Source organism: Nocardioides abyssi (genome assembly GCF_030412915.1).
Taxonomy (GTDB): Bacteria; Actinomycetota; Actinomycetes; order Propionibacteriales; family Nocardioidaceae; genus Nocardioides; species Nocardioides abyssi.
Window position 1 is genome coordinate 397,834 of sequence record NZ_JAUHJR010000001.1, and the last position, 55,696, is coordinate 453,529.

General features: G+C 73.5%; 61 protein-coding genes and 1 tRNA gene (2 of these 62 running past the window's edge). 44 read left to right on the forward strand and 18 right to left on the reverse strand.

Annotated features, from left to right (window positions below):
• The 3 genes in view from mfd to QWY29_RS01920 are tightly spaced (at most 36 nt apart) and all read left to right on the forward strand, a layout consistent with a single transcriptional unit that may run on beyond the window.
• Window positions 1–106 carry the 3' end of a transcription-repair coupling factor gene (mfd, locus tag QWY29_RS01910; RefSeq protein ID WP_300958963.1) on the forward strand. 3,455 nt of this gene lie to the left of the window's left edge, so the window shows 106 of its 3,561 coding nt (coding positions 3,456–3,561); its start codon lies off the left edge, out of view; it ends in the stop codon at window positions 104–106.
• A gap of 36 nt (window positions 107–142) precedes the next feature.
• Complete coding sequence (locus tag QWY29_RS01915; RefSeq protein WP_300958964.1) at window positions 143–832, forward strand: hypothetical protein; 690 nt, start codon at window positions 143–145, stop codon at window positions 830–832.
• 5 nt (window positions 833–837) lie between these two features.
• A complete protein-coding gene (locus QWY29_RS01920) occupies window positions 838–1,488 on the forward strand; it encodes a MazG nucleotide pyrophosphohydrolase domain-containing protein (protein WP_300958965.1) in 651 nt (216 codons plus the stop codon).
• 66 nt (window positions 1,489–1,554) lie between these two features.
• On the opposite strand, the gene QWY29_RS01925 is transcribed toward QWY29_RS01920, so the two are convergent.
• A complete protein-coding gene (locus QWY29_RS01925; RefSeq protein ID WP_300958966.1) occupies window positions 1,555–3,039 on the reverse strand; it encodes an amidase in 1,485 nt (494 codons plus the stop codon).
• An 89-nt stretch (window positions 3,040–3,128) separates the two neighbouring features.
• On the opposite strand from QWY29_RS01925, the gene eno reads away from it, so the two are divergent.
• The 11 genes from eno to QWY29_RS01980 all read left to right on the forward strand — a co-directional run bounded on the left by eno (window position 3,129) and on the right by QWY29_RS01980 (window position 10,770).
• A complete protein-coding gene (gene eno / locus QWY29_RS01930) occupies window positions 3,129–4,406 on the forward strand; it encodes a phosphopyruvate hydratase (protein WP_300958967.1) in 1,278 nt (425 codons plus the stop codon).
• A 21-nt stretch (window positions 4,407–4,427) separates the two neighbouring features.
• Window positions 4,428–5,015 (forward strand): FtsB family cell division protein, encoded by a 588-nt coding sequence (locus QWY29_RS01935; protein ID WP_300958968.1) that lies wholly within the window; start codon window positions 4,428–4,430, stop codon window positions 5,013–5,015.
• Window positions 5,012–5,521 (forward strand): DUF501 domain-containing protein, encoded by a 510-nt coding sequence (locus QWY29_RS01940; protein ID WP_300958969.1) that lies wholly within the window; start codon window positions 5,012–5,014, stop codon window positions 5,519–5,521. Before QWY29_RS01935 ends, QWY29_RS01940 begins: the two co-directional genes overlap by 4 nt.
• Complete coding sequence (locus QWY29_RS01945; protein WP_300958970.1) at window positions 5,514–6,506, forward strand: Ppx/GppA phosphatase family protein; 993 nt, start codon at window positions 5,514–5,516, stop codon at window positions 6,504–6,506. The genes QWY29_RS01940 and QWY29_RS01945 overlap by 8 nt, the downstream gene beginning before the upstream one ends.
• 257 nt (window positions 6,507–6,763) lie before the next feature.
• A complete protein-coding gene (locus QWY29_RS01950) occupies window positions 6,764–7,018 on the forward strand; it encodes a hypothetical protein (protein ID WP_300958971.1) in 255 nt (84 codons plus the stop codon).
• Between the two features lie 95 nt (window positions 7,019–7,113).
• Window positions 7,114–7,908 carry a uracil-DNA glycosylase gene (locus QWY29_RS01955; RefSeq protein WP_300958972.1) on the forward strand — a complete coding sequence of 265 codons (795 nt, stop codon included), beginning with the start codon at window positions 7,114–7,116 and terminating at the stop codon, window positions 7,906–7,908.
• The gene (locus QWY29_RS01960) at window positions 7,905–8,435 is read left to right on the forward strand and encodes a glycine cleavage system transcriptional repressor (RefSeq protein WP_300958973.1); all 531 of its coding nucleotides are present in this window, start codon (window positions 7,905–7,907) and stop codon (window positions 8,433–8,435) included. Before QWY29_RS01955 ends, QWY29_RS01960 begins: the two co-directional genes overlap by 4 nt.
• Window positions 8,432–8,989, forward strand: coding sequence for a peptide deformylase (gene def / locus QWY29_RS01965; protein ID WP_300958974.1), 558 nt, complete (start codon window positions 8,432–8,434; stop codon window positions 8,987–8,989). The genes QWY29_RS01960 and def overlap by 4 nt, the downstream gene beginning before the upstream one ends.
• A gap of 8 nt (window positions 8,990–8,997) precedes the next feature.
• Window positions 8,998–9,071: transfer RNA gene (locus tag QWY29_RS01970), tRNA-Leu, on the forward strand.
• Between the two features lie 65 nt (window positions 9,072–9,136).
• The gene (locus QWY29_RS01975) at window positions 9,137–9,814 is read left to right on the forward strand and encodes a class I SAM-dependent methyltransferase (protein ID WP_300958975.1); all 678 of its coding nucleotides are present in this window, start codon (window positions 9,137–9,139) and stop codon (window positions 9,812–9,814) included.
• A 104-nt stretch (window positions 9,815–9,918) separates the two neighbouring features.
• Window positions 9,919–10,770, forward strand: a complete 852-nt coding sequence (locus QWY29_RS01980; RefSeq protein ID WP_300958976.1) for a Bax inhibitor-1/YccA family protein — start codon at window positions 9,919–9,921, stop codon at window positions 10,768–10,770.
• Between the two features lie 116 nt (window positions 10,771–10,886).
• Here QWY29_RS01980 and QWY29_RS01985 read toward each other — a convergent pair whose 3' ends face one another.
• The gene (locus QWY29_RS01985) at window positions 10,887–11,927 is read right to left on the reverse strand and encodes an SGNH/GDSL hydrolase family protein (RefSeq protein WP_300958977.1); all 1,041 of its coding nucleotides are present in this window, start codon (window positions 11,925–11,927) and stop codon (window positions 10,887–10,889) included.
• A 79-nt stretch (window positions 11,928–12,006) separates the two neighbouring features.
• Between QWY29_RS01985 and QWY29_RS01990 the strand changes: the two genes are divergently transcribed.
• The 3 genes from QWY29_RS01990 to QWY29_RS02000 all read left to right on the forward strand — a co-directional run bounded on the left by QWY29_RS01990 (window position 12,007) and on the right by QWY29_RS02000 (window position 15,127).
• Window positions 12,007–13,404: a cystathionine beta-synthase gene (locus QWY29_RS01990; RefSeq protein ID WP_300958978.1), complete on the forward strand. Its 1,398-nt coding sequence runs from the start codon at window positions 12,007–12,009 to the stop codon at window positions 13,402–13,404.
• A gap of 80 nt (window positions 13,405–13,484) precedes the next feature.
• A complete protein-coding gene (locus tag QWY29_RS01995) occupies window positions 13,485–13,937 on the forward strand; it encodes a Zn-ribbon domain-containing OB-fold protein (protein ID WP_300958979.1) in 453 nt (150 codons plus the stop codon).
• A complete protein-coding gene (locus QWY29_RS02000; RefSeq protein ID WP_300958980.1) occupies window positions 13,934–15,127 on the forward strand; it encodes a lipid-transfer protein in 1,194 nt (397 codons plus the stop codon). Before QWY29_RS01995 ends, QWY29_RS02000 begins: the two co-directional genes overlap by 4 nt.
• 42 nt (window positions 15,128–15,169) lie before the next feature.
• Here the strand turns inward: QWY29_RS02000 and QWY29_RS02005 are convergent, their stop codons facing one another.
• The 3 genes from QWY29_RS02005 to QWY29_RS02015 are packed head-to-tail and all read right to left on the reverse strand — an operon-like array spanning window position 15,170 to window position 16,998.
• Window positions 15,170–16,063, reverse strand: a complete 894-nt coding sequence (locus QWY29_RS02005) for a DUF559 domain-containing protein (protein WP_300958981.1) — start codon at window positions 16,061–16,063, stop codon at window positions 15,170–15,172.
• Between the two features lie 15 nt (window positions 16,064–16,078).
• Entirely contained in the window at window positions 16,079–16,594 is a 516-nt protein-coding gene (locus QWY29_RS02010; RefSeq protein WP_300958982.1) for a GNAT family N-acetyltransferase, read from the reverse strand.
• Window positions 16,591–16,998 (reverse strand): YchJ family protein, encoded by a 408-nt coding sequence (locus QWY29_RS02015; protein WP_300958983.1) that lies wholly within the window; start codon window positions 16,996–16,998, stop codon window positions 16,591–16,593. The genes QWY29_RS02010 and QWY29_RS02015 overlap by 4 nt, the downstream gene beginning before the upstream one ends.
• A 58-nt stretch (window positions 16,999–17,056) precedes the next feature.
• Between QWY29_RS02015 and QWY29_RS02020 the strand changes: the two genes are divergently transcribed.
• Window positions 17,057–18,445, forward strand: a complete 1,389-nt coding sequence (locus tag QWY29_RS02020; RefSeq protein ID WP_300958984.1) for a magnesium chelatase ATPase subunit I — start codon at window positions 17,057–17,059, stop codon at window positions 18,443–18,445.
• Window positions 18,445–20,466 carry a vWA domain-containing protein gene (locus tag QWY29_RS02025; RefSeq protein ID WP_300958985.1) on the forward strand — a complete coding sequence of 674 codons (2,022 nt, stop codon included), beginning with the start codon at window positions 18,445–18,447 and terminating at the stop codon, window positions 20,464–20,466. The genes QWY29_RS02020 and QWY29_RS02025 overlap by 1 nt, the downstream gene beginning before the upstream one ends.
• Before the next feature lie 18 nt (window positions 20,467–20,484).
• On the opposite strand, the gene QWY29_RS02030 is transcribed toward QWY29_RS02025, so the two are convergent.
• The gene (locus QWY29_RS02030; protein WP_300958986.1) at window positions 20,485–20,790 is read right to left on the reverse strand and encodes a DUF2695 domain-containing protein; all 306 of its coding nucleotides are present in this window, start codon (window positions 20,788–20,790) and stop codon (window positions 20,485–20,487) included.
• A 104-nt stretch (window positions 20,791–20,894) separates the two neighbouring features.
• The gene (locus tag QWY29_RS02035; RefSeq protein ID WP_300958987.1) at window positions 20,895–21,776 is read right to left on the reverse strand and encodes an ABC transporter substrate-binding protein; all 882 of its coding nucleotides are present in this window, start codon (window positions 21,774–21,776) and stop codon (window positions 20,895–20,897) included.
• Window positions 21,777–21,884: 108 nt separating this feature from the next.
• On the opposite strand from QWY29_RS02035, the gene QWY29_RS02040 reads away from it, so the two are divergent.
• Genes QWY29_RS02040 through QWY29_RS02055 form a run of 4 tightly spaced genes read left to right on the forward strand, consistent with a single transcriptional unit; the run spans window position 21,885 to window position 24,977 of the window.
• Window positions 21,885–22,787, forward strand: coding sequence for a PorA family protein (locus QWY29_RS02040; protein WP_300958988.1), 903 nt, complete (start codon window positions 21,885–21,887; stop codon window positions 22,785–22,787).
• A gap of 25 nt (window positions 22,788–22,812) precedes the next feature.
• Window positions 22,813–23,595 (forward strand): TSUP family transporter, encoded by a 783-nt coding sequence (locus tag QWY29_RS02045; RefSeq protein WP_300958989.1) that lies wholly within the window; start codon window positions 22,813–22,815, stop codon window positions 23,593–23,595.
• A gap of 7 nt (window positions 23,596–23,602) precedes the next feature.
• Window positions 23,603–24,232, forward strand: coding sequence for a YigZ family protein (locus QWY29_RS02050; protein ID WP_300958990.1), 630 nt, complete (start codon window positions 23,603–23,605; stop codon window positions 24,230–24,232).
• A gap of 10 nt (window positions 24,233–24,242) precedes the next feature.
• Complete coding sequence (locus QWY29_RS02055) at window positions 24,243–24,977, forward strand: VOC family protein (RefSeq protein ID WP_300958991.1); 735 nt, start codon at window positions 24,243–24,245, stop codon at window positions 24,975–24,977.
• Window positions 24,978–24,996: 19 nt separating this feature from the next.
• Here QWY29_RS02055 and QWY29_RS02060 read toward each other — a convergent pair whose 3' ends face one another.
• From QWY29_RS02060 to msrA, 3 genes are all read right to left on the reverse strand, one after another.
• Window positions 24,997–26,328: an ABC1 kinase family protein gene (locus QWY29_RS02060; RefSeq protein ID WP_300958992.1), complete on the reverse strand. Its 1,332-nt coding sequence runs from the start codon at window positions 26,326–26,328 to the stop codon at window positions 24,997–24,999.
• Window positions 26,329–26,499: 171 nt separating this feature from the next.
• Window positions 26,500–27,054 carry a GNAT family N-acetyltransferase gene (locus QWY29_RS02065; RefSeq protein ID WP_300958993.1) on the reverse strand — a complete coding sequence of 185 codons (555 nt, stop codon included), beginning with the start codon at window positions 27,052–27,054 and terminating at the stop codon, window positions 26,500–26,502.
• A gap of 45 nt (window positions 27,055–27,099) precedes the next feature.
• Window positions 27,100–27,747 (reverse strand): peptide-methionine (S)-S-oxide reductase MsrA, encoded by a 648-nt coding sequence (msrA, locus tag QWY29_RS02070; protein WP_300958994.1) that lies wholly within the window; start codon window positions 27,745–27,747, stop codon window positions 27,100–27,102.
• 108 nt (window positions 27,748–27,855) lie between these two features.
• Here msrA and QWY29_RS02075 point away from each other — a divergent pair, with 108 nt between their 5' ends.
• From QWY29_RS02075 to ilvA, 3 genes are read left to right on the forward strand one after another with little or no spacing between them, the layout of a single operon-like run.
• Window positions 27,856–29,040 carry a cystathionine gamma-synthase gene (locus tag QWY29_RS02075; protein ID WP_300958995.1) on the forward strand — a complete coding sequence of 395 codons (1,185 nt, stop codon included), beginning with the start codon at window positions 27,856–27,858 and terminating at the stop codon, window positions 29,038–29,040.
• Between the two features lie 7 nt (window positions 29,041–29,047).
• Window positions 29,048–30,382, forward strand: coding sequence for an AI-2E family transporter (locus tag QWY29_RS02080; protein WP_300958996.1), 1,335 nt, complete (start codon window positions 29,048–29,050; stop codon window positions 30,380–30,382).
• On the forward strand, window positions 30,379–31,629 hold the full coding sequence (gene ilvA / locus QWY29_RS02085; protein ID WP_439117378.1) for a threonine ammonia-lyase: 1,251 nt from the start codon (window positions 30,379–30,381) through the stop codon (window positions 31,627–31,629). Before QWY29_RS02080 ends, ilvA begins: the two co-directional genes overlap by 4 nt.
• Window positions 31,630–31,714: 85 nt before the next feature.
• Here ilvA and greA read toward each other — a convergent pair whose 3' ends face one another.
• Together greA and QWY29_RS02095 are read right to left on the reverse strand one after the other, a co-directional pair.
• A complete protein-coding gene (gene greA, locus QWY29_RS02090; RefSeq protein WP_300958997.1) occupies window positions 31,715–32,218 on the reverse strand; it encodes a transcription elongation factor GreA in 504 nt (167 codons plus the stop codon).
• Between the two features lie 381 nt (window positions 32,219–32,599).
• Window positions 32,600–33,004, reverse strand: coding sequence for a DUF4307 domain-containing protein (locus tag QWY29_RS02095; RefSeq protein WP_300958998.1), 405 nt, complete (start codon window positions 33,002–33,004; stop codon window positions 32,600–32,602).
• A gap of 56 nt (window positions 33,005–33,060) precedes the next feature.
• Between QWY29_RS02095 and mca the strand changes: the two genes are divergently transcribed.
• From mca to QWY29_RS02120, 5 genes are all read left to right on the forward strand, one after another.
• A complete protein-coding gene (gene mca / locus QWY29_RS02100) occupies window positions 33,061–33,969 on the forward strand; it encodes a mycothiol conjugate amidase Mca (protein ID WP_300958999.1) in 909 nt (302 codons plus the stop codon).
• A 13-nt stretch (window positions 33,970–33,982) separates the two neighbouring features.
• A complete protein-coding gene (locus tag QWY29_RS02105) occupies window positions 33,983–34,303 on the forward strand; it encodes a hypothetical protein (RefSeq protein WP_300959000.1) in 321 nt (106 codons plus the stop codon).
• A gap of 100 nt (window positions 34,304–34,403) precedes the next feature.
• Window positions 34,404–35,192, forward strand: a complete 789-nt coding sequence (locus QWY29_RS02110; RefSeq protein ID WP_300959001.1) for an endonuclease/exonuclease/phosphatase family protein — start codon at window positions 34,404–34,406, stop codon at window positions 35,190–35,192.
• A gap of 161 nt (window positions 35,193–35,353) precedes the next feature.
• Window positions 35,354–36,358 (forward strand): endonuclease/exonuclease/phosphatase family protein, encoded by a 1,005-nt coding sequence (locus QWY29_RS02115; RefSeq protein WP_300959002.1) that lies wholly within the window; start codon window positions 35,354–35,356, stop codon window positions 36,356–36,358.
• Between the two features lie 32 nt (window positions 36,359–36,390).
• Complete coding sequence (locus tag QWY29_RS02120) at window positions 36,391–37,428, forward strand: endonuclease/exonuclease/phosphatase family protein (RefSeq protein WP_300959003.1); 1,038 nt, start codon at window positions 36,391–36,393, stop codon at window positions 37,426–37,428.
• Here the strand turns inward: QWY29_RS02120 and QWY29_RS02125 are convergent.
• Both QWY29_RS02125 and QWY29_RS02130 read right to left on the reverse strand, forming a co-directional pair.
• A complete protein-coding gene (locus QWY29_RS02125) occupies window positions 37,412–38,035 on the reverse strand; it encodes a class I SAM-dependent methyltransferase (RefSeq protein ID WP_300959004.1) in 624 nt (207 codons plus the stop codon). The genes QWY29_RS02120 and QWY29_RS02125 overlap by 17 nt on opposite strands.
• 38 nt (window positions 38,036–38,073) lie before the next feature.
• Window positions 38,074–38,451: a thioredoxin family protein gene (locus tag QWY29_RS02130; protein WP_300959005.1), complete on the reverse strand. Its 378-nt coding sequence runs from the start codon at window positions 38,449–38,451 to the stop codon at window positions 38,074–38,076.
• A gap of 252 nt (window positions 38,452–38,703) precedes the next feature.
• On the opposite strand from QWY29_RS02130, the gene QWY29_RS02135 reads away from it, so the two are divergent.
• The 4 genes from QWY29_RS02135 (at window position 38,704) to QWY29_RS02150 (ending at window position 43,144) form a co-directional block, all read left to right on the forward strand.
• Entirely contained in the window at window positions 38,704–40,083 is a 1,380-nt protein-coding gene (locus tag QWY29_RS02135; RefSeq protein ID WP_300959006.1) for an ABC transporter substrate-binding protein, read from the forward strand.
• Between the two features lie 136 nt (window positions 40,084–40,219).
• Entirely contained in the window at window positions 40,220–41,182 is a 963-nt protein-coding gene (locus QWY29_RS02140; protein ID WP_300959007.1) for a carbohydrate ABC transporter permease, read from the forward strand.
• A complete protein-coding gene (locus tag QWY29_RS02145) occupies window positions 41,179–42,114 on the forward strand; it encodes a carbohydrate ABC transporter permease (protein WP_300959008.1) in 936 nt (311 codons plus the stop codon). The genes QWY29_RS02140 and QWY29_RS02145 overlap by 4 nt, the downstream gene beginning before the upstream one ends.
• 22 nt (window positions 42,115–42,136) lie before the next feature.
• Window positions 42,137–43,144 carry a LacI family DNA-binding transcriptional regulator gene (locus QWY29_RS02150; protein ID WP_300959009.1) on the forward strand — a complete coding sequence of 336 codons (1,008 nt, stop codon included), beginning with the start codon at window positions 42,137–42,139 and terminating at the stop codon, window positions 43,142–43,144.
• Between the two features lie 31 nt (window positions 43,145–43,175).
• Here the strand turns inward: QWY29_RS02150 and trhA are convergent, their stop codons facing one another.
• Window positions 43,176–43,913 (reverse strand): PAQR family membrane homeostasis protein TrhA, encoded by a 738-nt coding sequence (gene trhA, locus QWY29_RS02155; RefSeq protein ID WP_300959010.1) that lies wholly within the window; start codon window positions 43,911–43,913, stop codon window positions 43,176–43,178.
• A 152-nt stretch (window positions 43,914–44,065) separates the two neighbouring features.
• On the opposite strand from trhA, the gene QWY29_RS02160 reads away from it, so the two are divergent.
• The 3 genes from QWY29_RS02160 to QWY29_RS02170 all read left to right on the forward strand — a co-directional run bounded on the left by QWY29_RS02160 (window position 44,066) and on the right by QWY29_RS02170 (window position 47,341).
• Window positions 44,066–44,842: an isoprenyl transferase gene (locus tag QWY29_RS02160; RefSeq protein WP_300959011.1), complete on the forward strand. Its 777-nt coding sequence runs from the start codon at window positions 44,066–44,068 to the stop codon at window positions 44,840–44,842.
• A gap of 333 nt (window positions 44,843–45,175) precedes the next feature.
• Window positions 45,176–46,477 carry an RNA 5'-3' helicase PhoH2 gene (phoH2, locus tag QWY29_RS02165; RefSeq protein WP_300959589.1) on the forward strand — a complete coding sequence of 434 codons (1,302 nt, stop codon included), beginning with the start codon at window positions 45,176–45,178 and terminating at the stop codon, window positions 46,475–46,477.
• Window positions 46,478–46,651: 174 nt separating this feature from the next.
• Entirely contained in the window at window positions 46,652–47,341 is a 690-nt protein-coding gene (locus tag QWY29_RS02170) for an aggregation-promoting factor C-terminal-like domain-containing protein (protein WP_300959012.1), read from the forward strand.
• An 81-nt stretch (window positions 47,342–47,422) separates the two neighbouring features.
• Here QWY29_RS02170 and QWY29_RS02175 read toward each other — a convergent pair whose 3' ends face one another.
• Together QWY29_RS02175 and QWY29_RS02180 are read right to left on the reverse strand one after the other, a co-directional pair.
• Entirely contained in the window at window positions 47,423–48,826 is a 1,404-nt protein-coding gene (locus tag QWY29_RS02175) for a class II fumarate hydratase (RefSeq protein WP_300959013.1), read from the reverse strand.
• Window positions 48,823–49,518, reverse strand: coding sequence for a spermine/spermidine synthase domain-containing protein (locus tag QWY29_RS02180; RefSeq protein WP_300959014.1), 696 nt, complete (start codon window positions 49,516–49,518; stop codon window positions 48,823–48,825). Before QWY29_RS02180 ends, QWY29_RS02175 begins: the two co-directional genes overlap by 4 nt.
• A gap of 86 nt (window positions 49,519–49,604) precedes the next feature.
• On the opposite strand from QWY29_RS02180, the gene QWY29_RS02185 reads away from it, so the two are divergent.
• Window positions 49,605–50,036 (forward strand): hypothetical protein, encoded by a 432-nt coding sequence (locus QWY29_RS02185; RefSeq protein ID WP_300959015.1) that lies wholly within the window; start codon window positions 49,605–49,607, stop codon window positions 50,034–50,036.
• Between the two features lie 46 nt (window positions 50,037–50,082).
• Window positions 50,083–50,292, forward strand: a complete 210-nt coding sequence (locus QWY29_RS02190; RefSeq protein ID WP_300959016.1) for a hypothetical protein — start codon at window positions 50,083–50,085, stop codon at window positions 50,290–50,292.
• 162 nt (window positions 50,293–50,454) lie between these two features.
• Here QWY29_RS02190 and QWY29_RS02195 read toward each other — a convergent pair whose 3' ends face one another.
• Window positions 50,455–52,143 (reverse strand): fumarate hydratase, encoded by a 1,689-nt coding sequence (locus QWY29_RS02195; RefSeq protein WP_300959017.1) that lies wholly within the window; start codon window positions 52,141–52,143, stop codon window positions 50,455–50,457.
• A gap of 149 nt (window positions 52,144–52,292) precedes the next feature.
• On the opposite strand from QWY29_RS02195, the gene QWY29_RS02200 reads away from it, so the two are divergent.
• The 4 genes from QWY29_RS02200 to QWY29_RS02215 all read left to right on the forward strand — a co-directional run.
• A complete protein-coding gene (locus QWY29_RS02200) occupies window positions 52,293–53,411 on the forward strand; it encodes an ABC transporter substrate-binding protein (RefSeq protein ID WP_300959018.1) in 1,119 nt (372 codons plus the stop codon).
• A 137-nt stretch (window positions 53,412–53,548) separates the two neighbouring features.
• Complete coding sequence (locus QWY29_RS02205; RefSeq protein ID WP_300959019.1) at window positions 53,549–54,319, forward strand: ABC transporter permease; 771 nt, start codon at window positions 53,549–53,551, stop codon at window positions 54,317–54,319.
• Entirely contained in the window at window positions 54,316–55,095 is a 780-nt protein-coding gene (locus tag QWY29_RS02210) for an ABC transporter permease (RefSeq protein ID WP_300959020.1), read from the forward strand. Before QWY29_RS02205 ends, QWY29_RS02210 begins: the two co-directional genes overlap by 4 nt.
• A 4-nt stretch (window positions 55,096–55,099) precedes the next feature.
• Window positions 55,100–55,696, forward strand: the 5' portion of a protein-coding gene (locus tag QWY29_RS02215; protein ID WP_300959021.1) for an ABC transporter ATP-binding protein. It continues 483 nt past the right edge of the window; only the first 597 of its 1,080 coding nucleotides appear in the window; the start codon lies at window positions 55,100–55,102; its stop codon lies off the right edge, out of view.

Consider the following 55,696-nt stretch of genomic DNA (forward strand, 5'->3'; position numbering starts at 1 on the left):
GCAAACCGCGGTCGTGGGGGGCAAGCCCATCGGGGGCATCGCCCTGCTTCAATGGGCCCACGGTGTGATCGACGCCATCATCGACCCGCCGGAGACCACCAGCTGACCACCGGCTGACCGCCGGCCCCACGCAGGAGACGCCGTGACGCGAACCCGCCCGATCCTCGGCCTCGTGGCCGCCGCCGTCCTCGCCTCCGGGCTGACCGGGTGCGGTGTCGCCGGGACCGGCTTCTCGCCGGGCCTGGCGGCCGAGGTCGGCGACACCTCGATCACGACCGACCGGGTCGACGCGGTGGCGGCGTCGTACTGCGACGCGCTGCGCCCCCAGCTCGAGGGCCAGGTCGTCCCGCAGCGCTACCTCACCTCCGGCGTCGCCGGCCAGCTCGCGCTCGCCGCGGCCGCCGAGCAGCTCGCCGCGGAGGTCGGGGTCGAGGCGGGTCCCGACTACGCGCGCCAGGTCGCCCAGCTGCGGCGCGCGGTGGCGGGGCTGCCCGAGGACCAGCAGGAGGCCGTGCTGGCCGTCGAGTCGGCCGGCAGCCGGGTCAGCGACCTCGTCGTCGGCGTCGGCCGCGAGCTGGCCGAGCAGGAGGGCCTCGCCGACGCCACCGACGAGCAGGTCGCGGAGCTGGGCAACCAGGCGCTGGCCGCGTGGCTCGACGACAACGACGTCGAGGTGAACCCGCGCTACGGGGTGGAGCTGCGCGACGGCCAGCCGGTCGACGTCGACCGGTCGACCTCCGTCGCGGTCGGCGAGGTCGCGACCGCCGCCCTGGCCGACGCCCCCGACCAGGAGTACGCCGCCACGCTGCCCGAGTCGCAGCGCTGCGGCTGACCCGCATGACCGGTCCGGGCGAGCCGCTGCTCGAGTTCCGCTCGGTCATGCGCCGGCTGCGTGCCGAGTGCGGCTGGAAGCGGGCGCAGACCCACCGCTCGCTCGCGCGCTACCTCCTCGAGGAGACCCACGAGACGCTCGAGGCGATCGACGTGGGCGAGGAGACCGGCGACTGGTCGCACCTGCGCGAGGAGCTGGGCGACCTGCTGCTGCAGGTCTACTTCCACGCGGTGGTGGCCGAGGAGCGCGGCGCGTTCACCCTCGACGACGTCGCCGCCGACGTGACCGCCAAGATGCGGCGTCGCAACCCGCACGTCTTCGGGTCCGCCGCCGACGCCGCGGACGTCGATGCCAACGACCCGGCGGCGGTCAACGAGGCCTGGGAGGCCGCCAAGGCGGTGGAGAAGCAGCGCTCCTCGGTCACCGACGGCCTGCCGCCGGGCCTGCCGGCGCTGCTGCTCGCCGACAAGGTGCTCGACCGGCTCCAGCGGGCGGGCACACCGGTCGTGCCCGTCGTGCCGGTCGCGCTGGACGCGGCCGGGGACGCCGACCTCGGCGACCGGCTGCTCGCCCTCGTCGCCGAGGCCCGGGCGGCCGGCACCGACCCCGAGCAGGCGCTGCGCGACGCGGTGCGGCGGGTCGTCCGCGACGCCTGAAGCGCGCCGGGCCGGGGCCCAGGACGGACACCCGGGTCCGGGCCGGACCCGGGTGGAGGCCCCGGCTCAGGCCATCGCCCGCCGGTCGTCCCAGGGCGCGGCCTGCTCGAGCTGGCGGGCCAGGCGGAGCAGCAGCCCGTCGTCGCCGAGCCGGCCGACCAGCTGCGCGCCGATCGGCAGCCCGTCGGGGGTCTGGTGCAGCGGCACGCTCATCGCCGGGCGACCGGTCAGGTTGGCCAGCTGGGTGTAGGGCACCCAGCCGAGGTTCTCCGAGATCATCTGGTCGACGATCGGGGTGAACCGCAGCAGCCCGCCGCCGCGCGCGGTCAGCAGCGCCTTCTGCACGAGCGCCACCGGCGCCGGCAGGTCGAACGCGCCGATGCGCGGCGGGGGAGTGGCGGTGGTGGGGGTCAGCAGCAGGTCGTGCTCGGCGTGGAACGCCGCCAGGCGGCGTACGTGCTCGTGGCGGCCCTCCACCGCACGGATGAAGTCGGTCGCGCTGGTAGCGCGGCCCAGGGCCGCCATCACCCGCGTGTCGGGCTCGAAGGAGTCCTCGCCCGCCCCGGTGAGCCGCCGCGCCTCGTCGACCGCGACCGCGCAGTGGGCGAACCAGGTGGTGAGGAAGTCCTGGGCCAGCTTGGCGTCGTCGACCGGCATCGCGACCTCGACGACCTCGTGGCCGAGGTCGGTGAGCAGGTCGGCGGCCCGTCGCGCGGCCGCCCGCGCCTCGGGGTGCGCGTCGGGGTTGATCGAGCTGTCGGTGGTCATCCCGATCCGCAGCCGGCCCGGCGCGCGGTCGAGGCCGGCGGCGAACCCGTCGGCCGGCAGCCCGCCGGGGAGGTACGGCGAGACGTCGCTCGGCCCGGCCAGCACGTCGAGCATCGCGGCGGTGTCGCGGACGCTGCGGGAGACCACGCCGTCGGTGCCGGTGCCGCCGAGGGACTCCCCGCGGGCGGGACCGGAGGGGAGGAGCCCGCGGCTGACCTTGAGGCCGAAGAGGCCGCACGCCGAGGCGGGGATGCGGATCGAGCCGCCGCCGTCGCTGGCGGCCGCGCACGGGACGATCCCGGCGGCGACCGCCGCGGCGCTGCCGCCCGAGGAGCCACCGGGGGTGTGCGCGGTGTCCCAGGGGTTGCGGGTCGGTCCGAAGGCGTGCGGCTCGGTGATGCCCTTCGCGCCGAACTCCGGGCTGTTGGTCTTGCCGAAGACCACCAGGCCGGCGTCCAGCCAGCGCTGCACGACCGTGGCCGTCTCGGCGGCCGGGTGGTCCTTCAGCGCGCGGCTGCCGCCGCTGGTCGGCAGCCCGGCGAGGTCCTGGCCGAGGTCCTTGAGCAGGAACGGCACGCCGGCGAACGGCCGGCCGCCGTCGGGCTCGGGGCCGGTCGGCGCCGGCAGCGCGGCCGGGTCGACGTCGCGGACGATGGCGTTGAGGCGCGGGTTCACCTCCGCCGCGCGGGCGCGGGCCGCGGCCAGCAGCTCCTCGGGGGTGGTGTCTCCGGAGCGCACCAGGGCGGCCAGCCCGGTGGCGTCGTGGTCGCGGTAGCTCTGCACGCCGCGAACACTAGCCAGCGCCACCGACGCCATCCCCTAGGCTCGACGCCGTTCGTCCGACTCCCCACCCCCGTCCCAGGAGCAGCCCCGTGGCATCCATCGAAGCTGTCGGCGCCCGCGAGATCCTCGACTCGCGCGGCAACCCCACGGTCGAGGTCGAGGTGCTCCTCGACGACGGCGCGTTCGCACGCGCCGCGGTGCCCAGCGGCGCCTCGACCGGCGCGTTCGAGGCGGTCGAGCTGCGCGACGGCGGCGACCGCTACCTCGGCAAGGGCGTCGAGAAGGCCGTCGAGGCCGTCATCCAGACCATCGGCCCCGCCATCGAGGGCCTCGACGCCGACGACCAGCGCCTGGTCGACCAGGCCATGCTCGACGCCGACGGCACGCCCAACAAGGCGACCCTCGGTGCCAACGCCATCCTCGGTGCCTCGCTCGCCGTGGCCCGCGCGGCCGCGGACTCCGCCGGCCTCCCGCTCTACCGCTACGTCGGCGGGCCCAACGCCCACCTGCTGCCGGTGCCGATGATGAACATCCTCAACGGCGGCGCCCACGCCGACACCAACGTCGACATCCAGGAGTTCATGATCGCGCCGATCGGCGCGCCGACCTTCCGCGAGGCGGTCCGCACCGGCGCGGAGGTCTACCACGCGCTGAAGTCGGTGCTGAAGAAGCGCGGGCTGGCCACCGGCGTCGGCGACGAGGGCGGCTTCGCCCCCGACCTGGAGTCCAACCGCGCCGCCCTCGACCTCATTGCCGAGGCCATCGACGCCGCCGGGCTCACGCTCGGACGCGACGTCGTGCTCGCGCTCGACGTGGCCGCCTCGGAGTTCTGCACCGACGGCTCCTACACCTTCGAGGGCCAGCAGAAGACCGCCGAGCAGATGACGGCCTACTACGCCGACCTGGTCTCCTCCTACCCGATCGTCTCCATCGAGGACCCGCTCGACGAGGACGACTGGGAGGGCTGGAAGGCGATCACCGACCAGCTCGGCACCAAGACCCAGCTCGTCGGCGACGACCTGTTCGTCACCAACGTCGAGCGGCTCCAGCGCGGCATCACCGGTGGCCAGGCCAACGCGCTGCTGGTCAAGGTCAACCAGATCGGCTCGCTCACCGAGACCCTCGACTCCGTCGAGCTGGCCCACCGCAACGGTTACCGCTGCATGATGAGCCACCGCTCCGGCGAGACCGAGGACACCACGATCGCCGACCTGGCCGTCGCCACCAACTGCGGCCAGATCAAGACCGGCGCCCCGGCCCGCTCCGAGCGCGTCGCGAAGTACAACCAGCTGCTGCGCATCGAGGACCAGCTCGGCGACGCCGCCCGGTACGCCGGCCCCGGCGCGTTCCCCCGCTACCAGGGCTGATCGTCAGGCAGGCTTGGCCCCATGGCCGACGACCGACGCGACCCCCGCGGGGCACGACGCCCGCGGGGGCGCACCGGACCGGGTCGGGCGACCCCCGGCGCGGCCCGTGCGGCACGCCTCGCGGCTGGCCGGCCGGCCGACGCACCCGCCCGCCGGCGGCCGCGGCTGACCGGTCGCGCCGCGGTGCTCGTGCTGGTGCTGGCGGTGCTCGCGGTGTCGTACGCCTCCTCCATGCGCGCCTTCCTGCACCAGCGCTCGGAGATCGCCGAGCTCAAGGCGCAGATCGCCGAGCGCAAGGCCGCGATCGACGACCTGGAGCGGGAGAAGAAGCGCTGGCAGGACCCGGCGTTCGTGCAGGCGCAGGCGCGCGCCCGGCTGCGGTACGTCATGCAGGGGGAGACCCCCTTCGTCGTGCTGCGCGACGGTGAGCCGCTGACCACCGGCGCACGGCTCAGCGACCCCGACGACCTGCCCGAGCAGGCGCCGCAGGCATGGTGGGTCGACGCGTGGGAGTCGGTCCAGGTGGCCGGCCACCCGCCCAAGGACGAGCCGCCCCCGGCGGCGGAGATCGACGGAACCACCGAGCAGGACGACGAGGAGACCGAGTGATCGAGCCCCGCGACGAGGCGGCCATCGCCTCGCAGCTGGGACGTGAGCCGCGCGGCATCCACGAGGTCGGGCACCGCTGCCCCTGCGGCAACCCCGACGTCGTGACGACCGAGCCGCGGCTGCCGAACGGGACCCCGTTCCCGACGACGTTCTACCTGACCTGCCCCCGCGCGGCCTCCCGCATCGGCACCCTCGAGGGCTCCGGCCTGATGAAGGAGATGCAGGACCGGCTCGCGACCGACCCCGCGCTCGCGGAGCAGTACGCCGACGCGCACACCCGCTACCTCGAGGCCCGTGACGAGATCGGCCGCCAGGCCGGGCTGGACGTCCCCGAGATCGCCGGCATCTCCGCCGGCGGGATGCCCGACCGGGTCAAGTGCCTGCACGTGCTGGCCGGCCAGGCGCTGGCCCAGGGCCGCGGGGTCAACCCGCTCGGCGACGAGGTGCTCGACGCCCTCGGCGAGTGGTGGTCCTCGGGCCCGTGCGTCGAGCCCTCCGATGACTGAGCGCCCCCGGGCGGTCGAGGAGGGCGCGCAGCGCTCCCGGGCGGTCGAGGAGGGCGCGCAGCGCCCGTCTCGAGACCTCCCGGGCCCCGTCGCCGCGATCGACTGCGGCACCAACTCGATCCGCCTGCTCGTCTGCGAGACGCCGGCCGAGCCGCTGGTCCGCGAGATGCGGGTCGTGCGGCTGGGGGAGGGCATCGACGCCACCGGGCGGATGTCGGACGCGGCACTGGAGCGGACGTTCGCCGCGCTCGACGACTACGCCGCGACCATCCGCGACCACGGCGCCACCCGGGTCCGCCTCTGCGCGACGTCGGCGACCCGCGACGCGGCCAACGCCGAGGTGTTCACCGCCGGCGTCCGCGATCGGCTCGGGGTCGAGCCCGACGTGGTGTCCGGTGCCGAGGAGGCCGCGCTGTCGTTCGCCGGCGCCGTCCGCGGGCTGCGCGACCAGCCCGGCTGGCCGGTGCTCGTCGTCGACCTCGGCGGCGGCTCCACGGAGCTGGTGCTCGGCGGCCCCGACGGCGTCGCTGCGGGCCACTCGATGGACGTCGGCTCGGTGCGCCTCCACGAGCGGCACCTGCACACCGACCCGCCCACCGCCGCGGAGGTCGAGGCCTGCCGCCGCGACGTCGACGCCGCGCTCGACGCGTGCCCGGTCGACCCGGCCGAGGCCGCGACCGTGGTCGGCGTCGCCGGAACGATCACCACGGTCGCTGCCGCGGCGCTCGGCCTCACGGCGTACGACGCCGGCTCGATCAACCAGCAGGTGCTCCCGGTCGCCGACGTCCGCGCCGCGACCGCGCGGCTCGTCGCGATGACCGTGGCCGAGCGGCGGGCGTTGCCGTTCATGCACCCCGGCCGGGCCGACGTGATCGGCGCCGGCGCGATCGTGCTCGAGCAGGTGGTCGCCCGGGCCGGCGTCGACCGGCTGGTCGTCTCGGAGTCCGACATCCTCGACGGCATCGCCTGGTCGCTGCTCGACTGAGCGCGGGATCCGCCGGGACTGAGCGCCCCCCTGCTGGTCCGCGAGCGGCTGTGGCTGGAGTGACGCCTGGGGTCGCTCCCCGGCCATTTCTCCCGCTCCGCGGCCGATGCGATGGCCGGGAAGCGTGAGCATCCCAAGTTGACTTGGGATGCTCCGCACCCCCTCGAACCCGTTTCGCGGCCGGCGCGACCGGCAACCGGACGAGCACGGGCCGCCGACGACCTCGGTGGCCAGACCGCCACTCCAAGGAGCATCCCGTGAAGAAGCTCATCCTCCTCGCCGGCATCGGCATCGGCTACGTCCTCGGCTCCAAGGCCGGCCGCGAGCGCTACGAGCAGATCCGCACCGGCGCCAAGAAGGTCGCGGAGAACCCCACCGTCCAGTCGGCCGCCGCCAAGGCGACCGAGCAGGCCGCCGCGGCCGCCGAGACCGCGAAGGACAAGGCGACCGAGGCCGCCTCGGCGGTGGCCGACAAGGCCCGGCGCGAGGCGTCGATCCAGCCCGCGCCCTGAGCGACAACCCGAGCGACACCCCGAGCGACGCCCTGACCGCGGACCCCGGCGGGCTGCTGCCGCACCCCGCCACCGGCCGGCTGTTCCCCTCGCCGGTGCCGCCCGGCACCGGCTGGCCGGGGGACCCGGCCGACGCGACCACGCCGGTGGCGACGACACCGGCCGCCGTCCGTCGCCTCGCGCGCGACGCCGGCCTCCATGACGTGGGGGCCGGCGTCAGCGTGTGCCGGGCCTGCCCGCGCCTGGTCACCTGGCGCGAGGACGTCGCTCACACCAAGCGGCGCTCGTTCGCCGGCGAGCCCTACTGGGGCCGCCCCATCCCGGGCTTCGGCGCCGAGCACCCGCGGATCCTCGTCGTCGGCCTGGCGCCGGCCGCCAACGGCGCCAACCGCACCGGCCGCGTCTTCACCGGCGACCGCTCGGGGGACTGGCTCTTCGCGAGCCTGCACCGGGTCGGGCTGGCCACGCAGGGCACCAGCGTCCACGCCGACGACGGGCTCGAGCTCGTCGACACCCGGTTGGTCGCCACCGTCCGCTGCGCCCCGCCGGCGAACAAGCCGACGCCGGAGGAGCGCGACACCTGCGCCCCGTGGCTGGACCGCGAGGTGGCGCTCGTCGCCGACTCGGTGCGGGTCGTCGTGGCGCTCGGGTCGTTCGGCTGGGACGCCGCGCTGCGCACCTACCGCCGCGCCGGGCACGTCGTGCCCGTGCCGAAGCCGCGGTTCGGCCACGGCGCCGAGGCGCACCTCGCGCACCAGGACGGGCCCGGCGTGACCCTGCTCGGGTGCTACCACCCCAGCCAGCAGAACACCTTCACCGGCACCCTCACCGAGCCGATGCTGGATCAGGTGCTCGGCCGCGCGGCGGCCCTTGCGAGAATGCCCGGGTGAGCACCCCCGCACCTCTCCACGCCGTCACCGTCCTGGGCCACGACCGCCCCGGCATCATCGCCGAGACCACCGGTCGCCTCGCCGACCTCGGGCTCAACCTCGAGGACTCGACGATGACCCTGCTGCGGGGCCACTTCGCGATGATGCTGCTGTGCGCCGGCGACGCCGAGGCGTCGGCCATCGAGGCCGCCCTCCAGCCGCTGACCGCCGACGGCACGCTCACCGTCACCGTCCGCGACGTCCCGCAGGAGGACGCGGGCGCCCCCGCCGGCACCTCGTGGGTGCTGACCGTCCACGGCGGCGACCGCCCCGGGATCGTCTCCTCCGTCGTCGCGCGCGTGGCCGAGGTCGGCGGCAACATCACCGACCTGACCACCCGCCTGGCCGGCGAGCTCTACCTGCTCGTCGCCGAGATCGACCTGCCCGCCGGTGCCGACGTCCCCGCGCTCGAGGCCGCCGTCACCGCGGCCGCCGCCGACCTCGGTGTCGGTGCGTCCCTGCGCGCCGTGGAGGCCGACGAGCTGTGACGGTCAACGACCACGTCCTCGGCTGGTCGGAGAGCGACCTCGGCGTCGAGGGGCGGGTGCTCGACGTCGTCCGCGCCCCGGCGACGGTGCTGTCCACCCGCGGCGCCGACGTCGACCCGACCGACCCGGCCACCGTACAGCTGGCCGCCGACCTCGTCGCGACCATGCGGGTCAGCCCCGGCTGCGTCGGCCTCGCCGCCAACCAGGTCGGCGTCTCGGCCCGGGTGTTCTGCGTCGACGTCTCCGAGCACCCCAAGACCCGCGACCACCACGGCACCTTCGTGCTGTGCAACGCCGAGGTCGTGGAGTCCAGCCGCAACGAGAAGGCCCGCGAGGGCTGCATGAGCGTCCCCGACCTCACCGGTGACGTGAAGCGCGCCTCCCGCGTCGTCGTCCGCGGTCTGCTGCCGGGCACGGGCGAGGAGGTCACGCTGACCGCCAACGCGTTCGAGGCCCGCGCGCTGCAGCACGAGATCGACCACACCGACGGTCTGCTCTTCCTCGACCGGGTCGCGGGAGCGCACGCGATCCACCCGCGCAAGACTTACCTGTGACCGACACGGCCCCCGTGTCCCAACTGGCAGAGGAAGCCGCCTTAAAAGCGGCGAGGTGCGGGTTCGAGTCCCGCCGGGGGCACCCGACCGGCCCGGCAGCGCCGACGGCTTGACCTCAGGCCGACCTGAAGCGGCAGGCTGGTCGGCATGAGCGAGCACAGCCATCCCGAGCACACCCGCGAGCAGGACGCCGCCGCGGCCGTCACCGACGGCAGCATGTGGACCGCCGGCTTCTGGGACGAGCGGTACGCCGCCACCGACGCGGTCTGGTCCGGCAACCCCAACCAGCGGCTCGTCGAGCAGGTCACCGGCCTCGCGCCCGGCTCCGCCCTCGACGTCGGCTGCGGCGAGGGCGCCGACGCCGTGTGGCTGGCCCGCCAGGGCTGGCGCGCCACCGGCGTCGACGTCTCCCAGGTCGCCCTCGACCGCGCGGCGGGCCACGCCGCCGAGGCCGGCGTCGAGGTCGAGTGGCGCCTCGTGGACGTCATCGCCGGCGAGGCGTTCCCGGCGACGTACGACCTGGTCAGCGCGCACTTCCTGCACCCGCCCGCCGACCTGCTCGGCGACGTCGTCCGCCGCCTGGGCGACGCCGTCGCGCCCGGCGGCACCCTGCTGCACGTGGCCCACGACCCGCGCGACTCCCACGCGCTGCACCGCGACCCCGAGCTCACCCGCCTGATGCCGACCCTCGAGCAGGTCGTCGCCCTGCTCGACCCGGCCGTCTGGGACGTGCGGGTGGCCGAGGTCCAGGCGCGCACCCAGCTGCACCAGGGCGAGGAGAAGACGCTGCACGACACCGTCGTCCGCGCGGTGAAGGTTTCCTGAGAAACCGCCCGTGTCGGGAACGCCCGGCCGCCGCCCGGCGTTGACGATGCACAGGCCCCACTAGGGTGGGCCCACCAGACACACGGCCTCCAAGGAGAGACCACATGCAGAGCAACAACCCGGTGTTCCGTCGCTCGGAGGAGTTCAACCGCGGCGGCGCGAACGCCTACGGCAACCAGACGTACGCCGGGAACGGTGCCGGCTACGGCTCCGACCCGTCCACCTGGGGCACCGGCACGCCCGGCGCGCCCACCACCCCGCAGGCCACCGGCGGCCCGATGACGATCGACTCGGTCGTCCAGAAGACCGCCATCACGCTCGGCACGGTCATCGTCGCGGCGTTCGCCACCTGGGTGCTCACCCCGGACATCAGCACCGACGCCGACCTGGCCCCGCTGACCAGCGCGGTCATGATCGGCGCGCTCGGTGCCTTCGTGCTGTCGATGGTCAACTCCTTCAAGCGCGTGATCAGCCCGGCCCTGGTGCTGGCCTTCGCGGTGCTCGAGGGTGTCGCGCTCGGTGGCCTGAGCAAGATGTTCGACGCGCAGTTCGGCGACGGCATCGTCACGCAGGCCGTGATCGGCACGTTCGCGGCGTTCGCGGGCACGCTCGCGGCGTACAAGTTCTTCAACATCCAGGTCGGCCAGAAGTTCCGCACGTTCGTCGTCGCGGCCGTCTTCGGCATGATCGCGCTGAGCCTGATGGAGGTCGTGCTCGGCCTGTTCGGCAACGCGCTCGGCTTCTACGGCTTCGGCGCCATGGGCCTGCTGTTCTCCGTCGCCGGCCTCGTGCTCGGTGTGTTCATGCTGATCCTCGACTTCGACTTCGTCGAGCAGGGTGTCCGCAACGCGATCCCCGAGCGCGAGTCGTGGCGTGCGGCGTTCGCGATGACCGTCAGCCTGGTCTGGATCTACACCAACCTGCTGCGTCTGCTGGCGATCTTCAGCCAGGACTGACCCACGGGTCTCCGACCCCCGCAACGGTCGGCGCACCAAGCGGACGGCCCCGGACCTCTCGGTCCGGGGCCGTCCGTGGGTCTGCGGGCAGGCGGCACGGGGCAGGCGTCGCGGGGTCAGGCGTCGGCCGGTGCCGACCGGGGCTCCTCGGCCTCGTCGGCCTCCTCCGGGGCGGTGCCGTCGGTGGCGGGCTGGCGGCGGCGGTGCCGCAGCTCGACCCACAGGCCGCGGACGCCGCGGCGGTTGCCGGCGACCTCCGTGCCGCCGAGCTCGGTGCCCGGCGTGTTGACGGCCTGCAGCGCCGCCGCGGTGATCGGCAGGACGCCCTCGCCGCGGTAGGGCTCGACCTCGACCTCGTCGACCGCGAGCAGGTCGAGCGCGGCCAGCGTCGAGGGGAGCAGCACCGAGGCCAGCGACCGGTAGCCCTGCGCGGAGGGGTGGAACTGGTCGGGCCCGAACAGCAGCGCGGGCGCCGCGGCGAACTCCGGCCCGAGGATCGAGGCCAGCGACACGGTGCGCCCGCCCTCCTCGACGACCGCGATGGTCTGCCCGGCCGCGAGCCGGCGCGACCAGGCCCGGGCCACCTGCTTGAGCGGGGGAGCGATCGGCTTGATCGTGCCGAGGTCGGGGCAGGTGCCGACCAGCACCGCGACGCCGGCCTCGCGCAGGCGGCGTACGCCCTCGGCGAGGTCGCGCACCGAGTGCGCGGGCAGCACGGTGTGGGTGACGTCGTTGGCGCCGATGAGGATGACCGCCGCGTCGGGCTCGATCGGCAGCGCGCGGGAGATCTGCTCGTCGAGGTCGGAGGACTTGGCGCCGACGACCGCGAAGCTGCGCAGGTAGACGCGGCGGTCCGCCCGCTCGGCCACGCCGCTGGCCAGCAGCGCGCCGGGCGTCTCCTCGACCCGCTCGACGCCGTAGCCGGCGGCGCTGGAGTCACCGAGCAGCGCGACCTTGATCGCCGGGCCCGGCCGGCCGCGGCCGTACCACCCCGTCGCGTCCGGCGGCGGCTCCTCGCGCGGGTTGCCGATGGTCTTGCGCGCGAGCTTCGCCTCGACGCGCATCACCCCGTAGAGCGCACCGCCGAGCGCCGTCAGGCCGCCCCCGCCGAAGGCCGCGGCGCCGGCGAGCTTGCGTGCTGCAGCTGCTTTCCCCACGGCCGCACTCTACGGACGGCGCCCGGAGGGGGTGCGCCGGGTTTCGACCGGGGGTGCCGGGCGGGCCTAGCCTGGGCCGGTGCAGTACGTGAACTCGCTCCTGGACCTCATCGGCAACACCCCGCTGCTGCGCCTGCGGCGCTCGCTGGACGACCTCAACGGCGCCGAGGGGCCGCTGGTCCTGGCGAAGGTGGAGTACCTCAACCCCGGCGGCTCGGTGAAGGACCGCATCGCCGAGCGGATGATCGACGCCGCGGAGGCCTCCGGCGAGCTGCAGCCCGGCGGGACGATCGTCGAGCCGACCTCCGGCAACACCGGCGTCGGCCTCGCGATGGTCGCGCAGGAGCGTGGCTACAAGTGCGTCTTCGTCTGCCCGGACAAGGTCAGCGAGGACAAGCGCAACGTGCTGCGTGCGTACGGCGCCGAGGTGGTCGTCTGCCCGACGGCCGTCGACCCCGACCACCCGGACTCCTACTACAACGTCTCCGACCGGCTCTCCAGCCAGCCGGGCGCCTGGAAGCCGAACCAGTACGCCAACCCGAACAACCCCCGCTCCCACTACGAGACCACCGGTCCGGAGATCTGGGCGCAGACCGAGGGCCGGATCACCCACTTCGTGACCGGCATGGGCACCGGTGGCACGATCAGCGGCGTCGGTCGCTACCTCAAGGAGCAGGCCGCGAAGACCGGGGGCGAGATCCAGGTCGTCGGCGCCGACCCGTCGGGCTCGGTCTACTCCGGCGGCACCGGCCGCCCCTACCTCGTCGAGGGCGTCGGCGAGGACTTCTGGCCCGACACCTACGACCGCAACGTCGCCGACCGGGTCATCGAGGTCTCCGACGCCGACTCGTTCGCGTTCACCCGCCGCCTGGCCCGCGAGGAGGCGCTGCTGGTCGGCGGCTCGGCCGGCATGGCGGCGTACGCCGCCAAGCAGCTCGCCGAGGAGCTCGCCGCCGAGGGCCGCACCGACGCGGTGATCGTGGTGCTGCTGCCCGACTCCGGTCGCGGCTACCTCGGCAAGATCTTCAACGACCAGTGGCTCTCGCAGTACGGCTTCGGCGCCGGCCAGGCCACCCAGACCGTCGGCGAGGTGCTGCGCGGCAAGGACGGCACCCTGCCCGACCTGGTGCACACCCACCCCGCCGAGACGATCGCCGAGGCCGTGCAGATCCTCGAGGAGTACGGCGTGTCCCAGATGCCCGTGGTCCGCGCCGAGCCGCCGCTGGTCGCCGCCGAGGTCGCGGGGTCGGTCTCGACCCGCACGCTGCTCGACGCGCTCTTCACCGGCCACGCGAAGCTCACCGACCCGGTCGAGCAGCACATGTCGCCGGCGTTCCCGACGATCGGCGCCAACGCCGACGCCCATGACGCGGTCGCGCTGCTCGAGGGCGCCGACGCACTGCTGGTGCAGGAGGAGGGCAAGCCGGTCGGCGTCGTCACGCGGCAGGACCTGCTGAGCTTCCTCGCGGGCGCCTGAGCCCGGGCCCCCTGGGACGGTCGCTGCGACCGCGCCTCCGCGACGCTAGGATGAGAACACGTTCTAGTTTCGGAGGCCGGATGTCAGTGACCGCCACGCCCGCGATCGACGGGTGGTTCACCACCGGGCCGGAGCCGGCCCTGGTCGGCTCCCGGTGCGCGACGTGCACGACCGTCTACTTCCCCCCGGCGGGCGGCTTCTGCCGCAACCCCGCCTGCTCGGGCGAGGAGTTCGAGCGGGTCGAGCTGTCGCGACGGGGGACCGTCTGGTCCTACACCGATGCGCAGTACCAGCCGCCGGCGCCGTACGTCCCCGCCGCCGACCCCTACGTCCCCTTCGCGCTGGCGGCGGTGTCGCTGCCCGAGGGGCTGACCGTGCTCGGCCAGGTCGCCGAGGGCTACGGCGTGGGCGACCTGCGCGTGGGCGCCGAGGTCGAGCTGGTCGTGGAGACGCTCTACACCGACGAGACCGGGGAGCGCTCCATCTGGCGCTGGAAGCCCGTCGTCGAGATGGGCGAGGAGGCCGACCAGTGAGCGCTCGTGAGGTGGCCGTCCTCGGCGTCGGCATGCACCCGTGGGGCAAGTGGGGCAAGCCGTTCGTGGAGTACGGCGTGCACGCCGCCCGCGCCGCGCTCGCCGACGCCGGCGTCGCCTGGACCGACGTCGACCTGGTCGTCGGCGGCGAGACGGTCCGCAACGGCTACGGCGGCTACGTGGCGGGCGCGACCTTCGCGCAGGCGCTCGGCTGGAACGGCGCCCGCGTCGCCACGTCGTACGCCGCGTGCGCCACCGGCGCCCAGGCGATCGACACCGCGCGGGCACGCATCCTGGCCGGCCTGTCCGAGGTCGCACTGGTCGTCGGCGCGGACACCACGCCCAAGGGCTTCCTCGCCCCGAACGCCGGCGAGCGCTGGGACGACCCCGACTGGCTGCGCTTCCGCCTCCTCGGGATGACCAACCCGGCCTACTTCGCGCTCTACGCCCGCCGCCGCATGGACCTCTACGGCGCCACCAGCGAGGACTTCGCGCAGGTGAAGGTCAAGAACGCCAAGCACGGCCTGGCCAACCCCTACGCGCGCTACCGCAAGGAGGTCTCGGTCGCCGACGTGCTCGGCTCGGCGGTCGTCTCCGACCCGCTGCACCTGCTCGACATCTGCGCGACCTCCGACGGCGCGGCCGCGGTCCTCGTGACCAGCACGGAGTACGCCGCTCGTCACGGGCTCGCCGACAGCGTGCGGATCGCCGGCATCTCGACGGTCACCCCGACGTTCCCGAACACGGTCATGGACATGCCGAACCTCTCCACCGACTCCTCCCTCGCGACCGGGGAGCCCGAGCGCACGTTCAAGGCCTCCATCGGCCACGCGGCGTACGAGGAGGCCGGGGTGGGTCCCGCCGACGTCGACGTCGCCGAGGTCTACGACCTCTCGACCGCGCTCGAGCTGGACTGGATCGAGGACCTCGCGCTCTGCGGCGCCGGCGAGGCCGAGAAGCTGCTCCGCGCCGGCGAGACCACCATCGGCGGCCGCATCCCGGTCAACCCCTCCGGCGGCCTGGCCTGCTTCGGCGAGGCCGTCCCCGCCCAGGCCCTCGCCCAGGTCTGCGAGCTCACCTGGCAGCTGCGCGGCCAGGCCGAGGGCCGCCAGGTCGAGGGCGCCCGCGTCGGCATCACCGCCAACCAGGGCCTCTTCGGCCACGGGTCGTCGGTCGTCCTGGTGCGCTGACCGCGCCGAAGTACTGGTCGAAGTCCATCCCGCGCCGTGGCGCTACGCGGCAGCTCCGCCGCCGGACCCGACTTCCACCAGTACTTCGGCGAGAGCGACCGCCCGGAGCAGGACGGCGCGGACCTCCTCGGGGTGGAACATCACGTCCTCGTAGGTGAACCGCAGCACGATCCAGCCCGCCACGACCATCCGGTTGTACCGCCGAGCGTCCGAGGCCAGGGCGGACCGGCTCCCGTGCCAGGCGAACGAGTCGGCCTCGCACACGATGCGCAGCCGTTCGTCGGCGAGGTCCGCGCGGGCCCGGAAGCCGCCGTCGGTGATCGTGACCTGGGGACGGACCTCGAGACCGGGCACCTCCAGGCAGATCGCGCGCAGGACCGACTCGAACGGGTTCGCCGCCAGCTCCGTCGCGAGGTCGGCGATCCGGCGGACGCGCGGCGCACCGGGGCCACGAGCCTCCTCGGCGACCTCCTCCAGGAGCCGGTGGCAGCCGGACTCACGCAGGGCTGAGTCCGCGACGGCCAGCGCCTCGTCCACGGGCAGCGCCCGGAGGCAGTGGCGCAAGGTCACCGCCGGGGACGTCACTCCATCGACAACGTCGCCCGGCGCGAGGTCGGCGTAGTGCACGTGCGCGAGAGCGCGCCGTCGTCCGACCTTGCGGCCGCGAGGGACGACGACGTGGGGCCGGTCGGGGAGGGTCTTGACGCCCCAGCCGTGCTGCAGCGCCGCGTTGGTGTGCGAGACGACGCCACCGAGGTGGGCCGCGACCCGGACCGCATCGTCCGCACCGGGCAGGGCGTAGAGGCCGCGGCCGACGCGCACGACGGAGCCCCCGGCCACCGAGGCCTCGAGCGAGCCGCGATCGACGACCGCCAGCAGGACACCGCGGCGGGCGACCCCGCCGAGGTCCGCGAGCAGCTCGACGACGTCCGGCACGCGGTCGAGCCTGCCTCAGGTCGGGACCGTTCGCCGCTCGCTCTCCACAGGCCCGGGCAGCGTCATCAGCAGCAGGTCGGCCTCGTCGGCGGGCAGCCAGTCGGGGCGGAGCCGGCCGACCTCGACCCAACCGCGGTGGCGGTAGACCTCGACGGCGGTGGAGTGGCGCGGGACGACGTCGAGCACCGGCACGCGGCCGTGCTCGCGCATCCAGGCGACCGCGGTGTCGAGGAGCCGGCCGCCGACGCCGGCGCCGCGGAGGGCCGGGTCGACGAAGAGGACGGACACCGAGGCCAGGTGGCCGGCGACCGGGAAGTCGTGCGGGTCGGGCACCGAGCAGGCGGCGACGTGGCCGACGACGCGGCCGCCCACCTCCGCGACCCAGGAGGCCTCCTCCGAGGACCGCACGATGAACTGCTCGACCGGGAACGGCAGGGGCCAACGCATCGGGTAGGGCGACCCCGCCCGCTGGGCGGCCAGCACCTCCACCAGCGCCGGCACGTCCTCGGGCCGCCGAGGCCGGACGATCACCGGTCCTTGCCCAAGCCCTCGCCCAGGCCCCCGCCCATGTCACCGTCGAGGTAGACCCATCGCCCGCCACGCTGCTCGAAGCGGGACCGCTCCGACTGCTCGCCGGGGCCGGCGGGGGAGTCGTAGGACGCCACGAACTCGACCCAGTCCTCGCCGGAGCCGACGACCCGCAGGCCGGTCCAGGTCCGCGAGGCGTCGAGCTCGAGGTCGTCGGGGCGGGTGCGAGGGTGCCAGGTGCGCCAGAGGTACGCCGCGTCGCCGACCGCGAACGCGGCGTACCGCGAGCGCATCAGCTCCTCGGCGGTCGCGGCCTGCGCGGCACCGCGGTGCAGGCGGCCGCAGCAGGCGTCGTACGCCTCGCCGGATCCGCAGGGGCAGGTCGGGCGCAGCGACGGGGCGGTCACGGGGCGACCGTACTGCGGAGCCGGTCGCCCGGGTTGGCGTGCTGAGTAGCGTGATCTCGTGACTTCCGCTCCTGCGATCTCCACGGTCGGCGAGCTCCGCGCAGCCGGCCACGTCAGCAAGCCGGTGCGCGTCGAGATCCGCGACAACCTGCTGGCCGCGCTCCGCGAGGGACGTGACCCGTGGCCCGGCCTGCACGGCTTCGAGGACACCGTCGTGCCGCAGCTGGAGCGGGCGCTCATCGCCGGCCACGACGTCGTCCTGCTGGGCGAGCGCGGCCAGGGCAAGACCCGCCTGCTGCGCACGATGGTCGGCCTCCTCGACGAGTGGACGCCGGTGATCGCCGGCTCCGAGCTCGGTGAGCACCCCTACGAGCCGGTCACCCACGTCTCCCGCCGCCGCGCCGCCGAGCTCGGCGACGAGCTGCCGGTGGAGTGGCGCCACCGCGACGAGCGGTACGCCGAGAAGCTGGCCACCCCCGACACGAGCGTCGCGGACCTCATCGGCGACGTCGACCCGATGAAGGTCGCGGAGGGCCGCAGCCTCGGCGATCCGGAGACGATCCACTTCGGGCTGATCCCGCGCAGCCACCGCGGCATCGTGGCGATCAACGAGCTGCCGGACCTGGCCGAGCGGATCCAGGTCGCGATGCTCAACGTGATGGAAGAGCGCGACATCCAGATCCGCGGCTACGTGCTGCGGCTGCCGCTGGACGTGCTCGTCGTGGCCAGCGCCAACCCCGAGGACTACACCAACCGCGGCCGGATCATCACCCCGCTCAAGGACCGCTTCGGCGCCGAGATCCGCACCCACTACCCGACGGCGCTCGAGGACGAGGTCGCGGTCATCCGGCAGGAGGCCGACCTGGTCGCCGAGGTGCCGGACCACCTCGTCGAGATCCTGGCCCGCTTCACCCGCAACCTGCGCGAGTCCACCGCTGTCGACCAGCGCTCGGGCGTCTCGGCCCGCTTCGCGATCGCCGGCGCCGAGACGATCGCCGCGGCCGCGATCCACCGGGCGACCAGCCAGGGCGAGGACGAGGCGGTGGCGCGGGTCGTCGACCTGGAGACCGCGGTCGAGGTGCTCGGCGGCAAGGTCGAGTTCGAGTCCGGCGAGGAGGGCCGCGAGGCCGAGGTGCTCACCCACCTGCTGCGCACCGCGACCGCCGAGACCGTCCGCACCCACCTGCGCGGCCTGGACATGAGCCTCCTGGTCGACGCGATCGAGGCCGGTGCGATGGTCACCACCGGCGAGCGGGTCACCGCCCGCGACTTCCTCACCGGCCTGCCGGTGCTGGGGGAGTCGGAGCTGTACGACGACATCTGCGACCGCCTCGGCGCCACCAACGATGGCCAGCGGGCCGGCGCGATCGAGCTCGCCCTCGAGGGGCTCTACCTGGCGCGCAAGGTCGGCAAGGACTCCGACGGGGCCGAGACGGTCTACGGCTGATGAAGGACCGCACCCGGTTCCGCCGCTACGAGGGGGGCGACCCCCTCGCCCCGCCGGTCGACCTGGCCGAGGCGCTGGACGCCATCGGTGAGGACGTCATGGCCGGCTACTCCCCGGAGCGGGCGATGCAGGAGTTCCTGCGCCGCGGGGGCAAGGACCAGCGCGGGCTCGACGACCTCGCGCGCCGGGTGGCCGAGCGGCGCCGCGAGCTGCTGCAGCGGCACAACCTCGACGGGACGCTCCAGGAGGTCAAGGAGCTGCTCGACCGGGCGGTGCTGGAGGAGCGCAAGCAGCTGGCCCGCGACGCGATGATGGACGACGCGGACCGCGCGTTCCGCGAGATGCAGCTGGAGAACCTCCCCACCAGCCCCGCGGCCGCGGTGAGCGAGCTGTCGTCGTACGACTGGCAGAGCCGGCAGGCCCGCGAGGACTACGAGAAGATCAAGGACCTGCTCGGGCGCGAGATGCTCGAGCAGCGCTTCGCCGGCATGAAGCAGGCGCTGGAGGGCGCCACCGACGAAGACCGCGCCCGGGTCAACGAGATGCTGCAGGACCTCAACCAGCTGCTGGACGCGCACCGGCGGGGCGAGGACACCGAGGAGCAGTTCGAGCAGTTCATGGACAAGCACGGGGACTTCTTCCCCGAGGGCCCGTCGAACGTCGACGAGCTCCTCGACTCCCTGGCCCAGCGCGCGGCCGCGGCGCAGCGGATGCGCAACTCGATGACCCAGGAGCAGCGCGACGAGCTCGACGCCCTGGCCGCGCAGGCGTTCGGCAGCCCCGAGCTGATGGACTCCCTGTCCCAGCTCGACGGCAACCTCCAGGCGCTGCGCCCCGGCGAGGACTGGGGCGGCTCGGAGCGGATGGACGGCCAGGAGGGGCTCGGGCTCGGCGACGGCACCGGCGTCTTCCAGGACCTCGCCGACCTCGACCAGCTCTCCGACCAGCTCTCGCAGTCGTACGGCGGCGCGCGGATGGACGACCTCGACCTGGACGCGCTGTCGCGCCAGCTCGGTGACCAGGCGGCCGTCGACGCCCGCACGCTGCAGCAGCTGGAGAAGGCGCTGCGCGACTCCGGCACCCTCAAGCGCGACTCCTCGGGGCAGCTCAAGCTGACGCCGAAGGCGATGCGCCAGCTCGGCAAGGCGCTGCTGCGCGACGTGGCCCAGCGGCTCTCGGGCCGGCAGGGGCAGCGCGACATGGACAAGGCCGGTGCCGCCGGCGAACGTTCCGGGGCGACCCGTGAGTGGGCCTTCGGCGACACCGAGCCGTGGGACGTCACCCGCACCGTGCTCAACGGCGTGCTGCGCCGGGCCGGCGACCCGTCGGGTCCGCTGGTGGAGATCGACGACGTCGAGGTGCAGGAGACCGAGGCGCGCACGCAGGCCGCCGTCGCGCTGCTCGTCGACACGTCGTTCTCGATGGCGATGGACGGGCGCTGGGTGCCGATGAAGCGCACCGCGCTGGCGCTGCACACGCTCATCCGCTCGCGCTTCCGCGGCGACCACCTGCAGCTGATCGGCTTCGGCCGGCACGCGGAGGTGATGGAGATCGAGCAGCTCACCGCGCTCGACGCGATGTGGGACAAGGGCACCAACCTGCACCACGCGCTGCTGCTCGCCAACCGCCACTTCCGCAAGCACCCCAACGCCCAGCCGGTGCTGCTGATCGTCACCGACGGCGAGCCGACCTCCCACCTCGAGCCCGACGGGGAGGTGTGGTTCAGCTACCCACCGCACCCGCTGACGGTGGCGTACGCCGTCCGCGAGCTCGACAACGCCCGCCGGCTCGGCGCGCAGACGACGTTCTTCCGGCTCGGCGAGGACCCGGGGCTGGCCCGCTTCATCGACTCGATGGCCCGCCGGGTCGACGGTCGCGTGGTCGCGCCCGAGCTCGACGACCTCGGTGCGGCCGTCGTCGGCTCCTACCTCGGCTCGCGGCGCGGGTCCGGCGGCCCGGGCGGCGCCGGCGGTGGCGACCTCGGCGGGTGGTTCGGCAGCCGGGGTTTCTGGGTCGGCTGAGCCCGGCGACCGAGGGATTCATCGCGCGACCCTGACCCGCTCCCAGTTCGCGCACGGGCGTGTCGAGGTGGCCCCCACCCCGGCGCAGCGCGGCGCCTCGGGCGGCTGCTCGAGCTCGTCGGTGCGCAGGTCGCGCACGAGCAGGTGCCGGGCGAGGGTCCAGCGGTCGAGCGAGGTGCAGTCGCAGGCGGAGACCCGCTTCTCCAGACCGGTCGCGGTCGGCGACCTCAGCTCGCGGAACAGCTCCACCCACCGCAGCGTGTGGTCGCACCCCTCGGTCGCGACCTGGCGGGTGGTGAAGCAGATCAGGCACTCGGCACGCACGTCGCGATCCTGGCTCCGACCACCGACGGTGCGGGCACCCCGGCGGGACATACCGGGGGAGTCCTGCACATATCGGGGGAGATCTGCCCCGATATGTGCAGGGGTCACCGGTTAACCGGTGACTCCTGCAGCCCGCCGCCCCACCCGTGCAGGTACGCCGCCAGCTCCTCGACCCCGTCGACGAGCCGGGTCCCGGGGCGCGCCCAGGAGGCGTTGGCGTCGACGGCCAGCACCCGGGCCCCGGGCGGCACCAGCCCCTGCGCGAGGAGCGCGTCGGCCTGGGCCTGCGCGCCGTCGCGGTCGAAGCCGCAGGGCGCGACGACGTACACCTCGGGGTCCGCCGCGTGCACGGCCTCCCAGGTCACGCGGGTCGACGGGGCGCCGGCCGTGCCGAGGACGCACTCGCCGCCGGCGGCCTCGACCATCTCGGGGATCCAGTGCCCGGGGGCGTAGGGCGGGTCGGTCCACTCGAGCACGGCGACCCGCGGCCGGGGCCGGCCGGCGACGCGGGCGCGGACCGCGTCGAGGCGGGCGCGGGTGGACGCGACGAGCGCCTCGGCGGCCTCGGTGCGGTCGGTCGCGGCGCCGAGCCGCAGCACGGCGTCGTCGACCTCGGCCAGCGTGTGCGGGTCGAGGGTCAGCACGTCGGCGGTGCAGCCGAGGTGGGCCAGCGCGTCGTCGACCACGGAGACGTCGACGGCGCAGACCGCGCAGAGGTCCTGGGTGACGACCAGGTCGGCGTCGAGGCCGGCCAGCGCGCCGGCGTCGAGGCGGTAGAGGTCCTCGCCGGCGGCGACCGCGGCGGCGACGTATGCGTCGATCTCCGGCGGGGTGAGCCCCTCGGGCATCGCCGAGGTCGACACGATCGTGCGGCTGCGGGCCTCGGCGGGGTGGTCGCACTCGAAGGTCACCCCGACGACGTCGTGACCGGCGCCGATGGCGAAGAGGACCTCGGTGTGGGCCGGCAGGAGGGAGACGATGCGCACCTGCGCCAGACTAGGTCGGAGGTCGAGGTCACACCCGAATTGGGGCGTGACGGCTACCACAGGGTAACTTTCCGCCTCGAGGGTTCGAGGGAGAGGTACGGAGACGACGTGCGTGTGATCGTGGGACGAGTTCTGCTGGGGCTGGGTGCCTTCCTGCTGGTGGCCGGGATCCTGGGCGTTGCCTGGGCACCCGGGGCGGTGAAGAAGACGCCGGTCGAGGTGGACCAGAAGACCGACCTGACCGGGACCGCGCAGCGGCTCAACACCTCCACCGGGGAGACCCGTGAGCTCGAGGTGAAGTACACGAGCATCACCAAGTCCGACACCGAGGCGTCGGACGACGACACCGTCTACTTCAAGCAGGCCACGTGCCTGGTCGAGGTCGACGGGGAGACGCCCGACTGCGTCGAGGACGACGACCCGCGGCTCCTCTCGGCCGGCGAGGAGACCTTCTCGACCGACCGCACGACGGCGCTGGCCGTCGACGGCTCGAAGCTGCCCGACGACGTCGACCCCTACGAGGGCCTCGTCAACAAGTGGCCCTTCGACGCCGAGGAGAAGGACTACGAGGTCTACGACAACGTCATCGACGAGCCGGTGACCGCGTCCTTCGAGGGCACCGAGGAGATCAACGGCCTCGACGTCAACATCTACGTGACCGAGACCCAGGAAGCGCCGATCGACCTGGGCAGCGACATCGACGGCCTCTACTCCGACCGCAAGGAGTACGCCGTCGACCCGGTCACCGGCGCGATCATCCGCCAGGTCGTCGACCAGCAGCGCTACCTCGCCGACGGCACCCTCGTGCTGGACGTGCAGATGCAGTACACCGACGAGGAGGTCGACGACAACGTCATCGACGCCAAGGACAACATCGCCAGCGTCGAGCTGCTCACCAAGACGGTCCCGCTGGTCGGCTTCATCGGCGGTGCGCTGTGCCTGCTCGCCGGCGTCGCGCTGGTCCTGACCGGCCGCCGCACCCGGACGACCAAGGCCGCCCACAGCAGCTGACCGGTCGACGGCTAGCGTCCTCCCGGTGGAGGACCCGACGCTGACCGTGCTGGCCCTCCTGGGGCTGGCCGCACTGACCGCCGGGTTCGTCGACGCCGTCGTGGGCGGCGGCGGGCTCATCCAGCTGCCTGCGCTGCTGGTGGGCCTGCCGGCCGCCTCGCCGGTCGAGATCCTGGCGACCAACAAGCTGGCGTCGATCTGCGGCACGACGGTCAGCTCGGCGACCTACTACCGCCGCGTCCGCCCCGATCCGCGCACCTTCCTGCCGCTCATGGGGCTGGCGCTGCTCGGCTCGTTCGGCGGCGCGTTCGTCGCCTCGCAGGTGCCGCGCGAGGCCTTCGAGCCGATCGTGCTGGTGGTGCTGGTCGCGGTCGGCGCCTACGTCCTGCTGAAGCCGTCGCTCGGCGACGCCACCGCCCTGCGCTACAGCGGCGGCCGTCACCTCGGCCTGGCGATGCTCGTCGGGGTCGCGATCGGCTTCTACGACGGCGCGCTCGGCCCCGGCACCGGCAGCTTCTTCGTCTTCGCCCTGGTCGGGTTGCTCGGCTACGGCTTCCTCGAGGCCTCCGCCAAGGCCCGGATGGCCAACTGGGCCACCAACCTCGGCGCGCTGCTGCTGTTCGTCCCGCAGGGGGCGGTGCTGTGGAAGACCGGCCTGGTCATGGGCGCCTGCAACCTGCTCGGGGGGTACGTCGGCGCCCGCACCGCCGTGGCCCGCGGCTCGGGCTTCGTCCGGGTCTTCTTCGTGCTGGTCGTGGCGGCCTTCGTCGTCCGCATCGGCGGCGAGGTCCTCGGGCTGTGGTCCTGAGCCGGTCATGACCCGCTACCTCACCCTCGCCCGCGACGCCGAGGCGGAGATCGAGGTCAAGCGGTCCCGCTTCCTGTGCACGCTGCGCCGCGTCGAGGACGAGGCGGCCGCCCGCGCGGTCGTCGAGCGGCTGCGCAAGGAGCACTGGGACGCCCGCCACCACTGCAGCGCGTTCGTGCTCGGCCCGCCGCCGGTGCCGGTGGAGCGCTCCAGCGACGACGGCGAGCCCGCCGGCACCGCGGGCGCGCCCATGCTCGAGGTGCTCCGCGGGCACGGCCTCTCCGACGTGGTGGCGGTGGTGACCCGCTGGTTCGGTGGCACGCTGCTCGGCGCCGGCGGGCTGGTCCGGGCCTACGGCGACGCCGTGCGCGCCGCGCTCGAGGAGGCCGGCACGCTGCCCCGCGAGCTGCGGCGCGAGCTGGTCGTCGAGGTCGGCCACGCCGAGGCCGGCCGGGTGGAGACCGAGCTGCGCTCGCGCGGCGTGGTGGTGCTCGACGCGGCGTACGGCTCCGGGGTCGAGCTGCGGCTGGGCGTGGCGCCGGCGGAGGAGGAGCGGCTGCACGCGGTGCTCGCCGAGCTGACCCACGGCGCGGCCGAGCCGCGCAGCGCGGGTGAGCGCTGGGTCGACGCTCCGTAGGCTCTGGGGGATGAACCCGTCCTGGCTGACCGCGTTCCTCGACCTCGCCCCCGACGACCTCGAGCCGGCCGTGGCCCACTGGGCCGCCGTGACCGGCTACGGCGTCTCGACCACCCGCGGCGACGACGGCGAGTTCGCCTCGCTGCTGCCCGCTGACGGCGACCCGCACCTGAAGGTGCAGCGGCTCGGGGAGGGCCCCTCGCGGCTCCACCTCGACCTGCACGTCCCCGAGGTCGCCCCGGCCGTCGAGCGCGCGGTGGCCCTCGGCGCGACGCTCCTGGCCGACGGGGAGTACGCCGTCCTCGAGTCGCCCGGCGGGTTCCCCTTCTGCTTCGTGACGCACCGGGCCGCCGTCCGCCCGGCCGCGGTCGACTGGGGCGGGCACACCTCGCTCGTCGACCAGGTCTGCCTCGACGTGCCGCCGCGGCTGCTCGACCGGGAGCTGGCCTTCTGGACGGAGGTGACCGGCTGGACGGCGCGGCCGGCGGGGCGGGAGTTCCACCGCCTGACCCGGCCCCCGCAGGGCCCGCTGCAGCTGCTCGTCCAGCGCCTCGACGACGACCAGCCGCGGGTCACCGCCCACCTCGACCTCTCCACCGACGACCGGCCCGCCGAGACCGCCCGCCACGAGGCGCTCGGCGCCACGGTGACCGGTGTCTTCGACGAGTGGACGGCCATGCGCCCGCCCGCGGGGCCGCCGTACTGCATCACCGACCGCGTGCCGGACACCGTCGACCCCGGGTGACGGCCGGCCGGTGCGGGCGTCAGCCGGCGAAGCCCGGTAGGTGCTCCTCGAGGATGCCTCGGAACGGCGCCTCCGCCTCGAGCTGGCTGAGCATGCCGACGCCGCCGAGCCAGGTGCGGTGGATGAGGAGGTACGACGGCGGGAGGTTGAGCTTCATCGCCAGCGTGTAGGTCTCCGAGCGGGGGTCGTTGATCCGCTGGAACTGCTCGCGCATCCACTCCCGCGAGAAGCGGAACCGCTCGACCTGGGTGGGCTCGACGAACGGCGCGAGGTACTCCAGCACCTGGTCGGGGTCGACGGTGATGCCCGGCCGCAGGAACCCCTCGGCCCGCAGCCCGTCGACCAGGCCGGCCGTGTCGCGCTGCGCCGCCAGCCGGATGAGCCGGCCCATCGCGTCGGGCAGCCCGGCGGTGGGCAGCCGGGCGACGGCGCCGTAGTCGAGGACGCCCATCCGGGCGGGTCCGCCGTCGGGGTCGCGCACGACGCGGAAGTTCCCCGGGTGCGGGTCGGCGTGGAGCATGCCGGTCCGCTCGGGCCCGGCGAAGAGGAAGCGGGCGAAGAGCTCGCCGAACCGGTCGCGGTCCTCCTGGGTGCCGTCGGCGATGACCGCCGCCAGCGACGACTCGCTGTCGAGCCACTCGGTGACCAGCACGGTGCCGCCCACGGCGACCACCCCGGGGACGACGATGTCGGGGTCGCCGGCGAACGCGTCGGCGTACTGCTGCTGCGCCTCGGCCTCGAGGCGGTAGTCGAGCTCGTCGGCGGCGCGGGCCTGGAGCTCGGCCACGAGCGGCTTGACGTCGATGCCGGGCACGAGCGACCCGACGGTGCGCGCCAGCCGGGCGAGCTGGCGCAGGTCGGAGCGGAGCGCCTCCCCGGCGCCGGGGTACTGCACCTTGACCGCCACGTCGCGGCCGTCGACCCAGCGGCCGCGGTGCACCTGCCCGATCGACGCGGCGGCCGTCGGGCCGCCGTCGAGCCAGACCAGCCGCTCGCGCCAGTCGGCCCCGAGGTCGCGGGCGAGGATCTCGCGGACCGTCGAGGTCGGCATCGGCGGCGCGGAGTCCTGCAGCAGGGTCAGCTGCTCGCGGTAGGGGCCGGCCAGCTCGTCGGGCAGCGCGGCCTCGAGCACCGAGAGCGCCTGGCCGAACTTCATCGCGCCGCCCTTGAGCTCCCCGAGCGTGCGGAAGAGCTGCTCGGCGGTGCGCTGCTGGATCTCGGTCATCACCGTCTCGGCGGGCCGCCCACCCAGCCGCTTGCCCAGCCCGATCGCGTTGCGACCCGCGAAACCCAGGGGCAGGGCGGCCAGCCGGGCGGTGCGGGCGACCGCCTTGCGCGGGAGCTCCGTCATGCCTCCATCATGCCGCCGGGGTGGGCACGGCCAGGGTCGCCAGCCCGGCCACGTGCCCCCACCTCCGGCCCCGGTGCCGGGGTAGTCCGTGACGTTCCGCAGGTCGATCGTCGCGATCCGCCTGCAGAACGTCACGGACTACGCCGCGAGCTCCGGCCGGCCTGTGGAGAACTACGCAGGCCGCAGGATGCTCCACACCGCGACGTCGTGCCGCTCGGTGCCGACCTGGGAGGCGTTGCGGAGCGTGCCCTCGTGCAGCATGCCGAGCCGCTCGTTGAGCACGCGCGTCCGCGGGTTGTGCGCGGACGTGCGTGCCTCGACGCGGGCGACGAGGTGGTCGTCGAAGAGGTGCTCGACCATCCGGCGCATCGCCCGCAGGACCAGTCCGCGGCCCTGGTGGGCGGCGTCGATCCAGCAGCCGATCTCCGCGGTGTTGTCCCAGCGGTCGATCCGCGCGCCCACCGAGCCGACCAGCTCGCCGTCACACTCGATCACCATCGGCACTGCCCGCCCGTCGACCCAGTCGAGCAGCTGCTGACGGGTGTAGGCCTGCTGCGAGCGCAGGGTCTGCTCGGCGTGCGCCCAGTGCTCGAACTCGCGCAGCCGGTCGAGGTTCGCCTCGGTCAGCCGGTGCATCGCCGGCGCCGTCCACATCTCGCGCAGCACGAGGGCGGCGTCGGGGTCGCCGGGGCGGCCGGGGAGCGGGATCGACAGCGGAGTCGGCACGGGCCGAGGCTAGTGCCGCGCCCCACGCCGCGTCTGGCGCAGCGCTCAGACGGTCTCGGGGAACGTCACGCCGGTGTTGGCGTGGCAGCGGTAGCCGTTCGGGTTCTTCGCGAGGTACTGCTGGTGGACGTCCTCGGCGTAGTAGTACGTCGGGACCTCGCGGATCTCGGTCGTGATCTCGCCCAGCCCGCGGCGGCGCAGCTCGGCTCCGTAGACCTCGGTCAGCTCGCGGGCGACCTGCTCCTGCTCGGGGCTCGTGAAGTAGAGCGCGGAGCGGTACTGCGTGCCGACGTCGTTGCCCTGGCGCATGCCCTGGGTCGGGTCGTGCACCTCGAAGAACCTCTTCACCAGGTCGGCGTAGGAGACGACGGTGGGGTCGAAGACGACGCGGACGGCCTCGGTGTGGTTGGTGGCACCGGAGCAGACCTCCTCGTACGACGGGTGCGAGGTCGTGCCGCCGGCGTACCCGACCGACGTGGACCACACGCCGGGCATCTGCCAGTAGAGCTCCTCGGCGCCCCAGAAGCAGCCGAGGCCGAAGACCGCCACCTCCATGCCCGCGGGCGCCTCGTCGGTGACGACGGGGGTGCCGAGCACGAGGTGCCGGTCGGTCAGGTTGAACCACCGCTCGGTGCGGCCGGGCAGCGTCTCCTCGGGGGCGACGAGCTGGGTCTGCTTGCGGGCGAAGAACACGGGCTACCTCCTGCTGGGTCCATCCATCCTGGCACCGGGTCCAACACCGTCCGGGGCCCGGACGTTCCCGCAGCGTTGGGTGTCCCCGGCCGTGGGTAACCTCACGGGGTGAGCGAACAGCAGCACGGACACGAGGCAGGGCAGAAGACCGGGTTCGAGACGCGGGCGATCCACGCGGGCTACGAGCCGGACGCCGCGACCGGGGCGGTCATCCCGCCTATCTACGCGACCTCGACCTACAAGCAGGACGGCGTCGGCGGGCTGCGCGGCGGCTACGAGTACAGCCGCTCGGCCAACCCCACCCGCACCGCCCTCGAGGGCAACATCGCGGCCCTGGAGGAGGGGGAGCGCGGCTTCGCGTTCGCCTCCGGCCTCGCCGCGGAGGACACCCTCGTGCGGGCGCTGTGCCGGCCGGGCGACCACGTGGTCGTGCCCGACGACGCGTACGGCGGCACCTACCGCCTCTTCGACAAGGTCGAGAAGGCCTGGGGCCTCGAGCACAGCTCGGCCGCGGTCTCCGACGTCGACGCGGTCCGCGCGGCGATCCGCCCCGGCACGACGAAGCTGGTCTGGGTCGAGACCCCGACCAACCCGCTGCTCAACATCGCCGACATCGAGGCGCTGGCCGCCGTGGCCCACGACGCGGGCGCGCTGCTCGTCGTCGACAACACCTTCGCGTCGCCGTACCTCCAGCAGCCGCTCACCCTCGGCGCCGACGTCGTCGTGCATTCGACGACGAAGTACTGCGGCGGCCACTCCGACGTGGTCGGCGGCGCGCTCGTCGTCCGCGACCTCGAGGTCGCGGACAAGGTCGCCTTCCACCAGAACTCCATGGGCGCGGTCGCCGGGCCGTTCGACTCCTGGCTGGTGCTGCGCGGCCTCAAGACCCTCGCGGTGCGCATGGACCGTCACTGCGACAACGCCGAGCGGGTCGTGGAGTTCCTCGCCGCCCACCCCGACGTCAGCCAGGTCATCTACCCCGGCCTCGAGGAGCACCCCGGCCACGCGGTCGCCAGCCGCCAGATGAAGCGGTACGGCGGCATGGTGTCGTTCCGCGTCAAGGGTGGCGAGCAGCAGGCGCTCGGCGTGTGCGAGCGGGCCGAGGTCTTCACCCTCGGTGAGTCCCTGGGCGGCGTCGAGTCGCTGATCGAGCACCCGGGCCGGATGACCCACGCGAGCGTCGCGGGCACCGACCTGGAGGTGCCGGCGGACCTGGTGCGGCTCAGCGTCGGCATCGAGACCGCCGACGACCTCATCGCCGACCTCGACCGCGCCCTCGGCGCACGCGGCTAGGACCCCGGTGGACGAGCAGCCCGGGCAGGGCGCGGGCACCGGTCCCGCGGAGCAGGAGCACCGACGACGGCTGGCGCTGCGGCTGCCGCGCATCGCCGAGGACGACGACGGCCTGGCCGGGCGGCTGGCCCACCAGTGGGCGCAGATGCGCGAGGACCGCCGCCCGGCGCCGGCCCCCATCCCGACGGGGCCGTCGAACTTCTCCCGCGCGCAGGTCCCGTGGGGTGTCGACCTCGCGGCGGCCTGGGCCTGGCGGCTGATCGTCATCTGTGTGGCCGGCTACGGCCTGCTCCAGCTGATCGGGTTCTTCTCGGTCGTCACGATCCCGCTCGCCGTCGCGCTGCTCGTCTCCGCGCTCGTGCAGCCCCTGGTCTCGGTGCTCGACCGGGCCGGGCTGCCGCGCGGCCTCGCGTCGATCACCGTGGTCATCGGCGGCATCGGCCTGGTCGCGCTGCTGCTGACCTTCGCCGGTCAGCAGGTCGCCAACGGCGCGACCGACCTCGCCGACCAGACCGTCAAGGGCCTCGGCGAGATCAAGAGCTGGCTCAAGACCGGGCCGCTGAACGCCAGCGACAGCCAGATCAACGACTACATCGACGCCGCCCAGCGCACGATCACCGAGAGCAGCCAGGAGGGTGGCGTCGTCTCGCGGGCCACCGAGGTCGGGAGCGCGGTCACCCACCTCTTCGCCGGGTTCTTCATCGTGCTGTTCGCGACCTACTTCTTCCTCGCCGACGGCGAGCGGATCTGGGCGTTCCTCGTCCGCATCGCCCCGCGCGCCGCGCGCGAGCACGTCGACAGCTCGGGCCGGGTCGCCTGGATCTCGCTGACCCAGTTCGTGCGGGCGACGGTGATCGTCGCGCTCGTGGACGCCATCGGCATCTCGATCGTGGCGGCCGTGCTCGGCGTCCCGTTCGTGCTGGCCATCGGCGTGCTGGTCTTCCTCGGCTCGTTCGTGCCGATGATCGGTGCGACCATCGCCGGCTCCGTCGCCGTGCTGGTCGCGCTCGTCGACCAGGGCCCGATCACGGCGCTGCTGATGCTCGCCGGCGTCATCGTGGTCCAGCAGGTCGAGGGCCACGTGCTCCAGCCGTTCCTGCTCGGCCGCTGGGTCTCGGTCCACCCGCTCGCGGTCATCGTCGCGATCGCCGGCGGCGTCGTCGTCGCGGGCGTCGCGGGCGCGCTGGTCGCGGTGCCGCTGGCTGCGGCGGGCAACGCCGTCGTCCAGCACCTGGCGTCCTTCACCGCCCCGGGCGACGACCCGGTGGAGGAGCTCGCCGAGGACTACGAGGAGACCGGCGCGGAGGTCGACGTGCCGGACGACCCTGGGAGCCCGCTGTGAGCCCGTCGACCCCCGCCGATCCGGGCACGCCCGAGCCGCCGATCACGCTGCGCGACGTCGAGGCGGCCCGCGTGCTGCTCGAGGGGGTCGCGGTCCGCACGCCGATGGAGGAGTCCCGGTGGCTCTCCGACCTCGCGAGCGGGCCGGTGCTGCTCAAGTGCGAGAACCTCCAGCGCACCGGGTCCTTCAAGACCCGGGGCGCCTACGTGCGCATCGCCCGGCTGACCGACGAGGAGCGCGCCCGCGGGGTGGTCGCCGCCTCGGCCGGCAACCACGCGCAGGGGGTCGCCCTCGCCGCCCGGATGCTCGGCACCCGCGCGACGGTCTTCATGCCCGAGGGCGCGCCGATCCCCAAGGAGAAGGCCACCCGCGGCTACGGCGCCGAGGTCGTCTTCGATGGCCGCAACCTCGAGGAGGCGCTGGTGGCCGCCCGGCGCTTCGAGGCCGAGACCGGCGCGGTGCTCATCCACCCCTTCGACCACCCCGACATCGTCGTCGGCCAGGCCACGGCCGGCCTCGAGGTGCTCGAGCAGGCGCCGGACGTGCGCACGGTGCTGGTCCCCACCGGCGGCGGCGGGCTGCTGGCCGGCATGGCGCTGGCGATCAAGGCCGCGCGCCCCGACGTGCGCGTCGTCGGCGTGCAGGCGGCCGGCGCGGCGGCGTACCCCGCCTCGCTCGCGCAGGGCCACCCCGTGCCGCTGGCGGCGATGCGGACGATGGCCGACGGCATCGCGGTCGGCCTGCCGGGGGAGCTGACGTTCGCGGCCGTGCGTGACCACGTCGACGAGGTCCGCACCGTCTCCGAGGACTCGCTCTCCCGCGCGCTGCTGGCGCTGGTCGAGCGGGCCAAGATGGTCGTCGAGCCGGCCGGTGCGGCCGCGGTCGCGGCGCTGCTGGACGACCCGACCGGGTTCGAGACCCCGGCGGTCGCGGTGCTCTCCGGCGGCAACATCGACCCGCTGCTGCTCGGCAAGGTGATCCGCCAGGGCATGGCGGCGGCCGGGCGGTACGTCAACCTGACCCTCACCATCCCCGACGTCCCCGGCGGCCTCGCCCAGCTGCTCGCCGAGGTCAGCGCCGCAGGGGCCAACGTGCTCGAGGTCGTCCACGAGCGGATCTCCCCGTCGCTGCACCTCGACGAGGTCGAGGTGCACCTGCAGCTGGAGACCCGCGGCGGTCCGCACACCGAGCAGCTGCGCGCGCGGCTCGAGGAGCGCGGCTACCGCGTGGACACGCGCCGCGGCTGAGCCGGGACAGGCGCACGACAGGTCCACGACGAACGGACGCCCCCGGCCGGTGGCCGGGGGCGTCCGCGCGTGCGCTCGGGGTGGGTCAGCCGGTGTACGGCGTGGCGTCGACGATGACGACCTCGAGGGTCTTGCCGTTGGGCGCCTCGTAGGCGACGGTGTCGCCCTTCTTCTTGCCGTTGATGGCCGAGCCGAGCGGCGACTGCGGCGAGTAGACCGTCAGCCCCTCCGGCTCGATCTCGCGGGCGCCGAGGAGGAAGGTCTCGATCTCGTCGTCGGCGTCGCCGACGAACTTGTAGGTCACGATCATGCCGGGCTCGACGACGCCGTCGTCGGGAGGCGTCTCGCCGATCTCGGCGCGGCGCAGCATGTCCTCGAGCTGGCGGATGCGGCCCTCGACGCGGCCCTGCTCCTCGCGGGCGGCGTGGTAGCCGCCGTTCTCCTTGAGGTCACCCTCGTCGCGGGCGGCGGCAATCCGCTCGATGACCTCCTGCCGGACCGGGCCCTTGAGGTTCTCCAGCTCGGCGGAGAGCTTGTCGTGGGCGTCCTGGGTCAGCCAGATCGTGCCCTGCTCGGTCGACTGCGTCATGGGGAAACTCCTGATGGTGCGTGCGGGTACGGCGGGTGGTACCCGCCTGGGCGTACGTGGACTCGTCCCGTTCGGGTGGCGTCGAGGGTGTGCTCGTACGCCGCGGCACTGGTGCTGACGCCGTGGGCCGGCGTCTCGGGCCCTCCTCTGGACGGCCCGGGCGGGACGGTCAGATCGGCCACTGTAACAAGGGGCGGTCTCTTTCGCAGGTCAGCGACGGCCGCCCGGCGGTCGTGGCTGCCGCCCGTCGCGGCCGGGGAGGCTTCGAGACGGTTGCCAGCGCAACCTCCTCGACCACCCGGCCGGTTGAGGAAGGCACGCAGCGCCTGTCTCGAGACCCGGTGACGTGCCCGGGGCCTTGCGTGGGTCGAGCGGAGGGGGTCAGCGGTAGCGGGACTGGCCCTCGGCCCGGCAGCCCACCAGCTCCAGCGCGGTGGCGCGGCGGTCGGTGCGGACCGACTGCGGCTGGCGGCTGCCCAGCGCCGGGTCGGGGCTGAACTCCCGCTCGCCGACCGTCGTGTGGTCCTCGGCGAAGGCGCGGAGCAGGCAGTCGGCCTCGACGTCGTCGTCGCGCAGCTGGACGACCACGACGGCGTCGATCGTGTGCTCGTCCACGATCTCGTAGGTCTCCAGGTTGGAGGTGATCTCGGGCGTCGAGTGCGCCCACGTGGTCCACGCCAGCCAACCCAGGGCGACCGCGGCCAGCAGCGCGCAGGCGACCAGCGCGAGCCGGCGGCGCCAGGGCGCGGGGGCGCCGTACCGCTGGGCCAGGACGTCGCTGCTCATGGCCCCATGGTGCCACCCGTCCGGTCGCGCGGGGCGGGCGACCTAGGATCGGCCCCATGTCTCATGACGGGTCTCACGACGGGCCCCAGCACCCCCGGTCGGGCCTCCGGCTCATGCACGTCCACGCCCACCCCGACGACGAGTCGAGCAAGGGCGCGGCGTCGACGGCGATGTACGTCGCCCAGGGGGTCGACGTCCACGTCGTCACGTGCACCGGTGGCGAGCGGGGGTCGATCCTCAACCCGAAGATGGACCGCCCCGACATCCTCGCCAACATCACCGAGATCCGCCGCCAGGAGATGGAGCGGGCCCGCGACATCCTCGGCGTGACCCAGGACTGGCTCGGCTTCGTCGACTCCGGCTGGCCCGAGGGCGACCCGAAGCCGCCGCTGCCGGAGGGCTGCTTCGCGCTCGTCCCGCTCGAGGAGGCGGCCGCGCCGCTGGTCCGGCTGATCCGCGAGCTCCGCCCGCACGTCGTGACGACGTACGACGAGCGCGGCGGCTACCCGCACCCCGACCACATCCGGTGCCACCAGGTCAGCGTCGAGGCGTTCGCGGCGGCGGCCGACCCCGAGCGCTACCCCGAGCTGGGCGAGCCCTGGCAGCCGCTGAAGCTCTACTACCACCACGGCTTCAACCGCCCGAAGACCCAGGCGATCCACGACGCGATGCTGGCCCACGGGCTGGAGTCGCCCTACGTCGACCGGTTGAAGGACTGGAAGCCCGAGCCGGAGTGGGACGCGCGGATCACCACGCGCGTGCCCTGCTCGGACTACTTCGGCGTCCGTGACCAGGCGCTGCTGGCCCACGCCACCCAGATCGACCCCGACGGCATGTGGTTCGCGGTCCCGCGGGAGATCCAGGAGGAGGTGTGGCCCACCGAGGACTTCGAGCTCGTCGTGAGCCACGTCCCCACCGAGCTGCCGGAGAGCGACCTGTTCGCCGGCATCACCGACCCCGCCTGAGAGGATGACCGGCATGGCCCTCGACCTCGTCCCGCTCGTGACCGACGCGCTCGTCCGGGCGGCCGAGCAGGCGCCGAAGCCCGAGGACGTCAAGGCCGGCTGGCTGGCGTTCGCGATCTTCATCGGTCTCGCCATCGCCGTCGGGCTCCTCGGCTGGAGCCTGGTCCACCGGCTGCGCAACGCGCAGACCTCCGAGGACGCCGGCCGCTACGACCCCTCCGACCGCCGGCCGCGGTCCGGCGGGCCCCTCGCGGACGGCGCCCTGGACAGCGACCGGGACGGCGACCAGGGCGGCCCGGCGTCGCCCGGGTCACCCCGGCCGTCCTCCGACTGACCGACCCCCCGGTGCCCCACTCGGGCCATTCCCCGGCGCGCCCGGTCGCCGGCCGCCCGAAGCCGTCGTACGCCGCCGCGGACCTGCCTACCGTCGCCCGGTGCACGCTCCTGCCGGTCGCCGCTCGGCCGTCCTCCCCGCCCTCCTCCTGACCCTCGTCTGCCTCGGAGCGACCCTCCTCAGCACGCCCGGCGCAGCCACGCCCGGTGCCCTCGCGGCCGCGGGCTCGATCACCGCGGCCCGGCCGACCAGCCCGAGCTTCGAGGTCGCGACGTTCAACCAGCTCGGCAGCCAGCACACGCTGCGGGGGAGCAGGTGGGCCCCGGGCCGCGTCCGCGCGGCGATCACCGCTCGCCTGGTGCAGCGCCGCGGCGTCGACCTCATCGGCTTCCAGGAGGTCCAGGCCGACCAGCTCGCGGTGCTCCAGCGCAAGCTCGAGGGGTACGCCGTGTGGCCCGGCACCGCGCTCGGCGGCGGCGGCCTGCGGCTGCAGGTCGCGTGGAAGTCGTGGCTGTTCCGGCTGGTCGACCACGGCAGCATCCGGGCGCCGTTCGACCGCCAGGTGCGACCGGTCCCGTGGGTGCTCCTCGAGCACCGCGCCACCGGGCGGAGGATCTACGTCGTCGACACCCACCACAGCGCCCGCGGCCTGGAGGACGAGCGCGACGCCGCCACCCGCAAGGTGGTCCGCCTGGTCGAGCGGCTGCGGGCGACCGGGCGGGCGGTCCTCGTCGTCGGCGACATGAACGAGCACACCGAGGCGTTCTGCCGGATCGTCGGCCTCACCGACCTGGTGGCGCCCAACGGCGGCGCCGCGTCCTCCCGTCCTCGTGCACCCCGCCGGCGGGCCGGCTGGGCATCGACTGGATCTTCGGCGGCGGTCCGCTGACCTTCTCCCGCTACACCGTGCTGGAGGACGGTGCGGTCCGCGCCGCGAGCGACCACCCGCTGGTGCGGGCGACGGTCACCCTGCCCCCCCGTCGTGGTCCGGGTCACGCCCGAAGGTGAAGGAACTTGCTGGTCTGGACCGGTCGTGACTACCGTCCCCGGATGCTCCGAGCCAGCACCGAAGCACGTCCCGCCACGCCCGCCGCCGCCCCGACCGCCGGGTCCCGGCGCGTGGCCGGCCTCGCCGCCGCCGTCGCGCTGACCCTCGCCGGCGGGCTCCTCCCGGCCGCTGCGTCCGCCTCCGCCGAGCCCCCGACCCCGAGCGCCAGCCCCACCTCGAGCCCGGCTCCCACCCCGAGCCCGACCTCCGGCTCGGGCTCCGACCCGATCGAGGCGAGCGACCCCGTCGCGCGGCGCTCGCAGGGGTTCCGGTTCAAGATCGGCACCTTCAACGTCCTCGGCAGCCAGCACACGCGCGGCAGGGGCGGGTTCGCCCCCGGCACCCAGCGCGCCCGCTGGACCGCCGGCGCGATCGCGAAGCGGAAGGTCGACGTCATCGGGCTGCAGGAGGTACAGCGCGACCAGCTGCGGGTGCTCCGCAACCGGATGCCGCGCTACCGGATCTGGCCCGGCACGAGCCTGGGCAACCAGGGCGTGCGCCTGCAGATCGCCTTCCGCAAGAAGCGGTTCGCGATGGTCGGCCACGGCCAGGTGATGACGCGCTTCCACCGCCAGACCCGCCCGATCCCGTGGGTCAAGCTGCGCGACCGCCGCACCGACCGGCGCTTCTACGTCGTCGACGTCCACAACTCCCCGAAGGGGCTGGAGGGCGAGCGCGACAGCGCGACCAGCAAGCAGGTCCGGCTGGTCAAGCGGCTGCGGAAGAAGGGCAACCCGGTCTTCCTCACCGCCGACGCCAACGAGAAGCGCGAGTTCTACTGCAAGATGACCGGCCGCACCGACCTGCGGGCCGCCAACGGCGGCAAGCCCCGCGCCCGCGGCTGCCACCCGCCGAAGCGCCGGCTGCGCATCGACTGGGTCCTCGGCGGCCGCCGCGTCGTCTTCACCGACTACCGCGAGGACCGTGGTCCCCGCGTCCGCCGCGCCAGCGACCACGAGCTCGTCCACGCCCGAGTGCGCGTGAAGCCCAAGCCCCGCCGCCGCTGACCACGGCCCGCCGGTCCCGGTACCCTGCACCCGTGCGTCGCCGTCCCACCGTCCCCGTCGTCCTCGCGGTGGCCGTGCTCCTCACCGGCCTCGCCGTCGTCGCCGGGCTCGGGCTCGCCCCGCGCGAGGTGCGGGTGCCGATCGCGGTCGGCGCCCCGGTCGAGGTCAGCGGCGCGCAGGTCTCGGCGCGCGGCGAGCGCGTCTCCCGGGCGGCCGACCGAGCGCCCGCGACGGCCCGCGCCCGGACCGAGGCGGCCTCGGCGCTCGTGCCGCCGAAGGCGCCGCCGTACCTTGTCGAGCGCGCGGGCGCTCCGCTGCGCCGCGTGCCCCCCGGCCCGGTGCCGGGCGACCCGTTCACCTTCCAGGTCGGCACGCTCAACGTCCAGGGCAGCCAGCACCGCGCCAACGGCACCGGCCGCGCCGCCCTGCACGCCAGCACGATCCTCGGCCGCGGCGTCGACCTCGTCGGCTTCCAGGAGGTCCAGGACGACCAGCTCGCGGTGCTGCGCTCGCGGCTGCCGGGCTGGACCATCTGGCCCGGCCAGGCGCTGGGCAACCAGGGCGTGCGGCTGCAGATCGGCTGGCGCGACGACCTCTTCGAGCTCGTCGACACCGGGTCGATCACCACGACCTTCGACCACCAGTCGCGGCCGATCCCCTACGTCCTGCTGCGCGACCGCGCGACGACCGGCGAGTTCTGGGTCATCGACCTGCACAACTCCCCGCGCGACCAGGAGGCCGACCGCGACGCGGCGACCGGCGCCCAGATCGCGCTCGTCGAGCGGCTCAAGGCCACCGGCAAGCCGGTGCTGCTCATGGGCGACACCAACGAGAAGACCGAGTTCGGCTGCCGGGTCTCGGCGGCCACCGGGATGATCGGCTCCAACGGCGCGACGCCGGGCGCCTGCGTGGGCGCCGGCCCGATCAAGATCGACAAGATCATGGGCGTCGGGGGAGTGGCCTTCAGCGGCCACGTCGTCGACTACGGCGCCCCGGTGCGTGCGGCCACCGACCACGCGTTCGTCCGCGCGACCGTGACGGTCACGCCGATGGTCACGCCGGCCGGCTGACCCGCACCACGCAGTCCCACGCGACCAGCCCGGCCCCGCCGCCGTGGCCGGGCTCGACGGGGCGCGCCACCCGCTCCGCCCGGTGCACCTCGTGCGCCAGGTCGGCCAGGTCGGCCAGGACGTCCTCGGCGCTCATCAGCACCTCCGGGTCCTGCGGGCCGCCGGTCCCCTCGGTGAGGTTGGTCCGGTCGTGCGCGACCACCAGCAGCGTGCCGCCCGGCGCCAGCGCCGCGTGCGCCCCGCGCACCGCGGCCCGCCGCTCGGCCGGCGGCAGCTGCAGGTAGGCGAGCAGGGCCAGGTCGTACGCCGCGTCGTCGGCCGCGCGCCAGGTGGTGGCATCGTCGTGCACCCAGGTCACCGACCCGGCGAGGTCGCTGCCCTCGGCGACCCGGCGGCCCTTCTCCAGGCCGACGGCCGCGAAGTCGACCGCGGTCACCTGCCAGCCCCGGCCGGCCAGCCAGAGGGCGTGGCGGCCCTCGCCGGCGGCCAGGTCCACCGCCCGCCCCGGGGGTAGGCCGGCGCACTCGGCGGCCACGACCGCGTTCGGGCCCGCCGACCAGACCAGGTCGCTGGCGGCGTACCGCTCGTCCCAGGCGTGCGCGTCCACAGGAACCAGGTGGGAATCAGATGGGGGTCAGGTGGGGGTCAGGCGGGCGTGCCGCCCTGGCCGGCCGCGGCCGCCTGGCGACGCACGTCGTCCATGTCGAGCTCGCGCACCGCGGAGATGAGCTGCTCGAGCCCCTGCGGCGGGAGCGCGCCGGGCTGGGCGTAGACGAGCACGCCCTCGCGGAAGGCCATCAGCGTGGGGATCGAGGTGATCCGCGCGGCGGCGGCGAGCTCCTGCTGCGCCTCGGTGTCCACGGACCCGAAGGTGATGTCGGTGTGCTGCTCGGAGGCCGCCTCGTAGGTGGGCGCGAACTGGCGGCACGGGCCGCACCAGCTCGCCCAGAAGTCCACGAGGAGGATGTCGCTGTCCGCGACGTTCTGCTCGAAGTTCGCACCGGTCAGCTCGATGGTCGCCATGACCCCCACGGTACGTCGCCGCCGGGGAGGCGACGAGGGTCCGCCCGGTGCGCGACCGGACCAGACTGGTCCAGACCTGTGGAAGCGTTTCCACGGAGGTCTCCGCGGAACGACGCTCGCGTTACAGAATCGTGACGCGACGCCCCGCCGGTGACCTTGACCACTGGGTGCGCAAGCGCTTGCATCGGGAGCGGCACGGTCGCCGCGAGTCCGACGCAGGTGACCGACCACGGGACTAGATAGGGAGAACGCATGCGTTCGTTGAAGAGATCCGGCCTCGCAGGCGCGGCCGTCCTGCTCGCCGCCAGCGCGGCGCTCGCGGGCTGCGCCGACGACAGCGACGGCGACAGCGGCGCCGCCGGCGGCACCGCCCCCGGCGACGGCAAGGCCGAGTGCGAGGGCATGACCGAGTGGGGCGACCTGACCGGTCGCGACGTCACGGTCTACACCTCGATCGTGGCCCCCGAGGACCAGCCCCACATCGACTCCTGGAAGGTCTTCGAGGACTGCACCGGGGCCGACGTGAAGTACGAGGGCTCCAAGGAGTTCGAGGCACAGCTGCAGGTGCGCGTCCAGGCCGGCAACCCGCCGGACATCGCCTACATCCCGCAGCCGGGCCTGCTCAAGACCCTCGTCGGCACCGGCAAGGTCGTCGAGGCGCCCGACGGCGTCTCCGAGAACGTCGACGAGTTCTTCGGTGAGGACTGGAAGGGCTACGGCACCGTCGACGACAAGTTCTACGCCGCCCCGCTCGGCGCGAACGTGAAGTCCTTCGTCTGGTACTCCCCGAAGATGTTCGCCGAGAACAAGTGGGAGGTCCCGGAGACCTGGGACGACATGATGGCGCTGACCGACGAGATCGCGAAGGCCGGGGACATGAAGCCCTGGTGCGCGGGCATCGAGTCCGGCGAGGCCACCGGCTGGCCGGCCACCGACTGGCTCGAGGACGTGCTCCTCCGCACCGGCGGCCCGGACGTCTACGACCAGTGGGTCAACCACGAGATCCCCTTCAACGACCCCGCGGTCGTCGAGGGCCTCGACACCGTCGGCGGGATCCTCAAGAACGAGGACTACGTCAACGGCGGCATCGGCGACGTGAAGTCGATCGCGACCACCCCCTTCCAGGAGGGCGGCCTGCCGATCCTCGACGGCGAGTGCGCGCTGCACCGCATGGCGAGCTTCTACGCCGCCAACTGGCCCGAGGGCACCGACGTCTCGGAGAACGGCGACGCGTTCGCCTTCTACCTCCCGCCGATCGGTGACGAGTTCGGCAGCCCGGTGCTCGGTGGTGGCGAGTTCGTCGCCGCCTTCTCCGACGCGCCGGAGGTGCAGGCCTTCCAGACCTTCCTGTCCAGCGACACCTGGGCCAACGAGAAGGCCAAGACCAGCCCGCTCGGCGGCTGGGTGAGCGCCAACACCGGTCTCGAGATCTCCAACCTCGCCAGCCCGATCGACCAGCTGTCGGCGGAGATCTTCCAGGACCCCGAGGCGGTCTTCCGCTTCGACGGTTCCGACCAGATGCCCGGTGCCGTCGGCGCCGGCTCCTTCTGGACCGAGATGACCGCCTGGATCGCCCAGGACCAGAGCACCGAGGACTCCCTCACCAAGATCGAGGAGTCCTGGGAGGACTGACCCCGGTAGCTGAACCACCCCTCCCGGTCGGTCGCGAGACCGGCCGGGAGGGGCTGCCGCTCCCTGCGGCAGCACCGCCCCGTCGTACGTCCGGCCGCTGAGCGTCCTCGCCCGGCCCGAACCTTCCGGAGTGCCCATGTCCACCGGTGAGAAGTTCACCCAGATGGTGATCGCGGTCGCGGTGTTCTTCGCCGTCGTCGCGCTGATCCTCCTGCTGACCCAACGCCTCCGGTCGCGCCGCGGCGAGCTGGTGCAGTCGGCCGCGTTCGTGCTGCCGGCCATCCTGCTCATCGCCGTCGGCCTGCTCTACCCGGCCCTGACGAGCATCTACCAGTCCTTCAAGGACAACACCGGCAGCGAGTTCGTCGGCCTCGAGAACTACCAGACGATCTTCACCGACAGCGACCAGGTGCGCGTGCTGCTCAACACCGCCGCCTGGGTCATCCTCGTGCCGCTGGTCTCCACGCTGGTCGGCCTGGTGTACGCCGTGCTGGTCGACCGCTCGCGGTTCGAGAAGGTCGCCAAGGCGCTGATCTTCCTGCCGATGGCGATCTCGCTCGTGGGCGCCTCGATCATCTGGAAGTTCGTCTACGACTACCGCGACAGCAGCAAGCAGCAGATCGGCCTGGCCAACGAGCTGCTCAACCTGGTCGGGATCGACTCCTACCGGTTCCTGCTCACCGAGCCGTGGAACACCGTCTTCCTCATCATCATCCTGATCTGGGTCCAGGCCGGCTTCGCGATGACGATCCTCTCGGCGTCGATCAAGGCGATCCCCGAGGACATCATCGAGGCCGCCCGCCTCGACGGCGTCGGGGGGATGAAGATGTTCCGCCACATCACGATCCCGAGCATCCGGCCCTCGCTCATCGTCGTGCTCACCACCATCAGCATCACGACGCTGAAGGCCTTCGACATCGTCCGCACGACCACCGGCGGCAACTTCGACACGTCGGTGCTGGCCTACCAGTTCTACGTGGAGTACTTCCGCTCCTACGACCAGGGCATGGCCACCGCCATCGCGGTCCTGATCTTCGTCCTGGTGATGCCGATCGTGATCTACAACGTCCGTCAGATGCGCAAGCTGGAGGCACGATGACCGTCATCCCCGAGGAGAAGGGCGTCGAGGCGATCGTCGCCCAGGAGTCGGTCGCCGCCACCGCCAAGCGCGGGCTGAGCTCCCCGTGGGCCTCGCTGGCCGCGGTCGTCATCGCCGTGCTGTGGACGATCCCGACCTTCGGCCTCCTGGTCACCTCGTTCCGTCCCGAGAGCGACATCACGAGCAGTGGCTGGTGGACCTTCCTCACGGACCCGAGCTTCACCCTGGACAACTACGACGAGGTCCTGAACGGGTCGACGACCAACCTGGCGACGTACTTCATCAACTCGATCGTCATCACGATCCCGTCGGTGCTGATCCCGATCAGCATCGCGACGATGGCTGCCTACGCGTTCGCGTGGATGAAGTTCCCGGGGCGCGACTTCCTGTTCGTGGCGATCTTCGCCCTGCAGATCGTGCCCATCCAGGTCACGATGATCCCGCTGCTCAAGCTCTACGTGCAGCCGCCGTTCGACCTGATGCCCCTCGCGGGCTCCGACGCCCCCGGTGGCGGCTTCTACACGATCTGGCTCTCGCACGCGATCTTCGCGCTGCCGCTGGCGATCTACCTGCTGCACAACTTCATGAGCCAGATCCCCGGCGAGCTGATCGAGTCCGCCCGGGTCGACGGCGCCGGCCACGTGCAGATCTTCACCAAGATCATGCTGCCGCTCATGGCGCCGGCGATCGCGGCGTTCGGCATCTTCCAGTTCCTGTGGGTGTGGAACGACCTGCTGGTCGCGCTGGTCTTCGGCAGCTCGGAGAACGCCCCGCTGACCGCGCGCCTGGCCGAGCTGTCCGGCACCCGCGGCCAGGACTGGTACCTCCTCTCGGCCGGCGCCTTCGTCTCGCTGGTCGTGCCGCTGATCGTGTTCCTCGCCCTGCAGCGCTACTTCGTGCGCGGCCTGCTGGCGGGAAGCGTCAAGGGGTGACCGGCCCGCGGGTGGGGGCCCGGTGACCAGCATCGACGACCTCGCCCGCGAGGTCGGGGTCTCCACCGCGACCGTCTCCCGCGCCCTGCGCGGGCTGCCCCGGGTCTCCGAGGAGACCCGGCAGCGGGTGGTCGAGGCGGCGGTGCGGCTGGGCTACGTGCCGAGCGCCAGCGCGAGCGGGCTGGCCACGGGGCGCACCCGCACGGTCGCGGTCGTGGTGCCGTTCGTGACCCGGTGGTTCTTCGCCACCGTCATCCACGGCGCCGAGCAGGTGCTGCGCGAGCGCGGCTACGACCTGCTCCTCTACAACCTCGCCGGCGACCCGGCCGCCCGGCAGCGCCTCTTCGGCACCGGCCTGCTCACCAAGCGCGCCGACGCGGTCCTCGTGCTCGGGCTCGCCCCGACCCCCGAGGAGGTCCGGCAGCTGCGCAGCGGCGGCCGCCCGGTGGGTCTGGTGGGCGCGTCGGTCGACGGCTGGCCCAGCGTCCAGATCGACGACCATGCCGCGGCCCGCTCGGCGGTCGAGCACCTGCTCGCGCTCGGCCACCGCCGGATCGCGTACGTCGGCGGGCTCGACGAGAGCCCGGTCGACGTCGTCGTGCCGACGGCCCGCCGCGACGGCTACCTCGAGGCGCTGCTGGACGCGGGGGTCGAGCCGGAGCCGGCGTACGAGGTGGACGGCCGCTTCACCATGGCCGGTGGGCTGGCCGCCGGCCGGCGGCTGCTCGGCCTCCCCGAGGGGCCGACCGCGGTGTTCGCGGCGTCCGACGAGATGGCGATCGGCGTGCTGCGCGCGGCCCGCGAGGCCGGGCGCTCGGTGCCCGGCGACCTGTCGGTCATCGGGGTGGACGACCACGAGACGGCGCTGTTCTTCGACCTCTCCACGGTGCGCCAGCAGGTGGCCGAGCAGGGGCGCACGGCGGCGCGCCAGGTGCTGGCGCTGCTGGGCGAGACCGACGAGGTCGTGCCCGACCGGGTCGTGCTGCCCACCGAGCTGGTGCTGCGCTCCACGACGGCGCCGCCGGCCTGACGGCCGGGCCCGACGGCCCGCGCGGTGGGTGTCAGCGCAGCGAGTAGGTCGCCAGCGAGACACCGACGTAGTGCGCGGCGAAGGCCAGGATCGTGAAGGTGTGGAAGACCTCGTGGAAGCCGAACCACCGGGGCCAGGGGTCGGGCCGCTTGAAGCCGTAGACCACGCCGCCCAGCGTGTAGAGCATCCCGCCGGCCACGATCATCACGAAGGTCGTCACCCCGATGCCCATGCCGAGCTCCAGCGCCCCGTCGAGCAGGTCGGGGATGAAGAAGACCGCCGCCCAGCCGAGCGCGACGTAGATCGGCACGTAGAGCCAGCGCGGCGCGTCGGTCCAGAAGACGCGGAAGCCGACGCCGAGGACGGCCCCCGTCCAGACGGCGACCAGCAGGGCGGTGCGCTGCGTGCCCTCGAGGAGCATCAGCGCGAAGGGCGTGTAGGAGCCGGCGATCAGCAGGAAGATGTTGGCGTGGTCGAAGCGGCGGAGGAACGCCCACGTCCGCGGTGACCAGGTGCCGGTGTGGTAGATCGCCGAGACGGTGAACAGCAGCAGCGCGGTGCCCACGAAGACCGCCGACCCGACCCGGGTGGTCGTGTCGGGGGAGAGGGCGACCAGGACGATGCCGGCCGCCAGCGTCAGGGGCGAGGTCGCCAGGTGCAGCCAGCCGCGGAGCCTGGGCTTGATCTCGGCGATCGTGTCGTGGAACGACTCGCCGAGGTGCTCCAGACGGTGCTCCAGACCTGCACGCACGTCGTCGGATCGGCTCATGCTCCGACGCTACCGGCCGCGGCCGCTCCGGCGGTGGGTGGAGCGGTGTGACGGTGCTCGTCACGTCGGCGGCCCGGACCCGCAGTGCAGCCTTGCGGACCGGGCCCGCAGGGGTGGCCCGCGGGGGCTCGCGGCGGCGTACCCTGCTCCCCGTGGCGGACTGGAAGCGTGGGTTGAGGCGGGTGCTCTACCCCGCCTACGAGGCCCGGATGCTGCGCCGGCTGCCCGCCGACCAGCTGCCCAAGCACATCGGCGTGATGCTCGACGGCAACCGCCGCTGGGCGCGCGCCGTGGGCCGCGACACCGCCCACGGGCACCGCGCGGGCGCGGCCAACATCGAGCCGCTGCTGGGCTGGTGCGACGAGGTCGGCATCGAGGTGGTCACGCTGTGGCTGCTCTCCACCGACAACCTCAACCGGCCCGCCGCCGAGCTCGCGCCGCTGCTGGAGATCATCGAGGAGGCCGTCACCAGCCTCGCCGCCCAGCAGCGCTGGCGGCTGCACCCGGTCGGCGCGCTCGACCTGCTGCCCGCGCGCACCGCCGAGCTGCTCAAGGCCGCCGCGGAGTCCACCCGCGACGTCGACGGCCTGCTCGTCAACGTCGCCGTCGGGTACGGCGGTCGCCGCGAGATCGCCGACGCCGTCCGCTCGCTGCTCCAGGAGCACGCCGAGCGTGGCACCACCCTCGAGGAGCTCGCCGAGCAGATCGACGTCGAGCACATCGCCGACCACCTCTACACCAAGGGCCAGCCCGACCCGGACCTCGTCATCCGCACCTCCGGCGAGCAGCGGCTCGGTGGCTTCCTGCTGTGGCAGAGCGCGAAGTCGGAGTTCTACTTCTGCGAGGCCTACTGGCCCGACTTCCGCCGCGTCGACTTCCTGCGCGCGATCCGCGCCTACGCCCAGCGCGAGCGCCGCTTCGGCGCCTGATCCCTCGTTCAGGGGATGTTCACCCTGGGGACGGGCGTGTCGCGGTCCTCGGGGTGCGCCGCGGCGTACGTTCTCGCTCAGTGGCCGGTGGGGAAGCCGGCCACGTCGGGAGGTCCGCTCGTGAGCGATCACGACTGCAGCGCGCGACAGGCAGCTGCCTGCCGTGGGCGAGGGGGCCGGCACTCCGGCCTGCGGGCCCGGTCCCGGTCCAACCGCGTGAGCTAGGGACCCGGGCGTCGAGTGCGCGTGCCGTCCCGTGAGGGGTGAACCGTGCCGACCACCACGGCCAAGCAGACCCGGACCACCAGCAGCACCCGCGCCGCCCGCCCAGCGGTGCCGGCGACCCGCACCTACGTCCTCGACACCAGCGTGCTGCTGGCCGACCCCGGCGCGCTGCGCCGGTTCGCCGAGCACGAGGTCGTGCTGCCGGTGGTCGTCATCACCGAGCTCGAGGGCAAGCGGCACCACCCCGAGCTCGGCTTCTTCGCGCGCACGGCGCTGCGGGCGCTCGACGACCTCCGGGTCACCCACGGCCGGCTCGACGAGCCCGTGCCGGTGGGGGAGGAGGGCGGGACCCTGCGGGTGGAGCTCAACCACACCGATCCGCAGGCGCTGCCGTCGGGCTTCCGGCTCGGCGACAACGACACCCGCATCCTCGCCGTCGCCAAGAACCTCGCCGACGAGGGCCGCGCGGTCACCCTGGTCTCCAAGGACCTCCCGCTGCGGATCAAGGCCTCGGCGGTCGGCCTGGACGCCGAGGAGTACCGCGCGGAGGCCGTCAGCGACTCCGACACCGGTTACTCCGGCATGGCCGAGCTGGAGGTCGCCGCCGCCGAGCTCGACGAGCTGTACGACGACGGGGTGCTCGACCTCGAGGTCGCCCGTGACCTGCCGTGCCACCAGGGCCTCGTGCTGCTCTCCGACCGCGGCACGGCGCTGGGCCGGGTCGGCCCGGACAAGCGGATCCACCTGGTGCGCGGCGACCGGGAGGCGTTCGGCGTCCACGGCCGGTCCGCGGAGCAGCGGGTGGCGCTCGAGATGCTGCTCGACCCCGAGGTCGGCATCGTCTCCCTCGGCGGCCGGGCCGGCACCGGCAAGTCGGCGATGGCCCTGTGTGCCGGTCTCGAGGCGGTGCTCGAGCGCGGCCAGCACCAGAAGGTCGTGGTCTTCCGGCCGCTCTTCGCGGTCGGCGGCCAGGAGCTCGGCTACCTGCCCGGATCGGAGGCCGAGAAGATGGGCCCCTGGGCGCAGGCGGTCTTCGACACCCTCGGCGCGATGACGTCCAAGGACGTCATCGAGGAGGTGCTCGACCGCGGGATGCTCGAGGTGCTGCCGCTGACCCACATCCGCGGTCGGTCCCTGCACGACTCCTTCGTCATCGTCGACGAGGCGCAGTCGCTGGAGCGCAACGTGCTGCTCACCGTGCTCTCGCGGATCGGCGCGGGCTCCAAGGTCGTCCTCACCCACGACGTCGCCCAGCGCGACAACCTGCGGGTGGGCCGGCACGACGGGATCGTCGCGGTCATCGAGAAGCTCAAGGGGCACCCGCTCTTCGCCCACGTCACGCTGACCCGCTCCGAGCGCTCGCCGATCGCGGCGCTGGTCACCGAGATGCTGGAGAACGTCACGTTGTAGCCGTCACGTCCCGGCCGTGAGCCTGCCGACACCGGTCTGGACAGCTGGGGCCGGCGGGGCTGGTGTGACGGATGTGTCACACGCCCCGCCGGGCTCCGTCCACGACCCGGCCGGTCGCTTTGGCGGGCTCCCCCTCGGTCGTGCATGGTGTCGGGGTCCCTGGCCTCTACCCCCGTGGATGACTCCCCTGTGTCGAAGCACGTCAAGCACGTCCCGAAGCACCGTCGCGCGTCCGAGCCCCGGCTCACGCGCGCCCCGCGACAGGCCCTGCGCACCACGGCCCTCCTCTCCGGGGTGGCCGTCGCGACGACCGGCGCCGCCGTCTCCGGCGGCGTCCTGTCCGGCCCCGGCGCGGTCAACGCCGCCGCCGGTGACGTCTCCGCCGTCGCGGACGGCGCACGCCTGACCGGCTCCGAGCTCGCCGAGGACCGCGCGTCGTCGGTGACCCGCTCCACGGACCGCCGCGAGCAGGCGGACCCCACCAAGCAGGCCACGCTCCGCGAGGAGCTCGGCGCCGCCGCCGGCACGGGCGCCACCCGGGCGATCACCCGCACCGAGGACCTCTCCGACGCCGACCCGCGCTCGATCGCGCGCGCCATGCTCGGCGAGTTCGGCTTCTCCGCCGACCAGTTCTCCTGCCTCGACTCGCTGTGGGTCAGCGAGAGCGACTGGCGCGTCGACGCCGACAACCCCACCTCGTCGGCCTACGGCATCCCGCAGGCGCTCACCGGCATGCACGAGCTGCCGGCCGACTACATGACCTCGGCCGCCTCGCAGATCCGCTGGGGCCTGGGCTACATCCGCGACGCCTACGGCTCGCCGTGCAACGCCTGGTCCTTCAAGCAGGGCAACAACTGGTACTGAGCAACGTCGACCCCCAGCCGCCTCGTGCTGCTGAGGGTGCGTCCTGGCGCACGCTGAGCAGCACGAGGCCGGCGCGGGGTGTCAGGGGTGGGTCATCGACTCCACGTCGAGCGCCTCGTCGAGCTGGGCCTCGGTGACCTCGCCGCGCTCGACGAAGCCCATCGCGACGACCGTCTCGCGGATCGTCGCGCCGTCCGCGAGCGCCTGCTTGGCCACCTTGGCGGCGTTCTCGTAGCCGATGTGCTTGTTCAGCGGTGTGACGACCGACGGCGAGGACTCGGCGTACTGCCGCATCCGCTCGGCGTCGGCGGTGATCCCGTCGATGCAGCGCCGGGCCAGCACGGTGGAGGACGTCGAGAGCAGCCGCACCGACTCCAGCACGTTGCGCGCCATCACCGGCATCGCGACGTTGAGCTCGAAGCTGCCGCTCGCGCCGGCGGTCCCGACGGCCGCGTCGTTGCCGACGACCTGGGCGCACACCATGAGCGTGGCCTCGGGCAGCACCGGGTTGACCTTGCCGGGCATGATGCTCGACCCCGGCTGCAGGTCGGGCAGGTGGATCTCGGCCAGGCCGGTCGTCGGGCCCGACGACATCCAGCGCAGGTCGTTGCAGATCTTCGTCAGGCCGACCGCGATGGTCCGCAGCACGCCGGAGAGCTCGACGAGCGAGTCGCGGGTGCCCTGGGCCTCGAAGTGGTTGCGCGCCTCGGTGAACGGCTGGCCGGTGCGCTCGCCGAGCACCTCGATCACCCGCGCGGCGAAGCCAGGCGGGGTGTTGATCCCGGTGCCGACGGCGGTGCCGCCCAGCGGCAGCTCGCGGACGCGGGGGAGGACCGACTCGAGCCGCTCGGCGGCGTACCGCACCGTCGCGGCGTAGCCGGAGAACTCCTGGCCGAGCATCACCGGCGTGGCGTCCATCAGGTGGGTGCGGCCGGACTTCACCAGGCCGGCGAACTCCTCGGCCTTGGCCTCGAGGCTGGTGGCCAGCACGTCGAGGGCCGGCAGCAGCTGCCCGGTCACGGCCAGCGCCGCGGCCACGTGGATGGCGGTGGGGAAGGTGTCGTTGCTCGACTGGCTGGCGTTGACGTGGTCGTTGGGGTGCACCTCGGTGCCGGCCCGCCCGGCCAGCGAGGCGATGACCTCGTTGGCGTTCATGTTCGAGCTGGTCCCCGAGCCGGTCTGGAAGACGTCGACGGGGAACTCGCGGTCGTGGCGGCCCTCGGCGACCTCGGTCGCGGCGGCGACGACGGCGTCAGCCTTCGCCCGGTCCAGCACACCGAGCTCGCCGTTGGTCGTGGCGGCGGCGGCCTTGACCAGGCCGATGGCGTGGACGAGCGCGGGCTCGATGGGGGTGCCGGAGATCGGGAAGTTCTCCACCGCCCGCTGGGTCTGGGCCCGCCACAGCGCCTCGCGAGGCACCTGGACCTCGCCCATGCTGTCGTGCTCGGTCCGGAACTCGCCCTGGGTCTGCTGGTCTGCGCTCACGGCTCGACCGGTACCCGCGCGACGTAGAGCCAATAGTGCTCGTCGCGGTCCTGGAGCCGGACGGCGTGCGGGTGGGCCTCCGCCGCGCCGAACACGCCCGCCATCGCCTCCGCCAGCTCCGGCGCCTCGGCGGCGGACCAGACCACCAGCACCCCGCCCGGTCGCAGCACCGCGCGGACCGTGGCCAGGAACGGCTCCCGGTAGATCGCGGCGTTGGCGTCGTGGACGAGGTAGCCCGGGCCGTTGTCGACGTCCAGCAGCACCAGGTCGTACGCCGCCGGGCGGGCCTCGGCGAGCGCGACGGCCACGTCGGCGACGACCACCTGCACCCGCTCGTCGGCGAGCAGTGCCGGCCCGTGGGGGACCGTGCCGTCCCGCACCCAGCCGACCAGCGCCTCCTCGATCTCCACGACCGCGCAGCGCTCGACCCGGCTGTCGGCGAGCACCTCGTGCAGGGTGAAGCCGAGCCCGAGCCCGCCCACGAGGACCGCCCGGGGGTGCTCGACCAGGACGAGCGCCGCAGCGGCCAGCGCCCGCTCGGTGCTGGTCTCGAGGGTGTCCATCACGAAGACGCCGTTGGCCCGCAGCTCCAGCGAGGTCGGGCCGTGCGGGCTGCGGCGCTCGCGCAGCACCAGCTCACCGCGCTCGGACTCCGCGCGGGCGACGACGACGTGCTCCAGCTCGTCCTCCACGGGGCGTTGCTCCTCCGCCGGTCGTTCGTTGTACCCGGCGCGGGCCGGCCGATCGGCCCGCGCTCGTCCTTGACCAAGGAGACATCGTGGCACGCATCCTCCGGACCCTCGTGGCCCTCGTCCTGCTGGTGGTCCCCACCGCCGGGCTCGTCGCCTCCACCTCGACCACGGCCAGTGCCGCCCCGACGTACGGGCCGTGGAGCAGCGAGGTCCTCGGCCTGCAGGGCCGGGTCTCGCCGCCCTCGGAGGACCAGGCCCGGGCCTTCGTTCAGTTCCGCCGCACGAAGTCCTCCGAGGGCCAGCGGCAGGTCCGGGTGGCCTACCGGGTCGCCGCCGGCAAGCGGGTGACGCTGGCCGCCCGCAGCCTCGCGCCGGGCACGCGCACGCAGTACCGCACCGCAGCGGTGCCCTGCGGCAAGCGGATCACCGTCGTCGCGCAGGGCCGCTACCGGGCGAGCGAGTCGGCCGACTGGTCGTCCTGGTACGAGGTCAGCGCCACCTTCAAGCGCGCCTGCTGATCCCCGCTCCTTCGGGTACCGGACGCATCGACCCGAAGGAGAGTGCATGAGCGACAACAAGGACCAGCCGCAGCAGTCCGAGGGACAGGTCTCCGAGGCCGCCTCGATGGACACCGACGCCATCGACCAGCCGATCTCGGACGACCAGGGCGTCGCGGGCAACCCCGACCAGCCGCACGGTGCGGACGGCGAGGGCGTCGAGGCCGGCCCCAACGCCAAGCCGCGCGCGAACATGGAGTCCAACCGCAACGACTGAGCCGGGGCGCACCGCCCCGGTGCTTGACCGAAGACCCTCGCGCTTGACCGATGATCCTTCCTCGGTCAGGCGCGAGTTCTCTCGGTCAGGTTCACCAATTCACCGGTTGACCGGTGGATTGGTGCGCTCGACCGTCCGACCGACCGGCACCGACGGGGCCGACTACTGCGCGGAGCGGACGCGCAGGCCGGTGAGCGGGATGGTGGTGGTGCCGGCGGGGTCGGTGAAGAAGTCGTTGCCCTGGTCGTCGACGACGATGAAGGCGGGGAAGTCCTCGACCTCGATCTTCCAGACCGCCTCCATCCCGAGCTCGGGGTACTCGATGACCTCCTGGGACCGGATGCAGTCCTGGGCGAGGCGGGCGGCGGGGCCGCCGATCGAGCCGAGGTAGAAGCCGCCGTGCGCGGCGCAGGCGTCGGTGACCGCCTTGGAGCGGTTGCCCTTGGCCAGCATCACCATCGAGCCACCCGCGGCCTGGAACTGCTCGACGTAGGAGTCCATCCGCCCCGCGGTCGTCGGGCCGAAGGACCCCGACGCCATGCCCTCGGGGGTCTTGGCCGGGCCGGCGTAGTAGACCGGGTGGTCCTTGAGGTACTGCGGCATCTCCTCGCCGGCGTCGAGGCGCTCCTTGATCTTGGCGTGCGCGATGTCGCGCGCCACCACGAGCGGACCGGTCAGCGACAGCCGCGTCTTGACCGGGTGCTTGCGCAGCTCGGCCAGGATGTCGGCCATCGGCATGGTCAGGTCGATCGGGACCACCTCGCCGCTGGCGATGTCCTCGGCGACGCCGGCGTCGGGCATGTACTGCGCCGGGTCGGTCTCGAGCTGCTCGAGGAAGACGCCCTCGGGGGTGATCTTGCCCAGCGCCTGGCGGTCGGCCGAGCAGGAGACGGCGATGGCGACCGGGCAGGACGCGCCGTGGCGGGGGAGCCGGACGACGCGGACGTCGTGGCAGAAGTACTTGCCGCCGAACTGCGCGCCGATCCCGAAGGACTGGGTCAGCTCGAAGACCTGCTGCTCCAGATCGAGGTCGCGGAAGCCGTGCGCCGACATCGAGCCCTCGGTGGGGAGATCGTCGAGGTAGTGCGCCGAGGCGTACTTGGCGGTCTTGAGCGCGAACTCCGCCGACGTGCCGCCGATGACGACCGCGAGGTGGTACGGCGGGCAGGCGGCCGTGCCGAGCGAGCGGATCTTCTCGTCGAGGAAGGTCAGCATCCGCTGCGGGTTGAGGATCGCCTTGGTCTCCTGGAACAGGAACGACTTGTTGGCCGACCCGCCGCCCTTGGCCATGAAGAGGAACTTGTACTCCGGCTTCCCACTGGTCTGGGGCGTGGAGTAGATCTCGATCTGCGCCGGCAGGTTGGTGCCGGTGTTCTTCTCCTCGTACGTCGTCAGCGGCGCGAGCTGGGAGTAGCGCAGGTTCAGCTGGGTGTAGGCGTCGTACACGCCCTGGCTGACGACCTCGCCGTCGTCGACGCCGGTGATGACGCCCTCGGACTTCTTGCCCATGACGATCGCGGTGCCGGTGTCCTGGCACATCGGCAGCACGCCGCCGGCGGAGATGTTGACGTTCTTGAGCAGGTCGAGCGCGACGAAGCGGTCGTTGCCCGACGCCTCGGGGTCGTCGATGATCCGCCGCAGCTGCGCGAGGTGCGCGGGGCGCAGGTAGTGGGCGATGTCGTGCATCGCCTCGCGGGTCAGCAGCCGGATCGCCTCGGGGGAGACCTTGAGCAGCGTCTGGCCGTCGACCTCGACGGTGGAGACGCCCTCGGTGGTCAGCAGCCGGTACGGCGTGCGGTCCGGGCCGAGGGGCAGCAGGTCGGAGTAGCGGAACTCGGGATCGCTCGACACAGGCGCTCAGACTACGCCGCCGGACGGGCGGCGCGGACGCCGGGAGTTCACCGATCGGCCCGCCGGCGGCCGCGGGACGGTAACGTCCGCGACGGTCGTGCCCACAACGGTGCGCGAGGCGCGACCGCGCCTCGCCTCAGGAGGTAGACGTGAAGGTTCGTAGATTGGTCGTCGTGCTCGCCGCGACGACGGTGCTGGCGGCGTGCTCGCCCCCGGCCGACGACAAGGACGACTCCGGCTCGAGCGGCGGCACCGACGCCGCCGCCGCGACGTCGGCCGAGGACTTCGGCGGGATGGAGGGCCTCGTCGAGGCCGCGCAGGAGGAGGGCACGCTCAACGTCATCGCGCTGCCCCCGGACTGGGCGAACTACGGCGAGATCATCAAGGCGTTCGAGGAGAAGTACGACATCGAGGTCGACTCGGCGCAGCCCGACGCGGCCAGCCAGGACGAGATCAACGCGGCCGACACGCTCAAGGGCAGCGACCGCGCGCCCGACGTCTTCGACCTCAGCCAGTCGGTGGCGCTCGCCAACACCGACCGCTACGCGCCGTACCAGGTCGAGACGTTCGACGAGATCCCCGAGGAGTTCAAGGACCCGGACGGCGCCTGGGTCAACGACTACGGCGGCTACATGTCGGTCGGCTACGACTCCAGCAAGGTGCCGGACATCGAGTCGCTCGACGACCTGCTCGGCCCGGAGTTCCGCGGCAAGGTCGCGCTCAACGGTGACCCGACGCAGGCCGGCGCCGCGTTCAGCGGCGTGGTCATGGCCTCGCTGGCCAACGGCGGCTCCGCGGACGACATCGCCCCGGGCGTGGAGTTCTTCAAGAAGCTGAAGGCGGCCGGCAACTTCCTGCCCGTCGACCCGACGCCGGCCACCATCGAGTCCGGCCAGACCCCGGTCGTCATCGACTGGGACTACCTCAACGCCACCGAGTCGGAGAAGCTCGACAGCTGGGAGGTCTTCGTGCCGCAGGACGCGGTCGTCGCGGGCTACTACTTCCAGGCCATCAACGCCGACGCGCCGCACCCGGCCGCCGCCCGTCTGTGGCAGGAGTTCCTCTACAGCGACGAGGGGCAGAACCTCTGGCTCGCCGGTGGCGCCCGCCCCGTGCGTGCCGAGGCGATGGCCGAGGCCGGCACGATCGACGCCGAGCTGTACGACGCGCTGCCCGAGGTGACCGGTGACCCGGTCATCCCGTCCAACGAGCAGACCGAGTCGATGGCGTCGTACCTCGCCGACAACTGGGCGAAGGCAATCGGCTGAGCACCGTCGCCCCCGTCACGGGCACGTCGACCACGACGTCCCGTGCCCCGCGGTCGGCCCGACGCCTCGGCGTCGGGCCGGCCCTCGGGCTGGTCCCGTTCCTGGTCTACGTCACGATCTTCCTGCTCGTCCCGACCGTGACGGTGCTGGTGGGCGCGTTCTCCGGTGGGGAGGACGGCTTCACCCTCGACCGCGTCCGCGCGCTCGGTGAGGAGACGCCGCTGCGCGCCCTGCGCGAGAGCCTGCTGCTCTCGTTCCTCTCCGCCGGCATCGGCGCGGTGCTCGGCGCGGTGCTGGCGCAGCTGGTCCTCGCGGCCCCGCCGACCGGCGTCGTACGCCGCGTGGTGACCTCGCTGTGCGGCGTGCTCGCCCAGTTCGGCGGCGTGACCCTGGCCTTCGCCTGGCTCGCCACCCTCGGCTTCGGCGGCCTGCTCACCGAGCTCCTCGCGAGCACGCTCGGCACCTCCGACGCCGGCTCGGCGTGGCTCTACGAGCTGCCGGGCCTGGTGCTGGTCTACACCTACTTCCAGATCCCGCTGATGGTCATCGTCTTCCTGCCCGCGCTCGAGGGGCTCCGGCCCCAGTGGCGCGAGGCCGCGGTCAACCTCGGCGCGACGCCGTGGCAGTACTGGACCCGCGTCGCGATCCCGCTCCTGCGCCCGGCCTTCCTGGGCTCGGCGCTGCTGCTGTTCGCCAACGCGTTCGCGGCGTACGCCACCGCCGCCGCCCTCGTCAGCCAGGGCGCCCCGATCACCCCGCTCCTCATCCGCTCCGCGCTGACCTCCGAGGTCGTGCTCGGCCAGCAGGACTTCGGCTTCGCGCTGGCCCTGGAGATGGTCGTCGTCGTGGCCGTCGTCATGGCGCTCTACGCCTGGCTGCTCAAGCGCACCTCGCGGTGGCTGCGGTGAGCGCCGTCGTGGGCCGCGCGGTCCGCTACCTGCTGCTGCTGGCGTTCGCGGCGTTCTTCGCGCTGCCGCTGCTGGCGCTGCTCGACTTCTCCACCACCGACCTGCGCACGGGCGACCGGACCGGCGCGGCGTGGGCCTCGCTCGTCGAGGACCCCACCCTCACCGAGGCGATCCGCACCTCGCTGGTGCTGGCCGCGCTGACGGTCGTCGGCATGGTCGTCCTGCTCGTCCCGACGATGGTCTGGGTGCGGCTGCGGGTGCCGCGGGCGAGCCGGCTGGTGGAGTTCCTCTGCCTGCTGCCGCTCACGATCCCCGCGCTGGTCATCGTGGTCGGCCTGGGCAACGTCTACGCCTGGGTGGACTACCTGGTCGGCGACTCTCCACTGACGCTCGCGTTCGTCTACGTCGTGCTCGTGCTGCCCTACGCCTACCGCTCCATCGACGTGGCGCTCTCGGCGATCGACTCCACCACGCTGTCGGAGGCCGCCCGGTCGCTCGGCGCCGGCTGGTTCACCGTCATCGTGCGCGTCGTCGTGCCGAACATCTGGCCCGGCGTCCTCGGAGCGGCGTTCATCTCGATCGCGCTCGTGCTCGGGGAGTACACCGTCGCGTCGCTGCTGAACTTCGACACGCTGCCGGTCGTCCTCGTGCTGCTGCAGAAGAGCGACGCCCCGGCCTCGATGGCCGCCGCGCTCGCCTCCATCCTCTTCGCCGCCCTGCTGCTCGTCGGGCTCTCGCTGCTCGACCGGCGGCGCCCCACCACCGGGAGGAACTGACCCGATGACCACCACCCCTGCCGCCCCCGTCACCGGCTCCGCGGCCGCGTCCTCCGGCGTCGCCGTCGAGCTCGACGGGCTGCGCCGCTCCTACGGCGACGTGCACGCCCTCGACGGCCTCGACCTGCGCCTCGAGCCGGGGGAGATGGTCGTGCTGCTGGGCCCCTCGGGCTGCGGCAAGACCACCGCGCTGCGCATCCTCGCCGGCCTGGAGCGCCCCGACGCCGGCACCGTGCGGGTCGGCGGTCGCGACGTGACCCGGGTGCCGCCGAACAAGCGGGACATGGGCATGGTCTTCCAGGCCTACAGCCTTTTCCCGCACCTCACCGTGCTCGACAACGTCTCCTTCGGCCTCAAGCTGCGCGGGCGCAAGCGCTCGGAGCGCCGGCGCCGCGCCGGCGACATGCTCGACCTGGTCGGCCTCGGCCAGCAGGCCGGCCGCTACGCCCACCAGCTCTCCGGCGGCCAGCAGCAGCGCGTGGCGCTGGCCCGCGCGCTTGCGATCGAGCCGGCGGTGCTGCTGCTCGACGAGCCGCTCTCGGCGCTCGACGCGAAGGTGCGCGTCCAGCTGCGTGACGAGATCCGCCGCGTCCAGCTCGAC

Bases quoted from the DNA above. Each gene is read 5' to 3' on its own strand.
- QWY29_RS01920 (WP_300958965.1), top strand. From the start codon at position 838: ATGACCGGTCCGGGCGAGCCGCTGCTCGAGTTCCGCTCGGTCATGCGC.
- QWY29_RS01935 (WP_300958968.1), top strand. From the start codon at position 4,428: ATGGCCGACGACCGACGCGACCCCCGCGGGGCACGACGCCCGCGGGGG.
- QWY29_RS01945 (WP_300958970.1), top strand. From the start codon at position 5,514: ATGACTGAGCGCCCCCGGGCGGTCGAGGAGGGCGCGCAGCGCTCCCGG.
- QWY29_RS01975 (WP_300958975.1), top strand. From the start codon at position 9,137: ATGAGCGAGCACAGCCATCCCGAGCACACCCGCGAGCAGGACGCCGCC.
- QWY29_RS01980 (WP_300958976.1), top strand. From the start codon at position 9,919: ATGCAGAGCAACAACCCGGTGTTCCGTCGCTCGGAGGAGTTCAACCGC.
- QWY29_RS01995 (WP_300958979.1), top strand. From the start codon at position 13,485: ATGTCAGTGACCGCCACGCCCGCGATCGACGGGTGGTTCACCACCGGG.
- QWY29_RS02025 (WP_300958985.1), top strand. From the start codon at position 18,445: ATGAAGGACCGCACCCGGTTCCGCCGCTACGAGGGGGGCGACCCCCTC.
- QWY29_RS02050 (WP_300958990.1), top strand. From the start codon at position 23,603: ATGACCCGCTACCTCACCCTCGCCCGCGACGCCGAGGCGGAGATCGAG.
- QWY29_RS02055 (WP_300958991.1), top strand. From the start codon at position 24,243: ATGAACCCGTCCTGGCTGACCGCGTTCCTCGACCTCGCCCCCGACGAC.
- QWY29_RS02060 (WP_300958992.1), bottom strand. From the start codon at position 26,328: ATGACGGAGCTCCCGCGCAAGGCGGTCGCCCGCACCGCCCGGCTGGCC.
- greA (WP_300958997.1), bottom strand. From the start codon at position 32,218: ATGACGCAGTCGACCGAGCAGGGCACGATCTGGCTGACCCAGGACGCC.
- QWY29_RS02095 (WP_300958998.1), bottom strand. From the start codon at position 33,004: ATGAGCAGCGACGTCCTGGCCCAGCGGTACGGCGCCCCCGCGCCCTGG.
- mca (WP_300958999.1), top strand. From the start codon at position 33,061: ATGTCTCATGACGGGTCTCACGACGGGCCCCAGCACCCCCGGTCGGGC.
- QWY29_RS02105 (WP_300959000.1), top strand. From the start codon at position 33,983: ATGGCCCTCGACCTCGTCCCGCTCGTGACCGACGCGCTCGTCCGGGCG.
- QWY29_RS02115 (WP_300959002.1), top strand. From the start codon at position 35,354: ATGCTCCGAGCCAGCACCGAAGCACGTCCCGCCACGCCCGCCGCCGCC.
- QWY29_RS02130 (WP_300959005.1), bottom strand. From the start codon at position 38,451: ATGGCGACCATCGAGCTGACCGGTGCGAACTTCGAGCAGAACGTCGCG.
- QWY29_RS02135 (WP_300959006.1), top strand. From the start codon at position 38,704: ATGCGTTCGTTGAAGAGATCCGGCCTCGCAGGCGCGGCCGTCCTGCTC.
- QWY29_RS02140 (WP_300959007.1), top strand. From the start codon at position 40,220: ATGTCCACCGGTGAGAAGTTCACCCAGATGGTGATCGCGGTCGCGGTG.
- QWY29_RS02145 (WP_300959008.1), top strand. From the start codon at position 41,179: ATGACCGTCATCCCCGAGGAGAAGGGCGTCGAGGCGATCGTCGCCCAG.
- trhA (WP_300959010.1), bottom strand. From the start codon at position 43,913: ATGAGCCGATCCGACGACGTGCGTGCAGGTCTGGAGCACCGTCTGGAG.
- QWY29_RS02190 (WP_300959016.1), top strand. From the start codon at position 50,083: ATGAGCGACAACAAGGACCAGCCGCAGCAGTCCGAGGGACAGGTCTCC.